Origin of the sequence: Staphylococcus warneri (assembly GCF_900636385.1) — a bacterium.
In the GTDB taxonomy this organism is placed as follows: Bacteria; Bacillota; Bacilli; order Staphylococcales; family Staphylococcaceae; genus Staphylococcus; species Staphylococcus warneri.
Genome location: NZ_LR134269.1, coordinates 980,413 through 1,038,083, shown reverse-complemented (window position 1 = coordinate 1,038,083; position 57,671 = coordinate 980,413). Strand labels below are relative to the sequence as shown.

The following is a 57,671-nucleotide window of genomic DNA, read 5'->3' as shown; positions in this document are numbered from 1 at the left end:
TCTGAATCATTATCAGAATTGGAAATAATTGAATGATATTTATACATCGTTGCAATGTCTTCTAAACCACGTGCAAGTTGAGAATAATACACATTAGAAATATCAGGGATAATGACACCTACAGTCGTTGTACGTTTACTTGCAAGTCCACGTGCAACAGCATTTGGTCGATAGTTTAATTTTTTAATAACTTCATTTACTTTATTTCTAGTTTCTGGTTTAACATTTTGATTTCCGTTAACTACACGAGAGACCGTTGCCATCGATACTCTAGCTTCTCTAGCTACGTCATATATTGTTACAGTCATAGTTTCCTCCTTGAAAGCGCTTCATACGCTTTAGTATCATGTTTTCATATTATTTTCAAAGTTTACCATATTTAGAGATTCAGTGAAATAAATTTGTTTTGACGTTCACATTTCTGTCAGATTTTTAGTTTCATTACTCATTAATAAAATGACTTCACTACCATGAAAAGCAACTATGATATAACTCAACAGAGATTCAAATTAATTTTATTAATAAGTACTTTTATATAGCCACTTTAATGATCATATTTGTTACATAAAAAGAAACCTAGAACATATTTATGTTCTAGGTCAATGCTTTATTTAAGCTTCTTATCGTTATACATGTCAGCTAAAAGTTTTAATTCTTTATAGAATTCATTGAATTCATTTAAATCCATTTGTTGACCTGCATCACTTAAAGCAACAGAAGGATCCGGATGTACCTCAGCCATAACACCATCAGCACCAACCGCTAATGCTGCTTTTGCAGTTGGTAACATAATATCTTTTCGACCTGTACTGTGTGTTACATCAACCATTACAGGTAAATGTGTCCCTTGTTTTAAAATAGGTACTGCAGAAATATCTAATGTATTTCTAGTTGCTTTTTCATATGTTCTAATACCACGTTCACATAGAATGATATTTCTATTACCTTGAGAAGCAATATATTCAGCTGCATATGTGAATTCTTCTATCGTTGCTGATAATCCACGTTTTAAAAGAATTGGTTTATTTGTACGTCCTGCTTCTTTTAATAATTCAAAGTTTTGCATGTTACGTGCACCAATTTGGAAAACATCAAGATATTCATCAGCAATTTCAAAGTCATTTGGGTTCACGATTTCACTAATAACGTTTAAATTATATTTATCTTTAACATTTTTTAAAATCTTAAGTCCTTCAACACCTAAACCTTGGAAATCATATGGAGATGTACGTGGTTTAAATGCCCCGCCACGAATGAACTTTTCACCTTTTGCTTGTAAATCTGCTGCTACAGCATCTACTTGCTCTTGTGATTCAACTGAACATGGACCGAATACGAAAGATTTATGTCCTTCACCGAACATGCCACCATTGTCAAAATGAACAATCGTATCTTCTGGTTTTAATTTACGAGATACGTATAAATGCTTTTCGTTTTCTGATTTTTGTAAGTCTGTAGAGGCTTTAAAAATTTCTTTAAATAATTGTTTAATGACATTGTCGTTAAATGGTCCTTTATTTTTATCTAAAAGGTCATTGATCATTTCTTTTTCACGTTGTGGATCATATACGCGTGTTCCCTGCTTGATTTTTTCTTCCCCAATTTTTTGTGCTAATTCACCTCGACGGGATAGCAATTCTAAAATCTGATCGTTAAGCGAAACAATTTCTTGTCTGTACGTTTCTAATTTATTACTCATAGTTACTTCACCTCTATCTTATAGTTGCACATTTATATGTATCACTTTAAAGCGATAAATTAAATGTATTTACGAATCATTCTAACAATTAACATTTTATAGTTCAAGCTCTAATTGTTAGAATTGATTAAATTTTCTAAAAATATACGTATATTCTTAAGTATTATGACAACTCTTTTTACGAAAATAAAAAGAGCAGAACGTCATCTATCCTGTTAATGAATAAATGATGGGTTCCACTCTAAAATGATACATTTAATTTCACTTTAAAAATCAAATACTAATCAATGAGTGCTTATATTTATATCATAATATTAACTCATATTAAATACAAACTAATTAGTCATTGAACGTACGTTTTTCAATTTTACTAGTCGTTTTTTCTACCTTTTGTTGTGTTGGTTGTTGTTTACCTTGTTGCTTTTGATTTTTATTTTGACTTGGTGTTTTTGTTGATTGTTTTGACGTTTTCGTTTGTGTCTTATTTTTGTTATTAGATTTTGTTGATGCGTTATTTTGACGTGTTACGACACCTTTATCAAATTGTGCTTTATTTTGTTTTTTTGAAGATTGCTTATTAGTTGTTTGACTTGATTTACTATTTTTTGTGTCATTAGTTGAAGATTTAGTTACTAAGTTAGGCACTTTAGTCATTTTTGATTTGGCAATAGGTGCCTCTGCTAATAAAGCGTTTGTTAATTGTGATTCTTTAGAACCTTTAGTTAACTTCGCTTGTTTATCTTTGGCTGCTGTTGCTAATCTATTAGCGAATGAGCCATCATTAGCTTTTGAACTATTTTGATTTGTTTGATCGACTAAACTTGGCGTAGTTTGTTTGTTGTTTTTAGCTACGTCTTGTTCTTTAGTAAATGCATTAGTGTCTGCCAATACTTGTGAATCATTGTTCATTTTTTGTTTCTTTGTATGAGCCGCACTAGCTAATTTATCAGCATTAGATGTTTGTGTTGATTGTTCTTTAGTTTGAGATGGATCTGATAAAGATGATTCTTCTTTAATAGCAGATTGTGCCATAGCAATTTCTTTGTCAGATACATGCTTATTGTTATCAATATTAGAATTTGCTTGTTTACTTTTTGCATCTGCTTTTGCTTCTTGGATTTCTCTTGCTTGTGGTGATTGATCTGCTAATGTATCATGATTCGATTCTGCTTGAATCGCATTCTGTTGTGCTGCAAGTTCCTTTGATGAAGGTGTTGCAGTTTGTTGATCATTACGCATAGCTTCAACTTTTGCATCTTGAATTTCACGCGCTTGTGGTGATTGATCTGCTAATTGGTCATGATTTGTTTCAGATTTAATTGCATTTTGTTGTGCTGCTAATTCAGTTGCACTCGCACCAACTTTTGAATGATTGTCAGCTTCTAATTTTGCTTCTTGGATTTCTCTCGCTTCAGGAGATTGGTCTGCAAGATTATGATCACTCACTTCTCTTTGAATCGCTACTTTTTGAGCTGATAATTCATCTGAAGAAACACCATTATTAGATTTATTTCTAAAGTTTTCTACTCGTGTTTTAACCGTTTCAATATGTTGTTCAGCTTGTGATTTATAATTTAATGCTTTTTCACGTAATTCTTTTTCTTTTGCAATAGCTTGATCTGCTTTTTCAAAGACTTTCATCTTATAGTATAAACCTAAAGCAGACCCTACAATTGCTCCTGTAATAAAGCTAACTACGAAATCTTTACGTTGTGGTGATTGATTATTTATACGAGTATGACGGCTGTATAAATCATTTCCAGTATTATTTCTTTCAAAATCATCACGATTATAGTGTTCCATGATTTATTCCTCCCTATAACAAATGCACTTAAACAAGTAACAACCTCATTTAAGTGCATTTAGTTCATTCTTATTAATTATTTATCAACACGAGTAGTGTAACTATGATCTGTATCATTTGCTACTGTGTTTGCTTTGTAATTTGCACTTCCTCGACGGTAGTGTCTATTTTGCCATTTGTCAGCAATTTCCATTGCAACATTTGACCATTGTACTACTTGAGAAATTTTATCTTCGTTTTGAGAAACATTGTGCGTAATTGAGTTAGTTACACGGTCAACTGAACCGTTTAATGTTTGAACTGAGTCACCGATACCTTTAACAGCATCTACTACAGAATTCAAACGATCAACTTTACCTTGAATGTCTTCAGTTAAACGGTTTACTTTATGAAGTAAGTCCGTAGATTCTCTTGTAATACCTTGTACTTGACCTTCAACACCATCAAGTGTTTTAGCCACGTGATCTAAATTTTTCTTAACAGAAATTAACACTACAACGATACCGATACATAAAATTAAGAACGCTATCGCAGCGATAATTCCGGCAATTGGTAAAATCCAATCCATTAAAAACGCCTCCTAAATACCTAATTATAAAATTCATTAATATTTAATACCCTTGAGAAATCATTATAAACATATTAGAAATCTTTTTTTACACCAATTTTATTTAAATACGCTTTTTGCATTTTTTGGATGTCACCAGCACCCATAAATAAAATAACTGCATTATCAAATTTTTCTAATACATCTATACCACTTTCATCAATTAAAGCTGAACCATCAATACGGTTAATTAAATCTTGAATAGTTAATTCACCAGTATTTTCTCTTATAGAACCAAAAATTTCACATAAGAAAACATGGTCTGCTGCACTTAAACTCGTTGCAAATTCTTCTAAAAATGCTTGAGTTCTTGAAAATGTATGTGGTTGGAATACTGCAATAACTTCTTTTTGTGGATATTTTTTTCGAGCTGTTTCAATTGTAGCATTAATTTCTCTTGGATGGTGAGCATAATCGTCTACTAATACTTGATTTGATACTTTTGTTTCATTAAAACGACGTTTTACACCACCAAAAGTTTCTAATGCCTCTTTAATATTATCAATATTCATTTTCTCAAGATAACTAATTGTAACAACAGCTAGTGTATTTAAGATATTATGGTCTCCATATTGTGGTGATAGGAATTGACCATAGAATTCACCATTGATGTAAACGTCAAATTGAGAACCTTGTTCTGTAATTTGAATATTTTTAGCGTATACATCATCAGTTTCATTAAATCCATAATAATAAATGGGTACATCTGCTTCTAATTTTCTAAGGTATTCATCGTCACCCCAAGCAATAATTGCTTTTTAACATTATGCGCCATCTCTTGGAAAGCATCAAATACGTCTTCAACATCTTTGAAATAATCTGGGTGGTCGAAATCAATATTTGTCATAATTGCATAGTCAGGGTCATAGCTCAAGAAATGTCTACGATACTCACATGCTTCAAATGCAAAATAATCACTACCAGGTAATCCCATTCCAGTACCATCACCAATTAAAAATGATGTCTTTTTGTCGCCATTCATTACATGTGATAATAAGCCTGTTGTAGATGTTTTACCATGTGCACCTGTAACAGCAACAGACGTGTATTGATTAATTACATGACCAAGAAAATCATGATATCTAATCACATCTAATTTAAGTTGATGTGCTTTAACAATTTCTTCATGACTATCAGGAAAGGCATTCCCTTGAATTATCACCATGTCTTCTTTTATATTATTCGCATCGAACGGTAAAATTGTTATGCCTTTGTTTCTTAGAGCAACTTCAGTGAATACATAAGTTTCTATATCTGAGCCTTGCACCTCATATCCAAGATCATGCATAATTTGTGCTAATGAACTCATGCCGGAACCCTTAATACCGACAAAATGATAGTGTGTCATTATAAAACTCCTTACTAAATTTTAATCTTGATTTAAATCCGCCTCAGTAATATAAACATCTCTAGGTTTAGAACCGTTAGCTCCAGAGATATATCCCAATTGTTCTAACTGATCTATGATTCTCGCTGCTCTATTATACCCAATTTGGAAATGTCTTTGTACTAATGAAGTAGATATATGTCCTTCATTAATCATGAACTCACACACATCATCAAATAAATCATCTTGTGCTTGAGTTTGTGTTTTCTTTAATAATTCCTTTTCTTCAAATAAATACTCAGGTTCACGTTGTTGTTTAATGAAATCTACAACATCGTCTATTTCTTCATCTGAGACAAATGTACCTTGAACACGGATTGGTTTATTCATTCCGCCACCTAGGTAAAGCATATCACCATATCCTAGTAGACGTTCTGCACCACCGCTATCAAGTATAGTTCTAGAATCTACACTCGATGATACCATAAATGCAATTCTAGTTGGAATATTAGCTTTTATTAATCCTGTAATGACATTAACTGATGGACGTTGAGTAGCTACTAACATGTGAATACCACATGCACGTGCTTTCTGAGCAATTCGTGCTATAGATTGTTCAACTTCTTGTGGTGCCATCATCATTAAGTCGGCTAATTCATCTATTACTATAACAATTTTAGGCATTCTTTGTTCATATGATGCTTTTTTATTAAATGCAGTAATATTTCTCACATGATATTGTGCAAATAATTTATATCTGCGTTCCATTTCTTCAACTGCCCATTTTAAACTTTGAGTGGCAGCTTTAACATCTGTAATAACTGGTGATACGAGATGAGGTAAATCGTTATACGGTGCTAATTCCACCATTTTTGGATCAATTAATAATAACCTTAGTTCTTCAGGATGATTTTTATACAGTAAAGACATCAAAATACTATTAATACATACTGATTTACCTGAACCAGTCGCACCTGCAATCAGAGCATGTGGCGTTTTAGCTATATCCATTAATAAAGGTTCATTGTTAATGCGATATCCCATTGCAACTGTTAATTTTGATTCCGCATTTTTAAATGGTTCTGAATCTACAATCGATCTCAAATTCACTTTAGCTGGATTTTGATTAGGCACTTCAATACCTACAAGACTAGTTCCTGGTATTGGTGCTTCAATACGAATATCTTTAGCAGCTAATGCCATCTTAATGTCATCTTGTAGTGCGGTAATTCTTGATACTTTTACTCCTTTTTCAACTGACAATTCAAAGCGTGTTACACTTGGGCCTTCAGTGACATTTTGTACTTCAGCTGGCACATTGAAGTAATACAATGCATCATTTAATTCCTGTTTCTTATCATCGATCCATTCTTCATTAACTTCATGTGGCTCAGGTTCTTCAAGTAAATCATAACTTGGTAATTTTATATTTGGTCCTTTTCGAATTGTAGGTTTTTGTACTTGAGGTTCTTCTGAATTACCTGACGTTTCTTGCTCATTAAGATGATTGATTCCAACTTGACTATCATCTTGATGATGATTTAACTCATTGTCAGTAACATATGATGAACTATTTTGTTTACTTACTACAGATTGATTATCATCAACATGAATTGATTCTGTAGACGTCGTATTCACAGCTTCCGAATGAGTGTTTGGTGTTGAATGACTCATTTGAACACTTTCAGAAGAATGACTTGCTTCCTGATTAGAAAACGGCTCCGATGTACTAGTATGATGTGACATTGATGTTGACTTAGTATCTTCGCTAGAACGCGATGCTTGTTTCTTATCTTCTGGTGCTAATTCAGGAACATTAACTCTTTTACCTTTATTCTTATCCATCATTCGCTTTTTATCTGATGGTGTCATTACGACATTAAATGGTTTACCACCAGTAACACGTTTCTTAGGTGTACTGGAATGTTGAGTTTGTAGTGAGTTGGATTGTTTATCAGAACTACTTGTATTTTCAGAATTTGATTCAATTTGCTCTTTAGTACTAGATTGTATTGATTCAGATGATGAATGGTTTGAACTATTATCTCGTTGGATATTTTCATCTATTGATGACATTGATTCATATTGACGTTCAGAAGTACTTGCCACATCCATTGGCTTAGCTGATGACATACTTGTATTATCACTAGAAGTCTCGTCATTATTTTTAGTTGAGTCACTTTGATTTTCTGAAGCGCTATCTGATTCTGATGATGTTTCACTTTTTATATCGGATTGACGTTTACGCTTCTTAGCATATTCTATTTCATGATCAACACTTTGTGTAACAGCATTATGCCCTCTTCTTTGTTGCCAATGATGCTCACTAGATTTTTGTTGAGATTCACTCGCTTTTTGTGACATTGATATTGGCTCAGAAGTTACATGATTAGCTGAAGAGTCACTTTCATCGATTTCACGATATTCTGCATCATCAACGTGATTAGATAATTCAGGTTCACTATTAACCATTTCATGACCCCTGTCACCATTGTCATAACTTTGCGTTTTATCCTCAGAATCTTGTTGTACGATTTCATCTTCAGTTGCGTTATCTATTGAATGATGCTCCAATTGATCCTGTATAGAATCATTATCATTATCATGATTGACTGCGTCAGATACCGTAACATCATCATCATTCACTTCGTGTCTTTGAGTGATATCATTTAAATCTATTTCTTCGTAATTATAGTGATGATTAGATTTTTCTTGGTTATCTGTATCTAATACAGTAGAGTCATCTAATTTATCCTCTTCTATATTACTATTGCTATTAGCAACGCTATCATTAAACTCTTCTTGATCTTCGATGTCTAATGAACTATCGCCTACATATTGTTGTGCTTGTTTAGCATACATTTCATCTATTGCTTTTTGGATACTATCCTCATTAGACTCTTGATTTTGTTGTCTTTTTTCTTGTAACGCTTTTTTAAATCGACGTTTCTGAAGGACTTTACGTTCACGTTCTCTACGAATTTCTTCGACAATTTGTGATGCATAAATATTATTAATATTTATCGTATTATCCTTTTTAGAATGATTTGGTGTAGTAGTCGATGCTACATTTTCATTACCTGTAGATAATTCATTATTAATAGTATTGTAATTTGATTGCTGTGAATCTTGATGTTGCTGTTGAGCGTTTGCCTTTGAATTAGATGAAAACGCTCTTGAATTCTGATTTACATAGTCTCTATCATTTCGATTATCTACTGTTACATGAGTGCTATTTTCCCCACTATCTTTAGGTGGTATAACACCATTTTCAATCGGACGTCTTTGTTTCGTGCCGAAAATGGCAGACGGTACTTCTGACGCTCTAAAATCACTTTTGTGATATATATATTCAGATTGAGTTTTATAATTAGATTTAAATCGTTCAGATTGTAATTTCATCCTAGGTTGCGTGTTGGACGTTGTATTATGATTTTTCGTACTCGAATTGCCAAGTGACGTAGGAGAAATTTGACGGTGTGTTGATGTCGTTGTATAAGGATTGGGATCTTTCTTCTTTCTAGATTGATAACCTTTAGATTGATAACTAGAATCGAAACTACCTTCTTCATTGTCATGATTTCTTCTACGACGATGTCTTTTATTGTCTTGAGTACGGAATTCCTCTATATCATGATTGACATTTGACCGGTGCACATCTTGAGTAGTTGTGTTTTCAGACTCCGCATTTCCTGATTCAAAACCTTCCATTGGGAAACGAAACTTCCCTTTTGGACGATGATAGATATCATTATTTTGTGGCAGTAATGAGTCATGATGAGTATCATTCGATTGATTTGCCTGGCGTCTTTTATTTTTATTGCGCAATATATCTTCATTTGAATCATTATCTTCGCCAAATAATTTATCAAACCAGCTCATACTTTCACTACCTTCCTTTTTTATTCAAAAAATGCTTGTCCAATTTCATAACTATCATCTAATACCATGATACCTTTTTCTTTAGGGGCATTTGGTAAATTTAGCTCTTTCATAGAACAAATCATTCCACTAGATGCAACACCTCTAAGTTCTGCATCTTTAATGACCATACCACTTGGCATAACTGCTCCAACTTTTGCAACAACCACTTTTTGTCCTTGGTCAACATTCGGTGCACCACAAACAATTTGTAATGTGTCATTACCAACGTTTACATTAAGAACACTTAATTTGTCTGCATCTGGGTGTTTTTCTTTAGTTTCAACATAACCAACAACAAATTTAGGTGATAAATCTGCATTTAACTCAAACGTAAAACCATTGTTTTTTATCATTTGCTGTAATTGTTCAACAATATCTTCTGTTAATTTGATATGACCATTGCCTTCAATTTGAATATGATTTGAAATATTAAAGAAATTATATCCAACTACTTGGTTATCATCTTCTTTAGTAATTTCTACAACATCATTATTTTTTCTATAATTAAATTCACCTTCTGCAGGTTCAATTTGTAAGAAAGCAACGTCTCCTACACCATTGGGATTATAAAATAAATTCATACTTTTTCTCCTTTTTATTTATTTTTTATCATTAAATTTTTTACGATTTGCTTCTAATCTCTGAATCACGTTTGGGTCTCTTTTTTGCTTATTGTTTTTACCTAAAATGAATATTGGTTCAAGATGACCTTTATCGTAACCAAATGATAGTGACGTGATAGGTACAAGACCTTTAGTGAAAAATTCCATAGTTAAATGCGCCATAACATCATAACCTGTTTTATTACGAATGTCCGCAATAACTAATACATCTTGATGTGGCACTGCTACTAACATTTCACCTTCACATTGATCTTGAATATCATTTAAAAAAGAAGTATTTAAAATACGACTTGCATCATAGCCATCATTAGAATTAATAAAATAAAAGATATTTCCTTTAACTTCATCTGTACTATATTGATTGTTTAATTTTCTAACATTGAATAAAGACATTTCTTTGACTTGTTGTTGTGTCATATTTAACGTTTCTAACATGCTCTCGTCTATGAGTCGATAAGATTTACCTAAATCTAATGCATAGTAAATATTTGTTTCTGCGGTGTGATTTTCATAAATAAAGGCATTGCCTTCTTTAGTCTTCTTATCAAAACTCGTAGCACGGATTACTGGCATAATTTGAATATCTTTAAGTTGTTCAAGTCCCTGATCCGCCATTTGTGCAATTGCTTCGTCTATATAATAAATAATTTCATCAACTATTTTTTCTTCTTTTTCTTCATATTTTGCGACAATAGCATTTAATTTAATTGTGACACCTTTATGATTGTCTTTTCTATAAATTCTTAATGTTTCATCTTCACGATCAAATTTATAATTAACGTCTAAATGGTTTAAACGTTGTTTAATTTTATCTCTCATTTGAAAGACATTCATTTATAACACTCCTATTTCGCACCTCTTAATAGTTTACAATAAAACAATGGATAGTAACAGAAAAAAACAGGTTTTTAAATATATTTTTCAACTATTCAATTAAATATATTGTGATAAAAATGTATCAATTTGTTCGATGGATTTTCTTTCTTTACCAATATAACTTCCTAGCAATTCACCATTGCGATAAACTAAGAAACTTGGAATCCCCATAATCCCATTTTCAATACAAATATCTATAAATTGATCACGATCTACTGAGACAAATTTAAACGATGGGTATTTCTCTTCTAATTGTGGTAATTCTGGTTCAATAACTTTACAATCTGGGCACCAATCAGCTGTAAATTCAAACACCGTATTGTCTTGTTTTAATTCTTCAAATTGTTGTTCTGATTCTAGTTTTAACACGATCTCCACTCCTGTAAATTAATGATATTGTAACGTTTCAATTTGTGCTTCGTTTAAATTTATAATTGCTTTATTTAATAGTTGTCTAGCTGCATAGTAATCTCTAATATCAAATACAGCATCCGTACTATGAATATAACGTGCACACACACCTATAACAGCTGTAGGAATTCCTTCATTTGCTTTATGAATCTCGCCTCCATCAGTTCCACCTGGAGACATATAATATTGATGAGGAATATCATACTGATTGACTAATTGAAGTAAATAATCTCTGAACGAAGGTCTTAAGATCATTGTTCCATCTTTAATACGAATCAATGTCCCCTCCCCTAGCGCACCGGATAACTGATTAGGACCTTTTATATCATTTGCAGGAGAACAATCCACTACAAACGCAACATCCGGTTTAATAAGTTCAGCAGATGCTTTAGCTCCGCGTAGGCCAACCTCTTCTTGAACATTTGCGCCAACATATAAATCTACATCTAATTCGATATCTTTCAACAATTCTAATATCTCTATCGCGATGAGACAACCATATCGATTATCCCATGCTTTAGCACTAAATCGATACTTCGATAATTGTGTAAATGGTGTGTCTGGAACTATTGTATCGCCTATTTCAATACCCCTTTTTCTAACCTCATTAGCCGTCGTAGCACCAATATCTAACATTAAATCACTAATTTGAGGTACACCTTCATTTCCACTTCTAAAGTGTTTAGGTATATTAGATACAATTCCTGTAATTTCTTCATTATTACGACTTTTCACTTTGAGTCTTTGACCTTGCCAAATATCATTAGCAACGCCACCAAGGTTTGTAAATTGAATCATACCATTATCGGTAATCTGTGTAATCATAAATCCAATTTCATCCATATGAGCAGCTACCATCACACGTTTTGCTTTCGGTTTAGCGGATTTTTTCACTCCAAAAAAGCCACCCATTTTATTATCAATAAACTCATCTACAAAGGGTGTCATTTGATCTTTCATATATGTTTTAATATCATCTTCAAAACCTGGTGCACCATGTAATTCAGTAAGATGTTTTATTCTATCTAGTGTTATACTTTCATTTATAGTCATTTAAAGCTTCACTCCTTATAACTTATTATATCATCTTCATTATGGTAAACTAATAATATGAATTATGAATAAGGGAGATACAATGATGAAGTGTTTAAATTGTAAAAATATATCTATCATAGGTGCTTGTACGGTTGTAATCATATCAGCTGGTATCGTTGCATACCTAGCTAAGAAAAAATATTATAATCCCGATAAATTATTAAATGAAGTTAAAACTTATTTTATGGACGTTAAAGGCTCATATATCGTACATCAACCTCTCAACGATCCTAACATTAATGCTAATAGACCAGTTTATCTTGGTGGCATAACTGCAACTAAAAATGGACAACTTGTAGATTATGATTTTTATGCAGATGCCTATTCAGGTGAAGTGTTGAATATTATAGAATTATAGACTACACATTAATATAAAATTAAAGGTTATAGATTGTTCACTCAAAAATATTGAGATTCTTGAACAAAGCTATAACCTTTCTCATTGTTTTAGTATAGTCTATATGCACGTTTAACTGTTTCTTTAATATTGTGCTTATCAGATTCAAATTTTAGTGCAAAGTAGTTCTCGTCATGATAAAACAAGAACCAATAATCATTAAAAATATAATACGGAATACATCTTTCTTTTTCTTGAATAGATGTCATAGGATAATCATCATATGCTGTAACCCATAGTGGGTTACGATGAGCCAAGGTTGGGAAAATGTCGGCCATATGTACTGCTTTTTGCCCTTCGCTTTCGATAGTGATGATACAATGACCAAAACTATGTCCACCAGTATGAATCATTTTAATACCTGGAACTGGTTCGATTTCATCCTTAAATAAAATAACTCTTTCATCATAGTCACCTTGATTTTCCTTCCAATATGTTGCCTGACTACGTATATTAGGTGCTAGAAACTCATGCCATTCATCTTGTTGAATATAATGTGTAGCATTTTTAAACAGAGCGTGTCCATTTTCATCTGTAAGTCCCGCAGCATGGTCAAAATGTAAATGAGTCATTAAAACCAAATCAATATCATCAGGTGTAAGTCCAAAATACGCTAATTCTTCTTTAATAAAACTTTCTTGTGTAACACCACTATTTCTTTTTTGCTTGTCAGTTAACTTATTATTTCCAATACCTGCATCTATTAAAATATTATATTTTGGGTGTCGAATGAGAATTGGATGTGTAGGCGTATGAACTTGATTCTTGTCATTCACTTTATATTTTCTTGTCCAAAGTGGTTTAGGAACCACACCAAACATTGCGCCACCATCTATATGCGTATTTCCTCCATTTATATCATCGATTGTTAATGCACCTAACTTCATAAAATCACTTCCTTATTTCAGTTTTTATACATTCAAACTTAATTATAATCTATAATATTTATAGACCATTAGCAATAAATGACTTAGTGCTATTATAGAATGACTACATGGCAATTCAGAACATATTTTAATAACAAAAAAGACAAGTCCCAGTTAAGGAACTTGTCTTTTTATTATATATTTTTATGAAATTTAGCTTCCATACGATAAATTCTAGAACCTTTTTCAGAAAACTTCTGTTCATATTCTGTTAATATATTATCTTCGTCGTCTTCATCATGTAAATTTAAATTCATCTTAGTAAAATACATACCAAATTGAGACATACTTTCTAAACTGAACGCAAAAAGACCTCTATTATCTGTTTTAAAATGGATTTCTCCGTCTTCAACTAAAATCTGTTTATATAGTGCTAAATATGTATGATATGTGAGTCTTCTTTTAGCATGACGTTTTTTAGGCCATGGATCAGAAAAATTAAGATAAATCCTAGAAACTTCACCATTTTTAAAGTATTCATTAAGTTCAATCGCATCATTACAAATCATTTTAAGATTCGATAAATTTTGCTCTTTTACTTTATCTAAGACCTTATACATGACGCTTTTTTCACGTTCCATTGACACAAAATTAATGTCTGGATGTTGTGCGGCAAGTGTTGTAATAAATTGTCCCATACCCGAGCCAATCTCAATATAAATAGGTTGCTTTTTATCAAACCATTCATCTATATGTCCAGCATGCGAACCATCCATATCCACTAAGTCTGGATGGTCTTTCAAATAATCTTCCGCCCAAGGTTTGTAGCGAACTCTCATACTCAATTTCTCCTTATATAAATAAGTTGCTATTCATCACTTCATTTAAAAATTCAAGCCAAGTATTCATATCTTTAAAACGCTTTTGTTCTTCGTACCATTGAACCATACCAATTGATTGAATAACTGTATACCACTTCATACGCTTATTTAGATTTAGACTTTCTTGAACGCCATATGTTTCAAACCACTTAGACCATTTATTTTCAGGAACGTAGTTGTAAAGCAGCATACCTATATCAATTGCAGGATCTGCTATCATAGCACCTTCCCAATCTACTAAAAATAGCTCGTCACGATCTGATAAAAGCCAGTTATTGTGATTGACGTCTCCGTGTACTACAGTGAAAAATCTTGAATCTAAATTAGGTATATGGTCTTCTAAATATGTTAATGCTTTTCTAACAACATGATGCGTTAATACTTCTCTTGAAAGAGATGCATTGATTTTATTCAACATAATTTCTGGTGTAATGGGTTCCATTTCCATTCTTTTCAGCATTGTCAATAATGGTTTGGAATTATGGATTTTCTTCAATATTTTGGCTACTCTAGGCTGTTGCATTTCGTTCGCTGTTAATTCGCGACCGTTTTTCCAATGTTGCGCCGTAACTACTTCACCAGTTTCAATTCTTTTCGTCCAAACTAATTTAGGTACAATACCCTCTGCAGATAATGCTGCAATAAAAGGATTAGTATTTCGTTTTAAAAACAACTTCTGTCCATCTTGTTCAGCCATATAAGCTTCACCAGAAGCACCACCTGCTGAATCTAATGTCCACCCTAACTGATAAAACTGCTCCAACACGTTCACCTCACTTTCAATTAGAAAATGGCTCCAGAAATATGTTTTCAAGAGCCATATATTCTAATTTATAGAAACCGTATAGTCATATCTACACGCTCATTTAAATTAATTTTACAGTTTTGTGAGTTGGCTAATTTTTATATTTTTGTCCCTAAAAATATGCTTTAAAATTGCGTCCTCATTTTTTATCACTCATAGAAGATTTTATAATTTTTATCATTATATTTCAACTAAAAATGAGAAACTAAAAGACACATTTTACTAGTCCGCTCTTTTAAAAATTATAAAACTACTTTGACTTATATTATAACATATTTAGAGTGAGATAGTTGGAGAAATTTTGATAATTATTTAACTTATAAACTATGTGTTTTGATATATTCGTTAAATCCATCTTGAAGCTGTCTCGTAACGTCGCCTACATTGCCATTTCCGACATCTTCTCCATCAATCTTAACTACAGGCATGACCTCAGCTGACGTACTAGATATAATCACTTCATCTGCATTTTTTAGAAAATCAACTGTAAACGTTTCTTCAATAAATGGAATATTTTTATCTTCTGAAATCCATTTAATAACTTTTCTTGTAATACCATTTAAAATAAAGTTATTCACAGGATGCGTATACACTTTTCCATCTTTAATCGCATAGACATTACTTGAAGCACCTTCTGTAACTGTTTCACCACGATGTTGAATTGCTTCGCTCGCATTATATTTTACAGCAAATTCTTTAGCTAATACGTTTCCTAAAAGATTCAAACTTTTAATGTCACAACGTAACCAACGAATATCTTCAGTGGTTACAGCATAAATACCTTTTTCTAAATCTTCAAACGGTCTGTCATAACTCTTAGTAAATGCCATTAACACAGGTTTCACAGGCGGCGTTGGGAAAGAATGTTCTCGTGGTGCAGCACCACGTGTTGCTTGAATATAAATCCCTCCATTTTTAACACCGTTAACATCTAATAATTTACGTACTAATTCAATTAATTCATCGACTGTATAATTAAGGTCTAATCCTATTTCATTAGCACTTCTTAAAAATCTCTCAAAATGTTCTTTAACTGTAAATAACTTACCTTCGTATGCACGAATATATTCATAGATACCGTCTCCAAACACGTAACCTCTATCTTCATATGAGACCTTTGCTTCTTCTTGTTCTAAAAATTCACCATTAATAAAAACTTTTGTCATAAATTATCCCTCCACACATAATGAGTAAATCGCCTCGAGATAAATACTCGTTGCATTAAATAGTTGCTTTTTCGTGATGTATTCGTTTTTCTGATGCATTAAGTCTTCAGAGTCGCTAAACATTGCGCCAAATGCCACACCTTTGTCTAAGTTTCTCGCATAAGTACCGCCACCAATTGTATACGGTTCTGTCATATCTCCAGTTTGGTTTCTGTATGCAGTCACTAATTTTTGAACAAATGGATCATTTTTATCCACATAATGTGGCTTTTGTACTTTACCCATTTCAATTCTAAATCCTAATGCTTCAATTTCTTTTGAGAAACGATCAATAGCTTCTTCAAATTCGAAGCCTTGAGGATATCTTAGATTCACACCAAAACGTCCTGCATTTTCATTATCATAAGTCATCACACCAATATTTGTAGTTACATCACCCATAATATCAGTATGGAATTTCATTCCCATTTTTTCTCCAAAGTGAGACTCGTGTAAATATTGGTTACTAAAGTTTACAAAATCTTTTGCACTTTTATTTAAATTTAACGTAGCTAAGAATTCTAAAAGATATAGGCCTGCGTTAATTCCTAAAGAAGGATCCATACCATGAACAGCTTTACCTTCAACAGTTAATATAAGAATACCACTATCTACAGTACTTTCACCTTGAAGATGATGCGTTTCTAAAAAGTATTCAAAGTTTTGAATTACATCAGTCATGTGCTCTTTAACTAATACTTTAGCTTCTGCATGATCAGGCACCATGTTATAACGTTGCCCTGAATTAAACGCTAGTAATTCATAGTCTGGTTCATCTACATCTTCAGCCATTTCATTTTGTACTAAGTCAAAAGTCGTAATACCCTTTTCACCATGAATCGCGGGAAATTCAGCATCTGGTGCAAATCCTAAAGCGGGCATTTCTTCCGTTTGGAAATAACGATCGGTACATTTCCAATCAGATTCTTCATCTGTCCCAATAATAATATGAATGCGTTTCTTCCAATCTACTTTCATATCATTTAATATCTTCACAGCATAGTAAGCCGCAATCGTAGGCCCTTTATCATCTAATGTACCTCTAGCAATGATAGCATTGTCAGTCACTACGGGTTCGAACGGATTTGAATCCCATCCATCGCCAGCTGGTACAACATCAACATGACAAAGAATACCTAATACATCGTCACCTTTACCCGCTTCAATTCTACCAGCGATATGATCAACATCATGCGTAGAAAAGCCGTCTCTTTCAGCAATTTGATACATATAATTTAAGGCTTCTTTTGGGCCAGGGCCTACTGGTGCATCGTCGTTTGCTTTACTGTCATCTCTTACACTCTCTATTGACAATAATCCATTTAGATCTTCAATGATTTGGTTTTCGTATTCTTGAACTTTTTCTTTCCACATTCGAATTCGACTTCCTTTTTTAATAAGTTATTTTCCATTTTACATGAAGTTACACCGAAACTACAGTAAGATGTTAGAAAAATTACTAAATTTTCTAAATTTTTATTACAAAAAAATGCCTGTACACATTTAGCTTAAAAACGTGTACAGGCATATAAGTGATTCACAATTATTTTTTATCTTCTAAGGCATTTTTATTATTTTTTAAATCTTCTTCTGATACGACGCGTAAATTATTATTAGCTGTAGCGCCACCTTCATCATCAAATTTACCTTCTTCTAAATCATCAGCTTTATTCTCATCTAATTTTGTGAATCTAGTTTTTTCTTCTTCAAAGAATGCTTTTGGATCATTTTTAATTCTTTCTACGTAACCTTTTGGATTACTTTTAACATCTTGAATTGTTTCGTTAGCTTTAGAACTAATTTGGTTTGCAAAGTCTTTAGCATTCGCTTTATATGATTCTGGATTTTCTTTGTATTGATTATATTGATCTTTTAATTTGTCTCTGCTTTCTTTACGAGATAATAGAACTGCTGCTGCAGCACCACCTAAACCTAATACTACTCTAAATAAATTTGTACCTTTTGCCATATTCAAACACCTTCTCTTTCTTTAGTTTAAAAGTAATTTAAAATCTTCTTCAGTTAATAAACGAAATTCGCCTAATTTAAGTGATGTATCCAACTCTAAATTAGCAATTTTAATACGTTTTAATTGTAATACCTCATTTTCAATCTCATGAAACATTCTTTTAACTTGATGATATTTACCTTCGTATATCGTAACACGTGATCTTCGATTTTCAATGATTTCTAATTGTGCAGGTTTTAGTAACCCATCAGACAATTCTAATCCTTCTTTAAAACGTTCTACATCGCTTTGTGTCACATCATTTTTTGATACTACCTCGTATGTTTTAGGCACGTGTTTATTTGGACTCATCAAATTATGATTAAATTGACCATCATTAGTGATTAGTAATAACCCTTCAGTATCTTTATCTAACCTACCTACAGGGAAAATCCCCAAGTGTTTGTACTCAGGGATTAAATCGATTACAGTTTGATGTTTATCATCTTCTGTCGCTGACACTACATCAGATGGCTTATTTAACATGATATACACTTTATCGATATATATAATTTTTTCACCATTAACTGTAATGATATCTTCATCAGGATTAATTTGCGTTTTAGGTGACTTATTCACCTTATCATTCACCTTAACGTAACCTTTTTTTAAACTTTGCTTAACTTCATTGCGTGTACCTATACCCATATTAGCTAAGAACTTATCTAATCTCATCTTAAGAAACCAACTTTACGTCTGATTTTTTCAGGAATATCACCTAAAAACTCATCTGCAAATTTAGTCTTAATTGTTATACCTCCATATATAGCAGCACCTACAACAACGCCTACAGCAATAATGATTAAATAACCTAATTTACTAGGTGCTAGGAATAATTTTCCAATAAAGAATACTAACTCTACACCTAACATCATAATAAATGAATATAAAAAGATTTTACCGAAGTGAATCCAACTATAACTAAATTTGAACTGTGCATATTTCTTTAAGATGTAGAAGTTACATCCAATTGCAAAGAGTAATGCAATTGACGTACTAAGTACGGCCCCCGGTGTATGCAATAACATAATAAGTGGATAGTTAAGGATTAATTTAATAGCAACAGCACCTAAAATAACGTAAACGGTTAACTTTTGTTTATCTATACCTTGTAACATAGATGCAGTCACACTTAATAGTGAAATTAGAATTGCAACTGGTGCATAGATAAACAGTAATCTACTACCATCAAAGTTAGGATCATGACCTTGAACTACTGGGTCATATCCATAAAAGACTGTAAATAATGGCTGTGCTAATGCCATAATACCAATACTTGCTGGGACTGTAATAAACATCAGTACACCAATTGACGTTCTGATTTGTCTATGCATTTCTTCAAAGCGACCTTCTTCATACGTTTTGGTAATGTATGGAATTAAACTTACTGCAAAACCAGCACTTAACGATGTAGGAATCATAACAATTTTATTTGTCGACATATTTAACATATTAAAGAAAATGTCTTGTAATTGTGATGATACACCTACTACAGATAATGCACCATTATGTGTAAATTGATCGACTAAATTAAATAATGGAAAATTTAAACTTACTATAACAAACGGAATACTATATTTTATGATTTCTTTATACATATTGCCGTATGAAACATTGATATCGGTATAATCTGATAATACCATTTTATCAATATTTTTCTTACGTTTTCTCCAGTAATACCATAATGTAAGGATACCTGCTATAGCGCCAATAGCTGCAGCAAATGTTGCAATACCATTCGCCATTAGTACTGTGCCATCAAATACATTTAAGACTAAGTAACTACCTACTAAGATAAAAATCACTCGCGCTATTTGCTCAGTTACTTCAGATACTGCAGTAGGCCCCATTGATTTATAACCTTGGAAGATACCTCTCCAAGTTGCTAATACAGGGATAAAAATAACTACCATACTGATAATTCTAATAATCCAAGTGATATCTGCCACAGACCATCCATTTTTATCTGACGCATTACGAGATAAAGTTAATTCTGAAATAAATGGCGCTAGGAAATATAGAATTAAAAATCCTAGTACACCGGTAATACTCATGACAATAAAACTTGATTTATAAAATTTCTGACTGACTTTATATGCACCTAATGCATTATATTTAGCTACATATTTTGAGGCTGCAAGTGGCACCCCTGCTGTAGCTACAGCTATCGCAATATTGTATGGTGCATAGGCGTACGTGAACGGTGCCATATTTTCTTGTCCGCCTATTAAATGGTTAAATGGAATAATAAATAGTACACCGAGAACTTTCGTAATTAAAATACTTAGTGTAATTAAAAAGGTCCCTCGAACCATTTCTTTACTTTCGCTCATTAACTATCTTCCTATCTTTAAAAGTTTATTAATACAAGTTGAAATCATGTTGCGTTCGTTATCATTAGCTTACATTATTATAAAATATATCACAAAAAGACTAACATGGGGATTGATTTTATAATAATTTTAAATGTTGAGATGATGAAAACGAATTAATCATTATTTATCCTTTAAAATTGGGTTATGTATCTCATAATACTTCAAGTTTTCTATTATAGTTATTATTTTATGCATTGTCATCTAATTATACAACTTCTGTAGCATATATTTTTTGATTCATATACAATAGTGTTGAATATTCATTGGAGGAAGTTAATATGTATCAAACAATCATCATCGGTGGTGGCCCAAGTGGTTTAATGGCTGCTGTAGCTGCTAGTTCTAATAGTAATCAAGTTCTTATATTAGAAAAGAAAAAAGGTCTTGGTAGAAAATTAAAAATTTCAGGTGGTGGTCGTTGTAATGTTACCAACCGCTTACCCTATGCAGAAATAATTAAAAACATACCAGGTAACGGTAAGTTTTTATATAGTCCTTTTTCAATATTTGATAATGAATCCATTATTGAATTCTTTGAAGATCGGGGCGTTAAATTAAAAGAAGAAGATCACGGTAGAATGTTCCCCGTTTCAAACAAGGCCCAAGATGTCGTTGACACGTTAGTAAGTACAATTAATGAACAACAAGTCACTGTTAAAGAAGAAACTGCTGTGACTCATCTATCTGTAAATGAAGATGGTATTTTTAAGGTAGAAACAGCCCAACAAATATATGAAGCAATGAGTGTGATTATAGCAACGGGTGGTACGAGTGTTCCACAAACAGGTTCGACAGGTGACGGTTATCAATTCGCAATATCTTTAGGACATTCCATAACTGAATTGTTTCCTACTGAAGTGCCAATCACCTCACCCGAGCGCTTTATTAAAAATAAAACACTAAAAGGTTTAAGTTTGAAAGATGTAGAACTATCCGTATTAAAGAAAAATGGTAAAAAACGAATCAGTCATCAAATGGATATGATTTTCACGCATTTTGGTGTCAGTGGACCTGCTGCATTAAGATGTAGTCAATTTGTATATAAAGAACAAAAGAATCAAAAGAAAAAAGAAATTCTAATGTCACTTGACGCTTTTCCAGAGTTAAATCAAGAAGAACTTACGCAACAAATTAGACGTATGCTAAAAGATGAACCAGATAAATTCATTAAAAATAGTTTACATGGTCTGATTGAAGAACGCTATTTATTATTTATACTAGAACAAGCTAATATCGATAACGAAACAACATCACACCATTTATCCAATCAACAATTGAATACAATTGTTAACTTATTAAAAGGATTTACATTTAAAGTTAATGGGACCTTACCTATTGATAAAGCTTTTGTTACTGGTGGAGGCGTATCATTAAAAGAAATTGAACCTAAAACGATGATGTCTAAATTAGTTCCTGGTCTATTTTTATGCGGTGAGGTATTAGATATTCACGGTTATACTGGCGGTTATAATATAACAAGCGCATTAGTCACTGGACATGTAGCGGGTTTAAATGCCGGTAAACATAAATCTATAAAATAATTAATAAAATTAAAAAAAGCAGAGTCTAGATTTCTCTAGACTCTGTTAATATATTGTTTTATTTTAATTCGTCTTTCTTTTGAGCCAGTCTTCTACTTACTAATGCAGCACCTGCAGCAAATGTAATACCAGCTAAAGGTAATTGATTATCATGTTGTCCAGTTTCAGGTAATGTTTCTGAACTATCTTGTTTATCAACTTCTGAGTCTGTTTCTATTGTTTCTTCAGACTCATCTTTAGTTAATGTGTTTGATTCATCGTTACCTTCGTCATTTCCATTTGCTTCTTTAGTAGGATTAGAGCCTACATCAGGTTTTTGTGGACTTTGTTGATCTGTTTCTGGAAGAATTGCTTCAATTTGTTCAATAGCTTCTTCTTTCACTTTTATAACTGCTTCATTTGTATCAGCAGCGTCTAGTTGATCAGCAATAAGTGAAGCAAGACGATCTAATTGACTTAATGCTTTATCTTTTTGTCTTTGAGAAACATCAGCATTATTGATTATTACTTTTTGTTGTTGGATATGCTTATTAATTTCTTTTTCTGTCTCATCTTTGATTGACGCTTGTGCTTCGATTTGTGAAATTTGTTGTTCAGCGTCTTTCACAATCGTTTTCACTTCAGAATCAGATGGTGTTGCTTTAATAAGTTCAATCGCATTTTGTTCGATTGGATTTAATTGTTCAATCGCTGCTTCTTTCTCTTCTTTAGTTGCTTTAGGAGTTTGATTAATTTTATCGATTTGTTTTTGAACAAGATTTGCAATTGTATTTCTTGCCTCTGGTTTTACCACCGCAACGACATTAATTGCTTTAAGTTGTTCTAAAGCACTTTCTTTTACTTTAGTAATGTCATCGTTAGTATCTTTAGCATCAATATCAGATAGACCTTGTTCTAAAATATCATTTAGTTGTTCTTCAGCTGCTAATTTTTCAGTTTCAGTAGCGTCATCGTTGGAATCAATCATGTCTTGAACCTTGTCTGCTTGTTCTTTAAGCGTATTAGCAGCAATTGCTTTTTGTTCAACATTTACTACGACTGCATTTAAATCATTCATTGCATTGGCTTTGATTTGAGCAATATCAATATCAGAAGTTGTATTGGCAATTTCAGTTTTAGCAGATTGTACGATTTGATCGACTTGTTGATTAGCTTCATTTAATTCATCAACTGTTGCACCAGGTGTATTTGCAAATGTTTCTTTTAATTGAGTTGCTAAATTATCAATTGAATTAATCGCGTTAGGTCTAGTTACAACTTCTGGATTAATACCATTAATTGCAGTTTCTCCGTTAGTTAAGGCATCCTCAACTTCTTGATTTGTTTCACCATTATTGATATTGATTTCAGCAATTTCTAATTGTTCTTTAACATTTTGAATAGCCGCTTCTTTTTCTTGTGCTGTAGCAGTAGTATTTGCATTAATTTCATTTTCTTTAGTTGTAGCAACTTGATTAATAGAAACGATTGCTGATGGCTTTTTAGTGAATGTTACGTCAAATTGATTTACATTTTCTATAGCATGTTCTTTTGCAGCAGTTAATCTAGCTACATTAATAGCTTGGTTAATTGATGCTTCAGCTTGCGTTTTAATTGCTTCTAAATCTTTAAGTGCATCGTTAACTTCTTCTCTCGTTCCATCAATATCCGCTTCTATTTCACTCACTTTATCGTTATAGACATCTGTAAATTCTTCTAATGCAGCTTGTCTAAGTGTTCCAATTGGTTGGATAGCTTTAATTTCAGCTAAACCATTTGACTTAGCATTATCTACATCTTGATCAGTTTGTGCTTGAGCAACTTGATCTTTTGCAGTTGTTAATGCTTTTTGAACAGCTTGTTTTGCTTCCGCGATATCTTCTTGTGTTGCATTAGGTGTTTTATCTAATTCCTCTTGTTTTAAATCAGCCGTGTTATCTAGTTCTTGATTTGCATTTGATTTCTTAACAATAGATGGAACAAATTGATTGATTTGAGTTGTACCTTCATTTTTAGCTTGGTCTACATCGTTACTTGTATTTGCTTGGTCAATATTACCAGTTACTTGATTTGCAATATCATCTAATTTATTAGAAGCTAATTGTTTTTCTTCTTGAGTAGCCTCAGGATTTTGGTTTATAACTTCTTTTTGTTGATTAATGCTATTTTGAATTGCTTGTTTTGCATTGTCTTTTACTGTTGTTTCTGGTTGAACTGATTGAATAGCTTGATCAGTTGATTTAACTGCATTGTTAACATCAACGATACTTTGAGCATTAGTCACATCTGTTAAACCTTGTTGTAATGCATCATCAACTTTTGTATTTGCAGCTTGTTTTTCTTCTTCCGTAGAACCATTATTATTAGCTATTTGTTGTTTTTTATCGTTAGCTTGATTTTGTAAATCTGTTTTAACAGCTGTTTTAATTCCTGTATCAGCAGTAATCTGACCTATACTATTAATGCCTTCATTCTTTTTAGTCTCAACATCTGCAGCATTTTCTGCATTTACAATAGCTTGATTTGCATTATTTTGTGTGCGAGCTACTAGTTGTTTAGCCGCGTCTTTTTCTTCTGTTGTTGCATCTTGATTTTGTTCAATAGCTGCATTTTGATTTGCTGCTGCTTGATCAACTTCATTTTTAGCGTTTGTTTTAGTTTGAGTTTGAGGTATAACATTACTAATATTAGTTTCACCATTTTGCACTGCAGTTTCAACTTGTGCATTTGTAGTTGCAGCATTAATTTCATCATTAGCTGTAGTCACTGCTTGAGTTAATGCTTGTAATGCCGCTTCTTTTTCTTCTGCTGTTGCATTAGGTTCATTGTTAATAATATAAGTTTGTTGGTCTTGTTTCGTTTTAATATTCGCTAATGCTGTTTCTTTTTTAGTATTCGCAGGTGTAACTTGATTAATTTCTTGAATCGTTTGATCTTTAATTTGATTTACTGCTGCGTCAGTTTTAGCTTGGTTAATTTGTTCATTTGAAGCTGCAACGATAGCGTCAACGTTGTTTGATGCTTCTTCTTTTTCTTCTGTTGTTGCATTATTATCATTAGGGAATGTAGCTTTACGTTGATCTGCAGCTTGAGTAATTTCATTTCTAGCATTAGCTTTAGTTGTTACAAAGGCTTGAACTTGATTGATAGTATTAATACCATCATTTTTATTATCATCAACACTTTGTTTGTTTCCAGCTTGATATACGTTAGCGCTTCCTTGTCCTAACATACGATCGACTGAATCTATCGCATAATCATATTCTTCTTTAGTCATATCTGGATCTTGTGTTAAATCGTGTTTACGTTGATTTGCTACGTTTTCTAATTCAGCTATAGCATTATTTTTATAATCTTTAGATGGCGTAATTGCTTCAATTTTTGCAATTTCTTCATTCTTCACATTTTCAACATCGGCATTTGATTGAGCAGCATCAATAGCTTGCTCTGCTTGTGTTTTTGCATTCTGTAATGCTTGTTGAGCTTCATTTTTTTCCTCTGTAGTTGTACCACGAGTATTTTGAATAACGGCTTCTTGATCAGTGACTTTTTGAGCAATTTCGGCTTTTGCAGCTGGTTTAACTTGTGCTTCTTGTTGAATTTGATTGATATCAGCTTGATTTGTTGTCACTGCATTATCAACATCGGCATTGCTTGCTGCTTGATCAATATCGTTATTTGCTTTAGTAACGGCCGCATCTACATTTGCATTAGCTGCATTATGTTCTTCGGTTGTTGAGTTTGTATCTTGATTAAGTAATTGTTTTTTATTTTCTGCATCTTGTACAATTGTTGATTTCGCTTGTTGTTTCTTGTCAGTTGAAGGCGTAACATCATTAATTTGATTTATACCGTTTGTAACTGCAGTAGAAACCTCATCATTTGTTAATGCTTGATCAATATTATTATCTGCTTCATTTTTCCTAGGAACTAAAACATTGATAGCATCATTTTTTTCTTCTGTTGTTGATTGATTTGAATCATTAATTGCTTGTTTCTTTTGTTCAAAAGCTTGATTAATTTCATTTCTAGCAGCTGGTTTTTTGACAACGTCTGGAGCTATATTTTGTAATTCTTGAATACCGTGGTCTCTAGCTTCATTAACTTCTTCTGTTGTATTTGCTGCACCTATTGCAGTATTACCTTGGTTTACGATTTGATCAACCTGATTATTAGCTGCATTAACTTCTTCTGTTGTTGCATCTAAGTAATTATTTGTATTATTATTTCTAATTTGGTCTGCTGATTGATTTAATTCATTTTTAGCATCGTCTTTAATTGTTGTTGCTGGTGTAACTGCTTTGATTTGATTAATTCCTAATTCTTTGGCTTGAGTTACATCTTGATTATTAGTAGCATCGTTAATATTAGTAGTTGCATTTTTAACTAACCCATCAACTTGTTCTTTTGCAACAGCTTTTTCTTCATTTGTAGCATTTTGATTTGTATCAATGTCACCATTTTGTGTAGCAGCTGCTTGATTTACTTCTGCAATTGCATTAGGTTTAGCTAATGAAGTAGGAACAACGTTGCCAATTGCATTAACATTTTGTGTTTGAATACCATTAATTTCATTTTCTGTATTAGCAGCATTAATATCTTTTAATGCTTGTTGTTCTGTTTGATGTACTTGGTTAACTGCATCTTGTTTTTCTTCATCTGTTGCATCTGGATTATTATTAATTGTCAAAATTTGGTCTGCAACTTTTTGAACTACTGCATTTCTAGCTGCATCTCTTGTACGTGCTTGTACATTTATAGCATCAATGGCTGCAATTCCATTATTTTTAGCTGTTGTTACGTCATTCGTTGTGTTTGCTTGATTGATGTTATTATTAGCATTAAATTGTTGATGTGCTACATCGTTTAATGCAAGTTGTTTTTCTTCTTGTGTAGCTTCTGTCGTATTTTCTATTACTTGATTTTTTTCAGTAGCTTTCTGATTAATCTCATTTGTTGCACCTTGTTTAGCATTTTCTAATGCTTCATCTTGAGTATTAACTGGTTGATTTTGATTAGGGGCTACGTTATTACCATTTTGATCATCACCCACATCACGTTTATTTCGTTTTTTAGGTGTTTGATTATTTTCAACAGTAGCAACTGGTTTGTCTTGTTTATTTAATCCTTCATTATGATCAACTGGTGCCTCTTTATCTTGTTTTTCTTTTGGTGTTTCTTGAGCTTTTTCATGATTAGCCTGTGTTTGAGCTTGCTCTTGATTATCTTCGTTTACTGGTTGGTCAGTAATAGCATTAGGCTGATTTGCTTCACTATTAACTTCAGTTGCTACTTGATCAATGCTTGGTGCATTATTTGTTTCAACCGCATTTTGATTATCATTTTGTTGTTGATTTTGTTCTTGAGTTGCAGTATTTTGCGGTGATACTTGTTCTGTTGTAGGGTCAACATTCCCAGCTTTATTTTCGTTTGGTGTTACCTGATCAGTTGGTTGCCCTTGGTTAACAGCATTTTCAGTCAATGGTCCACCAACATTGACGTTATCTTGTTCAGCAGCATCTGCACTATTAGGATTTACGCCTAAAAATGCTATCGTTGCTATTAATGCTGAAAAAATACCAACATTAAACTTACGAATACTAAATTTTTGTTGCTTAAATAAATTCATAATGACTATCCTCCTAGGTGTATAAATCGTGATGTTGAGTATTAAAAATTTATTTCTATAACAAATAGGTTGTACGCATAATATAAATTTGTACAACCTATTTATTTATTATTGATTTTATCATCAATATAATTTTAAATATAGTCCATTGAGTAACAATTTTATTTCAAAGTTGTTACTATTATTTTAATAATCATAATAACTATAATCTTAACAACTCATTCATGTTTCATTTATTTCACTTCGAAATTTAATTATCTTTTTTTCTACGTTTTAGACTACTTGCAAATATTGCTATTCCAAATGTAAACATAATAGGAACGATTGGATGTTGATAATTAGTAACACCTGAATTAGGCAACATTTGGGTCGCTTCTTCTTTCAATATACAGCTGTCCTTTATTTCTTTTTCAATAACAATAGTATTATCACTAGTTACACAAACTAAAACTGGTTCTTTTGCTTTCTCTATAGTTTTTTCTACTTGCATTTCCTCTGTAGGTAATTGAATTGCTTTTAGTTTTTCAATTGTTTCTTTAACAATTTGTGCTACTTCAGCATTTGTTTTTGCGTCTTTGATAAGCATATTTGCTTCGTTTAAAATATTCTCAATTCTATCTAAAGCATTTTTGATTGCTATAGGATTAACATTTTTAAGTTGATTGATTTTTTCTTTGATTTCATTTGCAACAAGATTAATGTCATCTTTTGCAGTAGGTTTAACTTCTATTACTGGTTGAATATGTTCAATGAGTTGTACTTCTTTAAGTTTAACTTGCGCTACTTCTTCATTTGTTAATGCTTTTAATACTAATATCTTGGCTATTTCCAATTCTTTATGTACCTTCGCAATAGCTTGATCTTTCTCTTCTTGTGTAGCTTCAGATATACGTTCAAAATCTTGAATTACTTGTTGAGCGATTGACGTTAAGGCTTCATTTGCTTCTGGTTTCACTTTAATAAGTGGTTTAATACTTTTGATTAAAGTTTCCCATTCTAATTTAGCTTTAGCAACTTCTGCATTAGTTAACGATTGGTCTACAGTGTCAATACTATTTTTTAACGCTTCTTCCAATTGATTGATAGCTTCATCTTTTTCCTCTAAAGTTGCCTCATTTGTCTCATTAATTTGAGTTTTAATTTGGCTTGATAATTGTTTTAATGCTTCTATCGCAGCAGGTTTCACTTCAATATTAGGCATTATTTGTTCAATTTCTTTTAATGCTTTTGATAATACATCCGCAACATTTTGGTTTGTATGTGCACTAGAGACTTCATTAGTGTATTGGTTTACTGCTGCTTTTAATTGTTGTAAAGCTATTTCTTTTTCTTCAGTTGTTGCTTCATTGGTTAGATTAATCTCTTGATCTTGTTTTGTAGAAGCTTGGTCAATTGCATTTATGGCTGCAGGTTTTTTTACGATATTAAGTTTTACATTATTTATATCTTCTATTGATTGATTTTCTGTTTGATCAACTTGTTGATTAGTTTGATCTGACTGTAAAGCTTTTAATGCATTTTGAAGTATAGTCTTTAATTGTTGAATCGCTTCATCTTTTTCTTCAGTTGTTGCTTCATCGTTATTATTAAACAACTGGCTTTTATTATCTTCAACGTTAGTGATTGCAGTTCTTGCTTCATTCTTTTTAACTACATTAACTTGAACATCATTAATCGCTTTAACTCCTTGTTGTTCTGTTAGGTTCACTTGATTCGTTGTTTTATCTTGATTTATTTGAGTCAATGCTTGATTTAATAATTTTTCTACTAAAGCTTTAGCTACATTGATTTCCTCATTGGTAGCATCAGGCGTTAATGATAAATCGTTCAATTTTAATTCTGAAGTTTGATTTAATGAATCTCTTGCATCTGTTTTTACTTTAGTAGAAGGTAAAATTTGTTCAATATCATTAATTGCTTTATTTTTAGTATTTTCTACTTCAGTATCATCTGTTAATCGATTAATATCATTTTTAGCTTTATTAGCAACAATATTTACATCATTAGTAGCTGTATCTTTTTCCTCTACTGTTGCATCTTCAACGCCATTAATTATCTTATCTTGATTTCCTACGGTTTGATTTATCATTGTTCTTGCATTTTCTTTAACAACTATATGAGGTAATATATTAGGAATCAAAGCATCGCTCTTTGTTTGAATTTGATTTACTTGTGCATTCGTAGTTGCGTTATTAATATCTGTTAATAATTGATTTGCAGCATTTTGCAATCTATCTAATGCACTGTTTTTCTCCTCATTGGTAGCATCATTGGCTTGATTAATTAAATCTTGTTGATGATCAACAAGTTTTTGTATTGCATCTCTAGCATTTTGTTTAACAGTAGGCTTGAACACTATTTGATTAATATTTTCTAATCCATTGTCTTTGGTAGTTGCAACTTCTTGATTGGTATTATCAGCGGTTATTTGTTTATTTAAATCATTTAATTCATTATTCAAATTATTAATAAACATATCTTTTTCATCTTGAGTTGCTTCTTTATTATCAATTGCCTCTTGTTTTTTATTGTTTATAGCATTAAGTAACGTTTGTCTTGCTGTTGTTTTAACAATCGTCTCTGGAACAATTTGTTGTATTTCTTGATTTCCATTTGCTACAGCATTATTAACTTCTTGATTAGTTTGAGCTTGGGCAATATTCTGTAGCGCTTGATTTTTAGCTTGATCGACCAATTGTTTTGCAGCATCTTTTTCCTCTACTGTAGATTCAACATTATTATCTATTACATTATCACGTTGCTTAGCTTCTGTTTCTATATTATTTCTAGCATTATTTTTAACGATTGTTTCAGGTAAAGTCGTATTGATTTGGTCAATTGCTTGTTGACGTACATCTTCTACCTTTTGATTAGTTTGTGCTTGGTTGATTGAAGCATTTGCTTGATTAAATATTTGCTCTAACTTTTGTAAAGCTGCATTTTTCTCTTCTACTGTAGCATCTTGTGTAGAATTAATGACACGTTCTTGATCAGTTTTAGCATCTATTAAGGCTTGTCTTGCGTCAGGCTTAGTTACAACATTAACTTGAATCGCATCTATATTTTGAATCGCTTGGTCTTTGACTTGATCAACTTCTTGATTAGTTTGTGCTTGATTGAGGGCTTCCAATGCTTGTTGCTTATTTTGATTTAATTGTTGAATAGCAGTATTTTTCTCTTCAATTGTAGCGTCAGGTGTCTGATTAATTTGAGCTAATTTATTATTATATTGTTGAGTTACGATATTTAGTGCTTCAGGTTTTTTTACCACATGCGTTTGTATTTGATTAATATTATGATCACCATTTTGTTGTGCTTGATCTACTTGTGCATTAGTATCAGCTTGGTTCACCTGCTCAATAGCTTGATTAAGTGCTTGATTCACTTCTGTAATGGCCGCCTCTTTTTCTTCAGTTGTTGCATCAGGTGTTTGATTTATATTTTGTTTTTTAGTTGCAGCATTATTATTTAATATGCCAATAGCTTCTTGCTTTTTAGTTACATTTGGTTGTACATTACCAATATCATTAAGTGCTGTATTTTTAATTGCTTCAACCATTGGTGTTGTATTAACGGTATTAATGTCATTTAAAGCGCGATTCAATAAATTATTAACTCTATCAACTGCCTCTTGTTTTTCTTCTCTAGTAGCACCAGGTGTTGCGTTAATATTAGTAATAGCTTCATTTGCTTTATTGGTAACCGCATTTCTAGCATCCGTTTTAACTTGTGTTGAAGGTTGGACATTCCCAATTTCTTGTAGCCCATTATTTTTAGCATCTGTTACTTGTTGATTGGTATCCGCATTATCAATATTTTTTATTGCAGTGTTTAATGCTTGATCTAATATAAGTTGAGCTGCTTGTTGTTCTTCAACTGTTGCCTCATTGTTACTAAAAATAATATTGTGTTGTTCTTGTGCTTTTTGATTTAATGCATTTTTAGCGTTTGTTTTAACGATAGTTGCAGGTGTAATCGCTTGTATTTGGTTTAATGCATTATTCTTAACCACATCAACATCATTATTAGTATTAGCTTTTAATATATTATCATTTGCTGAAGTAACAGCTTGATTGACTAACTGAATAGCTGCTTCTCGTTCCTCTAAAGTCGCTTCATGATTCGTATTTATATCTGCAATTTTTTGTTGCGCATTATTAGCGATTGCCTCTCTCGCCGCTTGCTTAACAATTGTGACAGGTGCAATGTCTAAGATGGCATCAATACCTTTATTTTTAGCATCATCGACGTCACTATTTGATATGCCTTGTTTTATATTTTGAATCGCTTGCTCAGATGCTTGGTTAAGTTCATTAAGTGCATTGTCGCGTTCTTCTTGAGTTGCTTCTTGATTTTGATTAATTTGCTCACGTTGCTTGACTACAGCTTGATTAATAGCTGCTATTGCGTTTGCACGATACGTATTGGCGGGTACATCAGAATTAATTTCGTTCATACCATTATTTTTAGCGTCGTTTACAGCATCATTTGTATGTGCCTGATTAATGTTATTCATTGCAGTTGCAACATGATTATCAACTTGTGCATTTGCTGCTTCTTTTTCTTCTTTTGTTGCTACAGGATCTTGTTGAATTCTTTGTCTTTGCTCATTTGCTTTGTCATTTATAGCTTGTCTCGCATTGGGTTTTATAACAGGAACTATATTGACTTGATTAATCTTGTTAATTCCCGCTTCTTTCTCTCTTGTTACACCATCGTCCGTAGTTTGATCATCTATATGGTTTAATGCATCATTTTTTAAATTAGTAATTTGCCCTCTATAAGCATCGTTTTCATCGTCTGTTAAATCATTAACAGTATCTACTTCATCAGATCTATCATCTGCTTTTTGTCCAAGTTCACGTGCAGCGTCTACACGAGAAATCAGTGTGTGTTGCATTTGATGTAATAAATTATCAATTGTAGCTTGTGAGACTTGTTGATTTAAAGGGACATGGTTACGATCTTCATTTAAAATCGTTAGCGCTTGTTGTTTTAGACGATTATATTCTTGGTATGATGCATACGTATAATCTGATGGAACTACGCCCCAATTATATTGCGCTTGTAAATCATCTTTGTTCATGACTATATTAACTTGATATGGAACACCATTCACTGTGCTTTGAGGTGGTTCTCCATTCAAATAAGTTTGTGTATAAGTCTTAGATTTAATTGCATCTGAAAAAGTCACTTGTTTTGGATTAGCTACATTTTTAACTCTTAAATTAAATGTTACATTTAATGTTTTATTGGCTAATAAGCTGGTAGGTTCTCCTTGAGTAGGTGTCGCTGATGTAATTCCATTACTAGTAAAAGTAAGTGTTCGAGTACCTTGGTCATAGTTCTCTGTCAGGGGATTCATCACATCGTTAGGACCGTTTCCATCAGGAAAGCTTGTTGTTATAGAATTAGGTACATATTCAATACCTTCAGGTAACTGCATAGAATATTCAAATGCACCTGGTAACATAGAAGCGCCAGACTTACCATTATTCGTAACTTGTGTTGTTACAGTAAAGTTTGTATTATTTTTAACATTATTTTCTTTATTTCTTCCACTTATATATAAATGTGACCCTGAACGAATACCTACATTATCGATAAAATCATAATATCTGTATCCATCTTGGTTTTTTTCAAGTCTTCTTACATTACCCATTATATCGTTATTAGGTATTAATTGAATTTTGATGTTCGAAACGTTATCAGGCACTTTAAATAAACGAAGCATATCTCCAGCTTGAATGTCCCCATTTCCTATAACAGTGTTGGTATTCGCATCTTTAATTACTAAGTTTGTACCACCTTTACCGTTACCGGCTGCCATAGTATTAAAATCAAAAATAATTTCTGAATTAGGATTTACAGTCACTTCTTTTTCAATACCATTGAAGTCACCATGATTGTTAGGATCATTACCTTCTACTCTTCCTAATGCAAGAACCGTACCTTGCGCTTGTTTATTATTTCTATCACCAGGATGGAATACTTGTGTTCTTTCTAAAACGGCATTAAGTACCCCTACTTTAGCACCATCAATCAAATTAAATCCAGGTAAACTATTCAATACAATCACTTGTGGATTATTTCGATTTTCACTTGGTTTAACACCTACATCTTCAAATGTAAAACGATAATTTAATGTATTGTTTCCAATATTATTTATATTTGGGTCAATCGTTGCATCATCTATAGAAAATTCACCATTCGTATTTTGCGGTGTTCCATTTTGTGGGCCAGTACCACCCGCAACTGTAGGTGTGTTACTTACATCACGACGATGTCTTTTCTTAGGTTTAGTTGCGGGTTCCATTACCGCATTCATATTTTGAATTTTTTCTTCAGCCTGTTGTTTAGGTTTAACCGACATTTGTTCAGACACAGGTTTTACATGATTTACTGTATCATCAGTCTTGATAGGCGATGCTCCTTCAATCATCGTAGTCGATTCATTATTAGATGATTGTGTCTCTTTAATAATTGAACTGTTTGTATTTTCATTTATATCAATTTGAGTCTGTTGATTATTTGTGTTTACAGAATCATTATTGGGATTGACTTGATTTGAAACATCAGAAACACCCGTTTCGGATATTGTTTCTTGATTATTTTTAAGCTCTTCTTTGTTATCCAATTGTCCATTACTTGTTATTTCTTGTAGTTTTTGCACATCATCAACTGGTTGTGAGTTTGTTTCATCAGCCTGTGCTAAATGGGTATGCGTTGATGACCAAAAAGCTACAGTAGCAATTAACGTAGAAAATATACCAACTTTAAATTTTCTAATACTAAAGGTTTCTTTTCTAAATAAATTCATTAATTGTTCCTCCTTGTTGCACTTCTTGTTGTTTATAATTAATGAACATTTTTAGTGTTTGTATCTTAAATGAATTAAATCGCTATTTAAACCATTCGCTCAATTAATTAATAGTTATTTTGATTTTAACAACAATATTATTCTAAATCTAGTACACAAAATAAAAATAAAATAGTGTACGTTTTTATTCATATATATCTGTATTTTAAGATGTTAAACTTGAAATGATCTTCATAATTAAAAAAAGCTAGATTAAAGTGCTATATTTACATAGCATTTAATCTAGCTCTATTGATAGATCTTACTTAAATATTATTAATTTCTAATCCTTCTGTGCCCCACTCATTCATACCGCCTTCTACATTAACAGCATGAATATTTGAGTCCTCTAAATATTCAACGACTCTAGCACTTCTTGCACCTGCAGCACAAATAATATAATAAGTTTGATTAGTATCAAATTCATTTAAATGGTCAGGAATTTCATTCATTGGAATTGTTTTCGCCCCTGGAATAATTCCCATAGCTGTTTCATCATTATTTCGTACATCTACAATATTAATTGGATTTGAGTCCAAAATTTTCTCTTTTAATTGATCTATTGTAATTGATTCCATTTGTAAAACTCCTTTAGTATTATCTATTTAGCAACGATATTAACAAGTTTTTGCGGTACTGCAATGACTTTTTTAATTTCTTTACCTTCAATACTCATCTTAACATTATCATTTGCTAATGCTAAATCTTGCATTTCTTCTTTAGATAAATCTTTAGGTATTTCAATTTTAGCTCTTAATTTCCCATTAACTTGAACAACGATTTCAACTTCATCATCAACTAATAATGATTCATTATAAGTAGGCCAAGGTTGGTACGTAATGGTATCAGAATGCCCTAATCTATCCCATAATTCTTCACCAATATGAGGTGCAATTGGTGCTAACATTGTTACAAAACCTTCTATATAAGGTTTATAAATTTCATCCGCTTTATAGCAATCATTAATAAATACCATTAATTGACTGATCGCTGTATTGAATCCTAATGTATCAAAATCTTCTGTTACCTTTTTAACAGTTTGATTATAAGTTTTATCTAATGATTTATTATTAGTTTCAACAATCTTATCTGATAATGAGCCATCTTCTTTTACAATTAATCGCCATACTCGATCTAAGAAACGACGTGATCCATCAAGTCCTTTATCACTCCATGCTATTGCTGCATCTAATGGTCCCATAAACATTTCATATAAACGAAGTGTATCAGCACCATGTGAATTTACAATGTCATCTGGATTAATTACATTTCCTTTAGATTTACTCATTTTTTCATTTCCTTCACCAAGAATCATACCTTGATTGTATAATTTTTGGAAAGGCTCTTTTGTTGGCACTACACCTAAATCATAAAGTACTTTGTGCCAGAAACGAGCATATAAAAGGTGAAGGACTGCGTGTTCTACACCACCAATATATAAATCTACTGGTAACCAATGTTTTAATTTTTCTGGATCTGCAATCATTTTATCATTGTCAGGATCAATGTATCTTAAATAATACCAACAGCTACCTGCCCATTGTGGCATCGTATTTGTTTCACGACGACCTTTCATACCTGTCTTTTCATCTGTGACATTAACAAAATCATCAATGTTAGCAAGTGGTGACTCACCTGTACCTGATGGTTTAATCTCATCTGTTTCAGGTAGTAATAATGGTAATTCTGACTCAGGTACCGTTGACATAGATCCATCTTCCCAATGAATAATTGGTATTGGTTCTCCCCAATATCGTTGTCTACTAAACAACCAATCACGTAATTTATAATTAACCTTTTTCTCACCAGCTTGATTCGCTTCTAATAACTCGATTGCTTTTGAAATGGCTTCGTCATTATACAGACCATTTAATTCTCCTGAATTCACATGTGGTCCATTACCAGTGTACGCTTCGGTCTGTACATCGCCACCTTCAATAACTTCAATTATAGGAAGCTCAAATTTTTCTGCAAATTCATGATCACGTTCATCATGTCCAGGTACTGCCATAACCGCTCCTGTACCATAAGTCGAAAGTACATAATCCGCAATCCATATTGGAAGTTGCTCACCTGAAACAGGATTGATTGCATAAGCACCTGTGAATACACCTGTTTTGCCTTTAGCTAAATCTGTTCGTTCTAAATCAGACTTTTTAGATGCTTCTGTTTGATATGCTTTTACCTCTTCTAATTTATCATCACTCGTAATTTGATTGACCAAAGTATGTTCCGGACTTAATACTAAGAATGACGTACCAAAAATAGTGTCAGGTCTAGTTGTAAAGACTTCTACTTTTTCATCTGTATCTTTAACATTAAATGAAACTCTAGCACCTTCTGAACGACCAATCCAATTGCGTTGCATATCTTTAATTGATTCAGGCCAATCTAAATCCTCTAAATCCTCTAATAATCGGTCTGCATATTCTGTAATTTTAAGTACCCACTGTTTCATTGGTTTTCTATATACTGGATGACCACCACGTTCTGAAACACCATCAACAACTTCTTCATTTGAGAGTACTGTACCTAGTGTTGGGCACCAGTTGACTGCTACTTCATCTACATATGCTAATCCTTTATTATAAAGTTGAATAAAAATCCATTGTGTCCATTTATAATAGTTAGGATCTGTTGTATTAACTTCTCTATCCCAATCATAACTAAATCCTAATTCTTGTATTTGACGTTTAAATGTTTGAATATTTTTTTGAGTAAATTCACGTGGATCATTCCCTGTGTCTAGGGCATATTGCTCTGCAGGTAAACCAAATGCATCCCATCCCATTGGGTGAAGTACATTATACCCTTGCATACGCTTATAACGTGATATGATATCTGTTGCAGTATAACCTTCTGGATGTCCTACATGTAGACCAGCACCAGATGGATATGGAAACATATCTAATGCGTAAAATTTCTTCTGACCTAAATTATCTTGTGTCTTAAATGTTTTGTTGTCTTCCCAATATTTTTGCCACTTCTTCTCGATTTCGTTATGATTGTAATTCAATACGTTTCCTCCTATTCAATAAAAAGACACCCCTCACTAGTGATTAAGGGACGACCATAGCCGCGTTACCACCCTTATTCGCATATTCTGCGCACTTCATTCAATAGTAAGAGATGTCATCATTAAATTCGTTATATGTTTAATAATGTTATTTATAGTCCTTAACACTAGTTCTCACCACACTAGTTCTCTGTAGAAAAGCGTCTAATAACATGTTATTACAAATTAATAGTATTTGATTATGCGTATGATTGCAAGAGGTTAATGTCAATTTTTCATTATTCTAATTTGATTGATAGTCTAAATATTTTTTAGCAGCTTTACTTTTCGCAAAAAGGCTTAAAATGATGATAACTAAACCTAGTAATATGATCATGGTTAAAAACATCATTCGCATATTAAATAAATCTACGAGTAAACCACCAAACAATGGCCCTAGAGCTTTGCCAACTGTCGATGCTGAATTTACAATACCTTGGTATTGCCCTACTTTTCCTTTAGGTGCTAACTGATTGGCTATGGTTGGTACTGCTGGCCAAACAAACATTTCACCAAATGTTAATATCACCATACCGATAACAAACATTGAAAATTGATGTGCAAAGCTAGTTACTAAAAATGATCCCATAAATATTAATATTCCTACAAACATTTGCTTTTTTAAATTGCCTTTTAAAAGGATAATAATAGGTCTTATTAAAGGTTGTGCTATTAAAATCATAATTCCATTTATTGTCCATAATACACTGTACTGAGACATTGATATATGGATAGATTGCGTAAATGAAGCAATTGTAGTTTCCCACTGTATGTAACCAATCCAACATATAGCGAATACGACACAAACTAATAATAAAGAGATAAATCTACTAATATTCTCTTGATTATTTAAATCAATATTATCTTGTCTTTTAACTTTAGCGTTAATTTCTAAATTAAATTGCGTGATTGCCACTATGGCGAAAAGTACATACATAACTAGATTTGCTATAAATATATAATTAAAACTTAACTCTGCAACAAATCCACCTAATGCTGCACCTAATGCAACGCCAATATTTTGCGCTAAATAAATGGCATTAAACGTTTGTCTACCACCATTTGGCCATACTGCTCCAGCCATAGCATAAATTGCGGGGATAATCATACCGCCGCCAAATCCTAGTAGTACAAGCCATACAGCATACCACGGCCAACCGTGAAATAAATTTAGTAATGTCGTACTAAATAAACAAGTAAATGTGCCGATAAGTATGGTTTTATAACCACCAAGTTTATCGAATAATACACCGCCAAGTAAATTGCCTACAACCATACCCAAAGAATTAATTAATAAAACTATACCAGCAATTGTTAAACTTTTATTAAGTTCTTCTTTCATGTAAATCGTATTTAATGGCCACAAAAAGCTGGCGCCCGTAATATTTAAAGCCATACCTATTACAAGCCACCATACTGATTTTGGTATATTCATTTCTTGCGTTCTCCTCTTTATATTTTTCTCAATCTATAATAGACACTATAACATTAAAGTATGTTAAAATCTTTATTTAGATACAAAACAGAAAGGAAAATGTCTTATGGGTAATTTCTTCCCGTATGCTTTTGAAGATAAAAGATATCACACTTGGAATTATCACTTAAAAAATAAATTTGGTCGAAAAATATTTAAAGTTGCCTTAGATGGTGGTTTCGACTGTCCAAATAGAGATGGTACTGTAGCTCATGGTGGATGTACATTTTGTTCAGCAGCTGGTAGTGGCGATTTTGCAGGAAATCGTGCTGATCCTATTGAAGTACAATTCCAACAAATCAAAGAAAGAATGCATGAAAAATGGAGTGAAGGTCAATATATCGCTTACTTTCAAGCCTTTACAAATACACATGCTCCTGTAGAAGTATTAAAAGAAAAATATGAACCTGTCCTGAAAGAAGAAGGCGTTGTAGGTTTATCAATTGCTACTCGTCCTGACTGTTTACCTGACGATGTTGTTGAATATTTAGCAGAATTAAATCAAAGAACTTATCTTTGGGTAGAACTTGGTTTACAAACTGTACACCAAACGACTTCGGACTTAATTAATCGTGCACATGATATGCAAACGTATTATGAAGGTGTCGCTAAATTACGTAAGCATAATATCAACGTATGTACACATATCATTAATGGGTTACCAGGTGAAGACTATAACATGATGATGGAAACTGCACGTGAAGTTGCTCAAATGGACGTCCAAGGAATTAAGATTCATTTATTACATCTATTAAAGGGCACGCCAATGGTAAAACAATATGAAAAAGGCATGTTAGAATTCATGTCACAAGAGGATTATACAAACCTCGTATGTGATCAACTTGAAATTCTTCCACCTGAAATGATTATTCACCGTATTACAGGAGATGGTCCAATTGACTTAATGGTTGGCCCTATGTGGAGTGTAAATAAATGGGAAGTGCTAAATGAGATAGACAATGAATTAGCACGTCGAGATTCATATCAAGGTAAAAAGTTTGAACATAAGGTGAAATCATGAAACTAGAACGGATACTCCCCTTTTCAAAGATTCTGATTCAAAGTCATATTACTGATTCTAGTATCGTCATTGACGCTACTTGTGGTAATGGAAACGATACTTTATTCTTGGCACAACAAGTGCCTCATGGATTTGTATATGGCTTTGATATTCAACAATTGGCTATCGATAATACTAAAATGAAGGTATCTAACTATTCAAATGTAAAACTGATTAAAGATGGTCATGAAAATGTAAAACAATATATTACTAAAGACCATATCGGCAATGTCGATGCTGCTATATTTAATCTTGGTTATTTACCTAAAGGTGATAAATCAATCGTTACTACACATCAAACAACTATAAGTGCCATCCAAAATATTTTTGATTTATTGAATGAAGAAGGTATCATTATATTAGTGATTTATCATGGTCATGATGAAGGTAAAATTGAACGAGATGCATTAATGGATTATTTAACACATTTAGATCAAAAACAAGCACACGTCTTACAATATCAGTTTATAAATCAAAAGAATAATGCACCATTCATATGCGCTATTGAAAAAAGAGGTTAACGTTATTAACGCGACAAAGAAGGGACCCAAAAAGGGCCCCTTCTTTTTTGATATTATACAGCTAAGATTGATTTTAAGCTTGTCTGCATAGGTTCTGATTTCGATGTAATTGTTTCCCCAATGAAATCAAGTAAACCATCTTTTTGTTTTGCTAATTTTTCATTAAAATGAATAATAACAGTACGTTCATCGTCTTGTGGACGCTCTTTATATATCCACTCTAAATTAACTAAATTATTGTAAGTTCTTGTTCGCTTATACGGCTTAATTTCAACAAACTCGTCCATTTCTTTTAATGTCATTGAACCTTTTTCCCATAGGTTTAATAAAATTAAAATCTCTTCTTTAGACATGTCATATTCTTTTTGAATTGTTTCAAATATAGAATTAACATCGGCTAACAACTTGTCTAACTGTAAAATACCATAAACTCTTTCATTTTCATTTTGATTCATAGTTAACATCTCCCAAAATAACAAGTTAATTTTATCATTTTCTAAAATAACCGACTCCCAAATTTCTATCATCGGTTAATTGAAAAATTGTCAATATTGCTTGTTCATATTAACAGAACATTTGATAAATGAAATGCTTGGTTAAGACTTGTGTATTTTACTATAAATGTGACATATAAAAATATAATTTTGTAAAATGGTTCGATTTCAATACACGAAGTCTTATTACATATTAAAATTATATTTTTAATCCAAACAAAATATATCAATATTACATTAAAATTGCAACTATAAATTAAAAAAGATTTTACGTATTTATCTCCATTAACCTTATAAAAAAGATTAATAGTTTTCTACTACTTTTTCACAAAAAAACCAGGTTGCTTAAACAACCTGGTTAGAATCATATATCTTCAATTTCATCTTCTTCAACAATAAATCCCATAGTATTTACACTATTATTAAGGAAAGTTAGTACATAACGCATCACTTGGTCTCGCTCTGGCTCATTATGAATCTCATGGTATAAACCATTCCATACTTTATAATATAACTCATTTGTTACTAGTTTATCTTTAAATGTTTCAGTTGCATTGATTTCTGAAATGATATCTTCACTACCTGTCATAATTAAAGTTGGTAATGGTTTGATATCTTTGATGTGTTCCATTGTCTCTTTCATCATTTCATTTACAAGGTTATACCAATGATATGTCACTTTTTTCAACATTAATCCATCATTGACTGTATCTTCAATAACTTCATCATTACGTGTTAGGTCTTGAGCTGTGATACCAATTTTAAATCGAGTATCTTTGGATACTTTACCAACATTAGAGAGTAATTTATTCTTTCTATCCTTACCTGATTGTTTAAATTCTAATAATGGTGAAATGAGCATTAAACCTTCAACGGGTAATTCAATTCGCTCTAATAAGTTAATTAAAATTAAACCACCTAAACCTACACCAAGAATAAAGGTTGGAATTTTATACTCATTAGCAATTTTAATCCATTCTAATATATTCTCATGATATTCATTAAAATCTTCAATTTGTCCTTTATTAGCTCTAGACGTTTGGCCTTGTCCAGGTAGATCACCCATTATGACATGATAACCATTTCTTCTTAACATCGTAATAACATAGGCATATCGACCAGTATGTTCTAATATATTATGAGCAATGACAACAACGCCTTTTGCGTCATTTTCAGTTTCCCACTTCCACATTCTTAAATTGCCCTTTTTCAAAAATCTTCAATAGCATAATTATACCAAAACATTACAATTAATTGCCATTTTAATCTATTATCTTAAACATGCAGACATGCCTACCTCAAAACCGTGTAATATTACTAAAAACATTATTAAATTCTTTATGTAAACGCTTTCTCAAAAATATGTTTCATGATACACTATTTTAAAACTACCAATGATATTTGGTTATGGAGGTATGTACGATGGGAGTTTTCAAAAATGTATTTATAACTTTGTCTAATAACAGTTATTTAAATAATGCTGCTAAACAAGTTGGTCCAAGACTTGGTGCTAACAAAGTAGTAGCTGGTAACACAATTCCACAATTGATAGAAACAATTGAGTATTTAAATGAAAACAAGATTTCTGTTACTGTTGATAACTTAGGGGAATTTGTGACAACAGAGCAAGAAAGTCAACAAGCTAAACAAGAAATATTAGAAATCATGGAAGCCATAAGCCAATACCATGTTGATGCACATATGTCAGTCAAATTAAGTTTATTAGGTAGTGAATTTGACTTAGAACTTGCATACCAAAATTTGAGAGAAATTTTACTTAAATCTAATGAATATGGGAACATGCATATCAATATAGATACTGAAAAATATGATAGCTTACAACAAATTATTGAAGTTTTAGATCGATTAAAGGGAGAATTCAAAAATGTTGGTACAGTGATTCAAGCATATCTCTATGATGCTGAAAAACTGATTGATAAATATCCTGAGTTACGATTAAGACTCGTTAAAGGGGCATATAAAGAGGATGCCTCTATTGCATACCAAACTAAAGAAGAGATTGACGCAAATTATATTAAAATAATTGAAAAAAGACTTTTAAATGCGCGTAATTTCACTTCAGTTGCAACACATGATCATAATATTATTAACCATGTGAAACAATTTATGAAAGAAAATCATATCGAAAAAGAGCAAATGGAATTCCAGATGCTATATGGTTTCCGTTCAGAGTTAGCTCAAACAATTGCCAATGAGGGCTATCATTTTACAGTATATGTCCTTATGGTGATGATTGGTTTGCTTACTTTATGAGAAGATTAGCAGAACGCCCACAAAATTTATCATTAGCAGTTAAAGAATTTGCGACACCAGAGACATTGAAAAAGTTGGTGTTTTCTCAGCTATTGGTATAAGTGTTGCTTCTCTTGTAGGGTTAACTACTAAGTATTTACGTAAATAAAATCATTAAAAAAACTGCCCACAAAATACTAATTTTGTAGGCAGGCTGTACAGGTTGAGACATAAATATATATTTCAAGTTACATTCATGTATAAGCAGTAGTTGACTGTAAAGTCATTCTTTTTCTTTAGAAATTAGTATTTCTTATGCATGAGTTTCACTCATGTATTCCTATTTTAAAGTACACATTAGCTGTGGCTAATGCGTAAGAACCACTTCATATTCAATGATTAGTGGTTCTTTATTATTTCTGTCCCTCTCCTTTCTTGTTTAAAATTGTTTCAATAAATTAGCCATTTCTATTGCACTTACAGCCGCTTCAGAACCTTTATTACCTGCTTTAGTTCCTGCACGTTCAACTGCTTGTTCAATACTTTCCGTAGTTAATATACCAAATATAACAGGCACATCTGTTGACTCATTAGCTTTTGATACACCTTTTGCAACTTCATTACAAACATAATCATAATGCGATGTCGCCCCTCTTATGACACATCCTAATGTGACTACTGCATCATATTTACCTGTTTGAGCTAATTTTCTTGCAACCATAGGAATTTCAAAAGCACCAGGTACATAAGCGACATCAATATTATTTTCGTCAACATCGTGACGAATAAAAGTATCCTTAGCACCCTCTAGCAAACGTCCTGTAATAAAATCATTAAATCTACTCACTACAATAGCAACTTTTAAATCTTTACCTACTAATTTTCCTTCAAAATTCATTTTATGATCCTCCTAAATTAAATGTCCCATTTTTTCTTTTTTAGTTGTCATATAGTCATGATTATATTGTGTTTCTGGTACAATCACTTCTATACGTTGTTGAATATTAATGCCATATTCTTTTAATCCTTCAAATTTCTTCGGATTATTACTTAATAAATTTACTTTTTCTATTTCAAAATATTTAAGAATCTGTGCAGCTATATTATAATCTCGTAAATCTTCATCGAATCCTAATGCTAAATTAGCTGTAACAGTATCATAACCTTTTTCAATTAATTCATAGGCACGTAATTTATTCATGAGTCCTATGCCACGCCCTTCTTGAGGTAAATAGATAATCATTCCACCGTTTTGTTCTATATAATTCATCGAAGCTTCTAATTGAGCACCACAATCACATCGTTGGCTATGGAAAATATCACCCGTAAGGCATGCAGAATGGATACGCACATTTTCATGTGATCTAATATCACCTTTAGTTATAACGACGATTTCTTCTTCACTATAATCAGTTGTAAAACCATACATATCAAATGTACCAAAATCGGTTGGCATTTTTACTTTCGCATTAAGATTTACATGTGATTCATTAACTTGACGATATTCTATTAAACTTTCAATCGTAATCATAACTAATTGATGTTTCTCTTTAAATGCTTGAAGATCTTCACCCTTAGCCATAGACCCATCATTATTCATAATTTCACAAATTACACCTGCAGGTTTAGCACCTGTTAATTTAGCAAGATCTACTGCCGCCTCTGTATGCCCATTTCTTTCTAACACACCATTATCTTTAGCAATTAAAGGAAATAAGTGACCTGGACGGTTAAAATCTGAAGCTTTTGCATGCTCTTCGATTAGTGCTCTTGCAGTTAGTGTTCTCTCATTCGCACTGATACCTGTTGTTGTATTCTTATGGTCAATACTTACAGTAAAATTTGTCCCATACACGTCTGAGTTATGTGATTCCATCGGATGGAGCTCTAGGCGTTCACTAATACTTGAACTGATAGGTGTACAAATTAACCCACGACCTTCTCTAGCCATGAAATTAATCGTATCGTCTTTCATCCATTCAGTTATTGCTATTAAGTCGCCTTCATTTTCTCTATCTTCATCATCAACTACAATAATACTTTCACCTTGTTTTAAAGCTTTTAAGGCTAATTCAATACTGTCGAACTTCATGTTTATTGCCTCCCCTAAAAACCAAATGCTTTTAGTTTTTCTTCTGTTAAACTCGATTGATTATGATTTAAAATATTTTCAACATATTTGAATAATACATCTGATTCTAAATGTACGTTATCTCCCACTTTTTTACTAGATAAGATGGTGGAACGTCTTGTTTCAGGAATCAAATGTATATCAAAAGCATCTGAATGAAGATCGAAAATCGTTAAACTTGTACCATCAACTGTTATCGATCCTTGTTTAACCATTTGATTAAGTATGGATTTGGATGCTTTAATTTGGATAATCATTGAATTGGCAGATTCATTAATTTTAGAAATCGTTCCTAAATGATCAACATGACCTAACACAAAGTGACCACCAAATCTGCCGTTTCCACTCATCGCTCTTTCTAAATTAACTTTCGTATGGCGTTGAACATCAGAGAGGTAAGTTTTATTTTCTGTGCCTTTAATCACTTGAACAGAAAATGTTTGGTCATCAAAATCAATGACAGTCAAACACGCACCGTTCACACTAATTGAATCACCAATATGCATGTCTTCTAGTATTTTTTCGGCAGTAATTACTAATGTTCGAACTGAATTTTGATTACGAACTTCTTGTACCGTTCCTATTTCTTCAATGATGCCTGTAAACATTTGCAATCACTTCTTTCTCAAAACTAATTTAATATTTTGATGTATTAACGTGGAATTAACAATTTCAAATTGAGTTGTATCTGGTAATGATATAATTTGGTCAGTTTGGAAAAATTGATTCTTACCAGAACCACCTATTATTTTCGGGGCAAAATAAAGTACAAGGTGATCTAAATGATCTGATTGGAGAAATTCTGAAGTAATTTCGGGACCTGCTTCGACTAACAGTTTCCCGATACCTTTATGATATAAATCTTTTAAAATAGATTTAATCTCACATTGTTCCATATATATAATAGTTACATTACTATTGTCTACTGTTAAATTTTTATTTTCTGTATAGATCCAAATGGGAGAAGCGTTGTCGTGAAATAGTTGTTGACCAAAATCTAATTTGCCACTTTTACTAAGTATGACACGAATTGGATGTTTACCGTCAGCTATCCTTGTCGTGTACAAAGGATCGTCAGCTTCTATCGTTTTACGTCCGGTTAATACTGCATCGTGACTATGACGTAATTGATAAACATCTTTTTTTACATCCTTATTAGTAATCCACTTACTCTCGCCATCATCGGTAGCTTGTTTACCATCTAAACTAGCAGAAACTTTCACAGTTAATTCGGGAATGCCATTCCTTTTAGCAGTGAAGAAATCTTGATAAAGTTGGGCTGCAACGGCATTATATTGAAATTCAACTTCAATGCCTGCATTCTTCAATATGTCATCACCTTTTGAAATGAGTGTAGTATCTTTAACAGCATAAATGACTTTTTGAATACCTGCTTCGATGATTTTATCTACACATGGTGGCGTTGAACCATGATGTGTACATGGTTCTAATGATACATATATTGTCGCACCTTTTGCTTCTGATTGTGCCATGTCTAAAGCTTGAACTTCAGCATGTTTATCACCTTTTCGTAAGTGAGCACCAATACCAACTATTCTACCGTCTTTGACGACAACCGAACCTACAGGAGGATTAACACCTGTTTGTCCATCAACCATTTGTGCAAGTTGAATAGCATAATTCATAAATTTACTCAAAATATCACCTCTAAAATTAAAAAGCCTTACACCAATGAAATGATACATTTCAAGGCATAAGGCGAAATCATATATTTTTAAACAAGCATATTTATATCTAAAAAATAAAAATATACTTATTAATACACATACTTATACAAATATATGTTAATGTCGATAAACGTCATTCTTTCTCCCATCCAGACTTTAACTGTCGGCTCTAGAATTTCACTAGATCAGCCACTAACAAATGTTAGCAGGTCGCAGGCTCATATCACTGCCGGTTGGGAATTTCACCCTGCCCCGAAAGAATTTTATATGAAATTGTTAAAGGTTAATTGAGTATTGTATTCTGATTTACTACAATTCAAATCATACTACACCTTTTTCAAAAATACAATTACTATACATTGTACTTAATTAAAGTAATACTTTTAAATTAAATCATCGGATTTTGTTTCTCTTTTAAATAAAATATGGATTTAAAAATAACCGAATATCATTAATCAACGCTAAATGCTCTCTTCGTTTATATTTTCAAAGTCTTGTTGAGTGTCATACAATCTATCAACTGCATTAGCCACTTGGTTAACAATCATTTTGACACCGTTTCTAAGTTTATTGACGCCATTTGTCATTTGTCCTATCGCTATGACATTAGTTAAAGTACCAAATCTAGGACTAATAACCTGGTTCGTTTCAGGAATAATTTGTATACCACCCATGGGATGAGATTGTACAATTTGCCTATTTTCTAAATTACGAATTAATTGGTCATCTTCATCTAGCTCAGATAAATGGTTTTTAGATCCAGTTGCATTAATGACTACATTAAAATCTTCAATGTCATTCTCATTTTCATATTGTAAATGGAATAATCCGTCCTCATGATATACATTTTTTAAATTTTTACGGATAATCAACGCCTCTTTTTCTAATAACTCAATAAGTAATTTCGCAGTTCTAGGAGGCATTGGATTAGAATTGAGTTGAATCATTTTAGTATATTTCTCTTGGAATATTTGTTGATCTTCAAAACTTAAACTATTCCAAATCCAATTTAAATTTTCCTTTAAGTATTCAATTATACTTTGGAAAATTCCCATTTCCTTTTCATGTTCTAAATCAAACTTTAAATCATTAATATGATTTCCAGTTCTTCTATTGATTAATTTTTCAAAATCTATACCATAGTCGCTACATTCTTTTAAAAATAAATCTACTGCTATATCTAATGGGACATTCCCATAATTCTGTGCCTGTAAATCATTAAACTTTTGTTTTGTTAAATGTGTAAATTCTATATCTACCATTTGACCTCTTACACTAGGTAAATTGGCAGATCGACTAGTCATTAAAATAGGCAATCTAGGGTGATGTGCAGTGACATATCGAATAACATCTAGACTTGCTAGACCAGTACCAAGAATTGCAATTCTATCATCTTCATTTACATCATCTAATGAATTGTATGTAGGGTAAGGTGTCGGTTTAAACCCTTTTATACCTTTTAAATGATATGGATCGTGATATGCAAATGTACCAAAGGTTAAAAATAAGTAATCATATTCTCGCCATTCTTTCATATCATCTGAGGTACAAACGTAATATTTAAGATTTGTTTCGTCTACTTTTGAAGTCGTAAATATTTCACGTACTTTATGATTGATAATTGTTATATTTTCATATTGATCATCAAATTTGGATAAATATGATTTCATATAATGTCCAAATACAAAACGTGGTAAATATGTAGGATTATCGAATTCAAATTCTTGCTGATGTTGATACCATTTCCAAAACTCTTCATCATCATCTAAATTTAAACTCATTTTTTTAGACGGCATATTAATAAGTAATTCACTACTATCATTTTGAAAAGGAACACCCTGTCCCATATTATTGCGGTCATCATACACATCTACTTTTAATTTTTCAAAATGGTCATGTTTGACAAGTTGACGTAAAACACTGACACCGGCTGTGCCCATTCCTATTATAGCTACTCGCATTGTTATATCATCCTTTATCTAAAATCTATTTCTGTGATAATTTTTCTTAATAATTCCTTTTTCAAGTTCATAGATTATCAAAAATTAGACTTTCATATTTACTCATATATATCCTAATCTTCAACAATTTAATCCTTTATAATTTGTGATAAAATCTTTCTAAGAGGTGATGAAATGAAATTAATTTCTAAAATCATAGCACTCACTATTATAATATTTTTATGGATGACACGTCATAATAAAGCTGAATAATACAGTTAACGTATACAAAAATGCCTACAACAGTTATTACCGTTGCAGGCATTTTTCCATATTAGCTTCATTATTTCTTCAAATGATCTTTATCATCTTTATAAACATATAACTTGAAATATTTACCTTCAGTTTTCATATCTTTATAAAAATCCGCGATGATAGTGGCATTACTTTCAGCCCATTTAATGTCAGTTGCATATTGATGTTCACCAGGATTCTTAGGATTCCATCTCATACTGTATAGTGTATCTTGATCTTCATGTTTTAAGAAATGATTATGAATGAAATCAGCACCACCATAAATGGCTTTTTGAGGTGTGTCCCAACCATGTTTTTTAGCATATTCAGCACCTGTCTTAACAGGATCTTTGTCTAATGCTCCTACACCGTAAAAGTTGTAGTATTTCTTACCATCAATTTCTACACCTTTAGATAATTCACTCTTAGCAGCACCTGTTTCTAATAACGCATGTGAAATTAAATAAACTTCATTTACATGTTTATCTTTCGCTGCTTTTGTAAAGTCATCAGTATGTTTCAATAAAGTTGGTCGATCAACTAACATACGCTTAATTCTTTTTTCATCAATACCTTGATATTTAGATAAATCTAAAAACTGATATTTTTGTACGTCACTATCGATAAATTGACTACTATCCATAGCTGATTTTATTTCAGTTGATGATGCATCTCTCCACGCATCATTGTTTTTATTCGATACTTGTTGACTCGTATAGTTATCTATTTGTTTCTTTGCGGCTTTATCTAAAGTTACATCTAATTTCTCAATCTTCTGTTCTTCTTTTACGTGTTTAAAGAAGATTTGGTCAGAAACCATTGAGAAAAAGATAATTGCTCCAATTACAAAGATAATCAGCAATCCTAAAATTGCAACAATAGATCCCTTTTTGTGCTTCGTCATATTCACACCTCTTAGGTCAATGTTGTTATTCTTTTCAATTGTATTACGATAATAAAGTTTAACATTATTAATTCTGATTCACAATTTAATATATACTTTGTTACAAATTCATAAATAAAAAGTAATAAAAATGAAACTTTTGAGATGAAAAAGATTTAGACAACAATATTGACACTATCTTCAGGAAAATGATGCACGAATTATATGCATGCAATTTACATATGATAGTGTCAATTCAATTTCTATGTCTAAACCTTTACCATTATTTATTATGATTTTTATATTCCATCATGATAAAACTTACAGCTTGTGATCTATTTTTATAAAAATATTGATTTAAATCAATTGTTCCTTCAATTTCACCATCTCTATATTTCATTTCATTAGTAAAATTATTAATCATTACAAAATCTGAGCGATCTTTAATTCGATCTAAATCGTCATTGCGTGCGAAAAAATGTTCTAAATTTAAGTGTGCGTAATCCATACGTACCTCCTATCAAACTTTGCTCTATTTAAACAATACGACAATGTAATTGTAAAATTTAAATACCTAGTTATTTTCTATGCTTACTATTTAACACCTATTTTTACAATTAAGCAAATGAAATTTTTTATTAAATATTTTAAATTCATTTTATCCGGAAAAACGCTTTATGTACATAAATAGGAGAAAACTTTGGAATTCAAGATTATCTATCAAGAGTACAACAAAATCATACATTATTTGTTAAAAAGATACCAAATCACTTATAATTATGACGAGTTTTATCAATTACTGTTAATCCAATTATGGCACTTAACTCATAATTATCAACCCTCAAAATCTCACAAATTATCCTCTTATCTTTTTATTAGGCTAAACTATTATCTTATCGATATATTTCGCAAAGAAAACAAAAAATTATCTACTATAAATATTGATACAACTGTCTACTCAAAAAATGAACCCATTCAATTTTTAAACGAAGATGCATTACTTTTGCAAGACATTTATTATCTATTAAATAATCAAGAAAAACAATGGTTAGATTTAAAATTATTGGGTTATAAACAATTTGAAATCGCAAATATAATGCATCTTTCTATATCAACTATTAAGAAAATTAAAAAAGTAACTCAATCCAAAATTATGCAGCATTTACAATACAACCTAGAAAAGGAATGACAACATGAATCAAATTACAACATCTCAATTATTATATATTGAAACAGAGATAGGTCCAAAAAGTGTTACTCGATGTCATTATCAACAATATGCCATTTCACTACCGCTTACTATCAATAATACATTAATATATCTATTAGAATTACATCAAAAATCATTACCGCTTCAAAAGAAACTTGCTAAACGACTACTTCAAATTAATAAAAAGATACCTCTTTACGTTAATGAGACACTTATCTTGTTCCCTCTTAAAAATCATCGTTCTCCTATTCAAATTTATATTAATGCATACTATATTATTGGAATTCAATCAAAAAGCGATGCCACACTCATACAGTTTTCTAATACTAAATCTCTAGTAGTAGACGAACCTTACACTTCTATAATAAAAAAATGGCAAGAAAGCTTACTTCTTTGCCATTTGATTACACATTCGTATTCTGCTTATTAAATTTATATTCTAATAACTTTTTAGTAAAAAATGCAGTTACTTTCTTAATTAAGAACAGAGAAATAATCATCAATAGAATCGCACCTACGATAATTAATATCACTGTTACTGTTGATAAAGTGACTTGTGGATTAATAAAATAATTAACAGCTGTGAGACTTGTAATTAATCCAAATAGAAAGCCACCTAATAATATCACATATGTAAAAACGATTCCCATCAATAATAGAATTAGACTAAATGAACTTATATTTTTTTGTCTAAATACTTGAGTTCTTAAAAATTGATTTGAAAATTTGACAGGCTTATTTAAAACATCAGTCTCATGTTCATCCAATTGGTTCAATTCCTGATTAAGTTGTTCTTTTTCATTATTATTTAAGAACCATAATTGCTTTTTTACTCTAGCACTAAATGTCTTTTTATCCATAGCTAGAATTGCACCTCTACTCTAATTGGTTATTTATATATCATAGATGACTTTGAACAATCATTCAATTCAAAATTAAAAATCTTAATAAGAAAAGCCAATCTAACGTACATTGTTTACTTAAAATAAAAGTTGAAAATATGTACGTGCGATTGGCTACTATTTTGACTCATTCTTCATCTTCTATCATTTTATGATTATTTATAAAATAGATAACCCTGAACTTTGAATATCTTTAGCAAAGCCTTTGACTGTATCAATAGATAGTCCTTCGACATCTCTACCTAAATTATTATTGACCTTCTTAACAACATCTGCAGGACATGTAATGATATCAGCACCAATTTCATCAGCTTGCATTACATTAAATAATTCACGGCAACTAGCCCATAATAATTTAACGCCTTTTTTACTATGTGTAATTTCGACAGCTTCCTTCATCAATGGTAATGGATCTACACCAGTGTCGGCGATACGACCAGCAAATACAGATACATATGTTGGTACCCCTTCAGTTACAGCTTCAGTAATTTGTTTAACTTGTTCAATCGTATAAACAGCAGTTACATTCAGTCTTACTTGTTTAGCTGATAAAGCTTTAATTAATGGAATGGTAGACGTACCATCAGTTGTAACAATAGGAATTTTAACAAATACATTATCACCATATTGTTTTAAGATTTCAGCTTCTTTTTCCATTGTTTCTAAATCATCTGCGAATACTTCAAATGAAATTGAAGCATCCGGAATTTCTCTCACTGCTTCTTCAGCAAATGCTTTATAATCTGTTACGCCAGCTTTTGCCATTAAACTAGGATTAGTTGTAAATCCATCAACCTGTTTGTTTTTGTATGCTGCTTTCATTTCTTCGATATCTGCACCGTCAGCAAATACTTCTACGTTTAATTGTCTCATAATGAATTCCTCCTTAATCGATAACATTGATTTAATGTTATTGATTACTATATTTAAGTATGTAAATGCTTTAATTTAACATAACTTCATTAATTATTTATAAATAATTTATAACATGCTTTTGAAATGTAAGCGAATTATTTGCCTATATCATAGGATTTCGATTTTCAACGCATTTTTTATATTAATTTATACTATTCTCATATCCTAAAAAATGGTAGTATATTGTAATGATAACCATCTAGGAGGATGCGCATGTCAAAATCAAAAATCTACTTTTATATTACATTAATATTATTAGCGATAAGCTTTTTCTTTAATACAAATAATCCTTTATTGAATAGTGTTTTAGGTTCATTCGTTAAACTGGTCATTGCATGTAGTGTGATCAATGTCATTATATTGATTGCTTCAGTGATATTTGCAGATAAATCTATCAAACACGCGCGTGAAAAGCAAGATTGGATAAGAATTGCCAGTAAGTTTTTACCTATTCTTATTTTCATCGTAATTATCATTCATATTTTATCCTCATTACATACCTATGGTTTCCTTTTTTAATGGATAACGTAGTGTGGATTTATTCAAATCAACCTTTTCTATGAGAATTGGTTGATTTAGTTTTATATATGACATTCAACTAACTCAAGATATATGATTTTATATTTTAAAACAGATTAAATTGAAAGGACTTTTGAAAATGCAATATTTTTATATTTTTATCGGTGGTGCCTTTGGTGCATTATTGAGATATCTGTTTTCTTTCTTTAATCATGGACATGACATACCTATAGGCACATTAAGCGCCAATTTAATAGGTGGCTTTTTTATGGGATTTTTGTCGGCTTTAACAATTAAGCTATTTAACAACAATCCTTTATTAAAAAAAGCCGTCACTACTGGATTCATGGGTGCATTGACTACATTTTCTACATTTCAATTCGAACTCGTTCAAATGTATAATCAGCAACAATGGGCGTTATTAATCATTTATGCTTTGATAAGTTACATCCTTTGCATTCTTTTATGTTTACTAGGTAAGAAATTAGGTGAGCAGTTATGATAAAGACAATGATATTAGTTATGCTTGGTGGCGGCATCGGTGCGATGATCCGTGCGATAATATCAAATTACTTCAATCAATTTATTACCAAATTACCTGTGGGTACATTGATAGTTAATATTATGGGATGTGTGTTAATTGGCACCGTATCTGGATTATCACTGCACATCAATTGGATAAATTCATTCTTCATCACAGGTATTTTAGGCGGATTAACAACATTTTCAACCTTATCTAATGAACTTGTAGGCATGGTATCACCTAAATTTAAGCCTATACCTTTTATTATTTATACACTCTTGCAATTTGTAGGCGCATTTTTAAGTTGTTATTGGGCTTATCATTTATTTCAATAGTTGATGATATATTAAAACCACGTCCCCCCTTTCAATTTGAGGACGTGGTTTTGTCTTTTTTATTGGCCATTAAATTCTGATGGATCAGGTCCAATTCTTTTATTTTGATTAAGGTCATCTAATTTTTTCATTTGGTCATCATTCAATTCAAAATCTAATATATTTAGATTTTCATCTATACGGTGTGGTGTCACAGATTTAGGGATTGTTACTACTTGATGTTGATAGTTCCATCTAATAATCACTTGTGCTGGCGTTTGCCCAACTTCTTGTGCTACCTGATTAACTATTTCATCATCCAATATTTGAGCATTCATTAATGGTGACCAAGATTCCATCACGATATTTTGAACATCTAAATATTGTCTTAACTCTTTTTGAGTTAAGTATGGGTGGAATTCAACTTGATTGATGACTGGTTTAATAGATACTTGAGCCAATAATGCTTCAAAATGATCTACATTAAAGTTACTCACTCCAATGTTTTTAACACGCTCTTGTTTATATAAATCTTCCATACCTTGCCATGTATCTATCATTAGTGCTTCATTCGTACCTGGCCAATGCATTAAATATAAATCTAGATAATCTAAGTCTAATCTTTTCAAACTATTTTCATAAGCTTGTTCAACATTTTCTCTACCAAAATCTTCTAACCATAATTTTGAAGTAATAAATAAATCCTCACGTTTTAAACCAGTGGATTCAAGTCCTTCTTTAATACCTTGGCCTACTTTTTCTTCATTACCATATACCTTTGCTGTATCGATACTTCTATATCCATTTTCAATTGCGTATTTAACAGCTTTTGTACAATCATCATTATTTTCTACTCTAAATGTACCTAGACCAACTTTCGGCATCGTGTGTCCATTATAAAATTTAATATTGTCCATACATTCCCACTCCTTAAATACAATTTCATTATTTCTATACCCTATGAAAGTAAATCAAACTTAGATTAAACGTAAGTCATATAAAATTCAATTTCTGTGCTCAAAACTAAAAAAGCTAGTAGAGTTAAAACCTCTACTAGCTTAGTTGAAATTTAATTAAAGGATTCAATTTGTTCCATGATTTGTTGTAAATCGTCGACATTATATTGAATACGTCCATGGAATACAAATTTGTTAAAGAATTCATCAAGTTGTTCTGGTCCAACTAATACTTTGACATTACTATTTTGAGCATAGTTCGAAATAGTAACATCCCCATCATTTTTAGGATTAAAGTAAAGAATAGACGTTGGTGTATACTTTGTATTTAATTTACTTTGTAAGTCACCTGCTACATTCTGTATTTGTTGAATTTCGTCTGAATAGTTTATAAATGATAATGATTTTTGATCATTATTTTGATCAAGTACTAATGTTTGTGGTGTTGATTGATCTAATTCCAACGTATTAAATACTTGTTCCATAGTTGGTAACTCAGAAAACTGAGCACCGCTAATCCCATTATATACATGACCTTTTAGTAATTGAGAGTCAATAATATATAAACCAGTACGAGTAAGAACGAGATGACTAATTCTTTCAATTTTATTTAATTCATTTGTTGGTAGGAAAATATTAGCCATGATATGCATATCTTCAGGACGAATACGTTTTTCATTGACTAAACGCTCACGAATACCAATTAATCGCATATCAGTTACATATTCACTATGGTTTTTAGAGAATAGCTTTAATGCATCAATTTCTCTTTCTTTACTATTTACTGTAGCTTCATAATCTTCTTTTTGTTTCGTAACTGCCTTTTTATTCTCAATACGTTCTTTTTCTAAAGCTTCTTCATGAGATGCCTTTATACTTTGTTCTTTTTGTTGGTATTCTTCTTCTGTTTGTTGCTTAATCTTTTTCTTACTATTTAAAGCAATTAAAAATAGTACAAAAAAGATAAATGCAATGACTACTGCAACAATTAACCCTATACCAATAGGTGAAGATAAACTCATCACATCAACGCTCCTTTTATATGATCAATACAACTAATTATAAAACATAATGATGACATTTTCGACATTTAGTCGCAATTTATCTTATTATATTTCAAACATCCCATAAGTTATTTCGTTTAAACTTTGTTAATCGTATCTTTTAAAACGTTGACTTTATCTAATTTTTCCCATGGTAATAATACGTCAGTACGTCCGAAATGACCATATGCAGCGGTTTGTTTATAAATAGGTTGTTTTAAATCCAACATTTTAATGATACCAGCTGGTCTTAAATCAAAGTTTGCTCTAACCGCTTCAACTAATTCAGCCTCTGTTACTTTACCTGTTCCGAAGGTATCTATAGCTATTGATACTGGTTCAGCTACACCTATTGCGTATGCAAGTTGGACTTCACATTGTTCAGCTAATTCTGCAGCAACAATATTCTTCGCTACATATCTAGCAGCATAAGCAGCAGAACGGTCTACTTTAGTTGGATCCTTACCACTGAAGCAACCACCACCATGGCGTGCATAACCACCATACGTATCCACGATAATTTTACGTCCTGTTAATCCAGCATCCCCTTGTGGTCCACCGATTACAAAACGTCCTGTAGGATTA

45 protein-coding genes, 2 pseudogenes and 1 riboswitch (2 of these 48 only partly in view) are annotated in these 57,671 nt (G+C 31.8%); of the genes and pseudogenes, 10 read left to right on the top strand and 37 right to left on the bottom strand.

Annotated elements, in window-relative coordinates; all coding sequences use genetic code 11:
* From ccpA to EL082_RS05105, 10 genes and pseudogenes are all read right to left on the bottom strand, one after another.
* A protein-coding gene (ccpA, locus tag EL082_RS05150; RefSeq protein WP_015364896.1) for a catabolite control protein A crosses the window boundary here: on the bottom strand, positions 1–308 show its 5' end (the start). 682 nt of this gene lie to the left of the window's left edge; the window shows 308 of its 990 coding nt (coding positions 1–308); its start codon is at positions 306–308; the stop codon falls past the left edge of the window.
* Positions 309–607: 299 nt separating this feature from the next.
* Entirely contained in the window at positions 608–1,699 is a 1,092-nt protein-coding gene (locus tag EL082_RS05145) for a bifunctional 3-deoxy-7-phosphoheptulonate synthase/chorismate mutase (protein ID WP_049415765.1), read from the bottom strand.
* 339 nt (positions 1,700–2,038) lie between these two features.
* Positions 2,039–3,502 (bottom strand): coiled-coil domain-containing protein, encoded by a 1,464-nt coding sequence (locus tag EL082_RS05140; RefSeq protein WP_002467405.1) that lies wholly within the window; start codon positions 3,500–3,502, stop codon positions 2,039–2,041.
* A 77-nt stretch (positions 3,503–3,579) separates the two neighbouring features.
* Positions 3,580–4,071: a DUF948 domain-containing protein gene (locus EL082_RS05135; protein WP_002467416.1), complete on the bottom strand. Its 492-nt coding sequence runs from the start codon at positions 4,069–4,071 to the stop codon at positions 3,580–3,582.
* Between the two features lie 74 nt (positions 4,072–4,145).
* Positions 4,146–5,458, bottom strand: a pseudogene (gene murC, locus EL082_RS05130) (UDP-N-acetylmuramate--L-alanine ligase).
* A 21-nt stretch (positions 5,459–5,479) separates the two neighbouring features.
* Positions 5,480–9,319 (bottom strand): DNA translocase FtsK, encoded by a 3,840-nt coding sequence (locus tag EL082_RS05125; protein ID WP_049415757.1) that lies wholly within the window; start codon positions 9,317–9,319, stop codon positions 5,480–5,482.
* A gap of 20 nt (positions 9,320–9,339) precedes the next feature.
* The gene (ytpR, locus tag EL082_RS05120; RefSeq protein WP_002467403.1) at positions 9,340–9,942 is read right to left on the bottom strand and encodes a YtpR family tRNA-binding protein; all 603 of its coding nucleotides are present in this window, start codon (positions 9,940–9,942) and stop codon (positions 9,340–9,342) included.
* 18 nt (positions 9,943–9,960) lie between these two features.
* Positions 9,961–10,818 carry a DUF1444 domain-containing protein gene (locus EL082_RS05115; protein WP_002467410.1) on the bottom strand — a complete coding sequence of 286 codons (858 nt, stop codon included), beginning with the start codon at positions 10,816–10,818 and terminating at the stop codon, positions 9,961–9,963.
* Positions 10,819–10,917: 99 nt separating this feature from the next.
* A complete protein-coding gene (locus EL082_RS05110) occupies positions 10,918–11,229 on the bottom strand; it encodes a thioredoxin family protein (protein WP_002467409.1) in 312 nt (103 codons plus the stop codon).
* Positions 11,230–11,247: 18 nt separating this feature from the next.
* Positions 11,248–12,324 (bottom strand): M42 family metallopeptidase, encoded by a 1,077-nt coding sequence (locus EL082_RS05105; RefSeq protein WP_002467406.1) that lies wholly within the window; start codon positions 12,322–12,324, stop codon positions 11,248–11,250.
* Positions 12,325–12,409: 85 nt separating this feature from the next.
* Between EL082_RS05105 and EL082_RS05100 the strand changes: the two genes are divergently transcribed.
* Positions 12,410–12,724: a PepSY domain-containing protein gene (locus EL082_RS05100; protein WP_015364892.1), complete on the top strand. Its 315-nt coding sequence runs from the start codon at positions 12,410–12,412 to the stop codon at positions 12,722–12,724.
* A gap of 89 nt (positions 12,725–12,813) precedes the next feature.
* Here EL082_RS05100 and EL082_RS05095 read toward each other — a convergent pair whose 3' ends face one another.
* The 8 genes from EL082_RS05095 to EL082_RS05060 all read right to left on the bottom strand — a co-directional run bounded on the left by EL082_RS05095 (position 12,814) and on the right by EL082_RS05060 (position 20,861).
* A complete protein-coding gene (locus EL082_RS05095; protein ID WP_002465598.1) occupies positions 12,814–13,650 on the bottom strand; it encodes a YtnP family quorum-quenching lactonase in 837 nt (278 codons plus the stop codon).
* Between the two features lie 173 nt (positions 13,651–13,823).
* Positions 13,824–14,468: a tRNA (guanosine(46)-N7)-methyltransferase TrmB gene (gene trmB, locus EL082_RS05090; protein ID WP_002465599.1), complete on the bottom strand. Its 645-nt coding sequence runs from the start codon at positions 14,466–14,468 to the stop codon at positions 13,824–13,826.
* A 13-nt stretch (positions 14,469–14,481) separates the two neighbouring features.
* Positions 14,482–15,273 carry a phosphotransferase family protein gene (locus EL082_RS05085; protein ID WP_015364891.1) on the bottom strand — a complete coding sequence of 264 codons (792 nt, stop codon included), beginning with the start codon at positions 15,271–15,273 and terminating at the stop codon, positions 14,482–14,484.
* Between the two features lie 359 nt (positions 15,274–15,632).
* Positions 15,633–16,481, bottom strand: coding sequence for a D-amino-acid transaminase (gene dat, locus EL082_RS05080; RefSeq protein ID WP_015364890.1), 849 nt, complete (start codon positions 16,479–16,481; stop codon positions 15,633–15,635).
* Positions 16,482–16,484: 3 nt separating this feature from the next.
* Entirely contained in the window at positions 16,485–17,894 is a 1,410-nt protein-coding gene (pepV, locus tag EL082_RS05075) for a dipeptidase PepV (RefSeq protein WP_015364889.1), read from the bottom strand.
* Positions 17,895–18,063: 169 nt separating this feature from the next.
* The gene (locus EL082_RS05070; protein WP_002466185.1) at positions 18,064–18,489 is read right to left on the bottom strand and encodes a YtxH domain-containing protein; all 426 of its coding nucleotides are present in this window, start codon (positions 18,487–18,489) and stop codon (positions 18,064–18,066) included.
* Between the two features lie 21 nt (positions 18,490–18,510).
* On the bottom strand, positions 18,511–19,203 hold the full coding sequence (locus EL082_RS05065; protein ID WP_002466183.1) for a pseudouridine synthase: 693 nt from the start codon (positions 19,201–19,203) through the stop codon (positions 18,511–18,513).
* Positions 19,200–20,861 (bottom strand): putative polysaccharide biosynthesis protein, encoded by a 1,662-nt coding sequence (locus tag EL082_RS05060; protein ID WP_002466179.1) that lies wholly within the window; start codon positions 20,859–20,861, stop codon positions 19,200–19,202. The genes EL082_RS05065 and EL082_RS05060 overlap by 4 nt, the downstream gene beginning before the upstream one ends.
* A gap of 320 nt (positions 20,862–21,181) precedes the next feature.
* On the opposite strand from EL082_RS05060, the gene EL082_RS05055 reads away from it, so the two are divergent.
* Positions 21,182–22,444 (top strand): BaiN/RdsA family NAD(P)/FAD-dependent oxidoreductase, encoded by a 1,263-nt coding sequence (locus tag EL082_RS05055; protein ID WP_031464018.1) that lies wholly within the window; start codon positions 21,182–21,184, stop codon positions 22,442–22,444.
* Positions 22,445–22,502: 58 nt separating this feature from the next.
* Here the strand turns inward: EL082_RS05055 and EL082_RS05050 are convergent, their stop codons facing one another.
* The 5 genes from EL082_RS05050 to EL082_RS05030 form a co-directional block, all read right to left on the bottom strand.
* Entirely contained in the window at positions 22,503–28,052 is a 5,550-nt protein-coding gene (locus EL082_RS05050) for a DUF1542 domain-containing protein (protein WP_103286280.1), read from the bottom strand.
* 250 nt (positions 28,053–28,302) lie between these two features.
* Positions 28,303–34,872, bottom strand: coding sequence for a SasC/FmtB family protein (locus tag EL082_RS05045; RefSeq protein ID WP_103286279.1), 6,570 nt, complete (start codon positions 34,870–34,872; stop codon positions 28,303–28,305).
* A gap of 305 nt (positions 34,873–35,177) precedes the next feature.
* Positions 35,178–35,489: a rhodanese-like domain-containing protein gene (locus EL082_RS05040; RefSeq protein ID WP_002466229.1), complete on the bottom strand. Its 312-nt coding sequence runs from the start codon at positions 35,487–35,489 to the stop codon at positions 35,178–35,180.
* Positions 35,490–35,512: 23 nt separating this feature from the next.
* Complete coding sequence (gene leuS, locus EL082_RS05035; RefSeq protein ID WP_019235960.1) at positions 35,513–37,927, bottom strand: leucine--tRNA ligase; 2,415 nt, start codon at positions 37,925–37,927, stop codon at positions 35,513–35,515.
* Between the two features lie 283 nt (positions 37,928–38,210).
* Positions 38,211–39,401 (bottom strand): MDR family MFS transporter, encoded by a 1,191-nt coding sequence (locus EL082_RS05030; RefSeq protein WP_049415739.1) that lies wholly within the window; start codon positions 39,399–39,401, stop codon positions 38,211–38,213.
* Between the two features lie 106 nt (positions 39,402–39,507).
* Between EL082_RS05030 and mnmL the strand changes: the two genes are divergently transcribed.
* Positions 39,508–40,461 carry a tRNA modification radical SAM protein MnmL/YtqA gene (gene mnmL, locus EL082_RS05025; protein ID WP_002452150.1) on the top strand — a complete coding sequence of 318 codons (954 nt, stop codon included), beginning with the start codon at positions 39,508–39,510 and terminating at the stop codon, positions 40,459–40,461.
* A complete protein-coding gene (mnmM, locus tag EL082_RS05020; RefSeq protein ID WP_002466231.1) occupies positions 40,458–41,021 on the top strand; it encodes a tRNA 5-(aminomethyl)-2-thiouridylate-methyltransferase MnmM in 564 nt (187 codons plus the stop codon). Before mnmL ends, mnmM begins: the two co-directional genes overlap by 4 nt.
* A 53-nt stretch (positions 41,022–41,074) precedes the next feature.
* On the opposite strand, the gene EL082_RS05015 is transcribed toward mnmM, so the two are convergent.
* Entirely contained in the window at positions 41,075–41,476 is a 402-nt protein-coding gene (locus EL082_RS05015; protein ID WP_015364883.1) for a transcriptional regulator, SarA/Rot family, read from the bottom strand.
* A gap of 403 nt (positions 41,477–41,879) precedes the next feature.
* Entirely contained in the window at positions 41,880–42,707 is an 828-nt protein-coding gene (locus EL082_RS05010) for an alpha/beta fold hydrolase (protein WP_002466222.1), read from the bottom strand.
* 230 nt (positions 42,708–42,937) lie between these two features.
* Between EL082_RS05010 and EL082_RS05005 the strand changes: the two are divergent.
* Positions 42,938–43,937 (top strand): annotated as a pseudogene (locus EL082_RS05005) (proline dehydrogenase family protein).
* Between the two features lie 270 nt (positions 43,938–44,207).
* On the opposite strand, the gene ribH reads toward EL082_RS05005, so the two are convergent.
* The 7 genes from ribH to EL082_RS04970 all read right to left on the bottom strand — a co-directional run bounded on the left by ribH (position 44,208) and on the right by EL082_RS04970 (position 51,212).
* Complete coding sequence (gene ribH / locus EL082_RS05000; protein ID WP_002466232.1) at positions 44,208–44,666, bottom strand: 6,7-dimethyl-8-ribityllumazine synthase; 459 nt, start codon at positions 44,664–44,666, stop codon at positions 44,208–44,210.
* Positions 44,667–44,678: 12 nt separating this feature from the next.
* Positions 44,679–45,860, bottom strand: coding sequence for a 3,4-dihydroxy-2-butanone-4-phosphate synthase (ribB, locus tag EL082_RS04995; RefSeq protein ID WP_015364882.1), 1,182 nt, complete (start codon positions 45,858–45,860; stop codon positions 44,679–44,681).
* A gap of 14 nt (positions 45,861–45,874) precedes the next feature.
* Positions 45,875–46,507 carry a riboflavin synthase gene (ribE, locus tag EL082_RS04990; protein ID WP_002466238.1) on the bottom strand — a complete coding sequence of 211 codons (633 nt, stop codon included), beginning with the start codon at positions 46,505–46,507 and terminating at the stop codon, positions 45,875–45,877.
* 6 nt (positions 46,508–46,513) lie between these two features.
* Positions 46,514–47,557: a bifunctional diaminohydroxyphosphoribosylaminopyrimidine deaminase/5-amino-6-(5-phosphoribosylamino)uracil reductase RibD gene (gene ribD / locus EL082_RS04985; RefSeq protein WP_002466226.1), complete on the bottom strand. Its 1,044-nt coding sequence runs from the start codon at positions 47,555–47,557 to the stop codon at positions 46,514–46,516.
* A gap of 163 nt (positions 47,558–47,720) precedes the next feature.
* A riboswitch (FMN riboswitch) is annotated at positions 47,721–47,851 on the bottom strand.
* Between the two features lie 197 nt (positions 47,852–48,048).
* Positions 48,049–49,548 (bottom strand): FAD/NAD(P)-binding protein, encoded by a 1,500-nt coding sequence (locus EL082_RS04980; protein ID WP_002466241.1) that lies wholly within the window; start codon positions 49,546–49,548, stop codon positions 48,049–48,051.
* Between the two features lie 322 nt (positions 49,549–49,870).
* Positions 49,871–50,725, bottom strand: a complete 855-nt coding sequence (gene sagB / locus EL082_RS04975; RefSeq protein WP_015364881.1) for a peptidoglycan release complex glucosaminidase SagB — start codon at positions 50,723–50,725, stop codon at positions 49,871–49,873.
* A gap of 262 nt (positions 50,726–50,987) precedes the next feature.
* On the bottom strand, positions 50,988–51,212 hold the full coding sequence (locus EL082_RS04970; RefSeq protein WP_015364880.1) for a hypothetical protein: 225 nt from the start codon (positions 51,210–51,212) through the stop codon (positions 50,988–50,990).
* A gap of 192 nt (positions 51,213–51,404) precedes the next feature.
* On the opposite strand from EL082_RS04970, the gene EL082_RS04965 reads away from it, so the two are divergent.
* Positions 51,405–51,893 (top strand): sigma-70 family RNA polymerase sigma factor, encoded by a 489-nt coding sequence (locus EL082_RS04965; RefSeq protein ID WP_002466234.1) that lies wholly within the window; start codon positions 51,405–51,407, stop codon positions 51,891–51,893.
* 4 nt (positions 51,894–51,897) lie between these two features.
* The gene (locus tag EL082_RS04960) at positions 51,898–52,344 is read left to right on the top strand and encodes a competence protein ComK (protein WP_002466246.1); all 447 of its coding nucleotides are present in this window, start codon (positions 51,898–51,900) and stop codon (positions 52,342–52,344) included.
* Here the strand turns inward: EL082_RS04960 and EL082_RS04955 are convergent.
* Entirely contained in the window at positions 52,319–52,774 is a 456-nt protein-coding gene (locus EL082_RS04955) for a hypothetical protein (RefSeq protein WP_002466233.1), read from the bottom strand. The two genes, EL082_RS04960 and EL082_RS04955, sit on opposite strands and share 26 nt — an antisense overlap.
* A gap of 201 nt (positions 52,775–52,975) precedes the next feature.
* Complete coding sequence (locus tag EL082_RS04950; RefSeq protein ID WP_002466243.1) at positions 52,976–53,689, bottom strand: transaldolase; 714 nt, start codon at positions 53,687–53,689, stop codon at positions 52,976–52,978.
* A 255-nt stretch (positions 53,690–53,944) separates the two neighbouring features.
* Between EL082_RS04950 and EL082_RS04945 the strand changes: the two genes are divergently transcribed.
* From EL082_RS04945 to EL082_RS04935, 3 genes are all read left to right on the top strand, one after another.
* Complete coding sequence (locus EL082_RS04945) at positions 53,945–54,250, top strand: hypothetical protein (RefSeq protein WP_002466223.1); 306 nt, start codon at positions 53,945–53,947, stop codon at positions 54,248–54,250.
* Positions 54,251–54,389: 139 nt separating this feature from the next.
* Positions 54,390–54,752, top strand: coding sequence for a fluoride efflux transporter CrcB (gene crcB / locus EL082_RS04940; protein WP_002466225.1), 363 nt, complete (start codon positions 54,390–54,392; stop codon positions 54,750–54,752).
* A complete protein-coding gene (locus EL082_RS04935; RefSeq protein WP_026088921.1) occupies positions 54,752–55,108 on the top strand; it encodes a fluoride efflux transporter FluC in 357 nt (118 codons plus the stop codon). The genes crcB and EL082_RS04935 overlap by 1 nt, the downstream gene beginning before the upstream one ends.
* Positions 55,109–55,167: 59 nt before the next feature.
* On the opposite strand, the gene EL082_RS04930 is transcribed toward EL082_RS04935, so the two are convergent.
* The 3 genes from EL082_RS04930 to metK form a co-directional block, all read right to left on the bottom strand.
* A complete protein-coding gene (locus EL082_RS04930) occupies positions 55,168–56,004 on the bottom strand; it encodes an aldo/keto reductase (RefSeq protein WP_002466227.1) in 837 nt (278 codons plus the stop codon).
* A 152-nt stretch (positions 56,005–56,156) separates the two neighbouring features.
* On the bottom strand, positions 56,157–57,065 hold the full coding sequence (locus EL082_RS04925) for an NERD domain-containing protein (protein ID WP_002466230.1): 909 nt from the start codon (positions 57,063–57,065) through the stop codon (positions 56,157–56,159).
* Between the two features lie 119 nt (positions 57,066–57,184).
* Positions 57,185–57,671: the 3' end of a methionine adenosyltransferase gene (gene metK, locus EL082_RS04920; RefSeq protein WP_015364877.1), read on the bottom strand. Its footprint extends 713 nt past the window's final position; only the last 487 of its 1,200 coding nucleotides appear in the window; the start codon falls outside the window, past its right edge — the gene reads right to left on this strand; the stop codon is at positions 57,185–57,187.

Coding starts and splice junctions, on each gene's coding strand:
- EL082_RS05145 (WP_049415765.1), bottom strand. CDS start 1,699: ATGAGTAATAAATTAGAAACGTACAGACAAGAAATTGTTTCGCTTAAC.
- EL082_RS05140 (WP_002467405.1), bottom strand. CDS start 3,502: ATGGAACACTATAATCGTGATGATTTTGAAAGAAATAATACTGGAAAT.
- EL082_RS05135 (WP_002467416.1), bottom strand. CDS start 4,071: ATGGATTGGATTTTACCAATTGCCGGAATTATCGCTGCGATAGCGTTC.
- EL082_RS05125 (WP_049415757.1), bottom strand. CDS start 9,319: ATGAGCTGGTTTGATAAATTATTTGGCGAAGATAATGATTCAAATGAA.
- ytpR (WP_002467403.1), bottom strand. CDS start 9,942: ATGAATTTATTTTATAATCCCAATGGTGTAGGAGACGTTGCTTTCTTA.
- EL082_RS05115 (WP_002467410.1), bottom strand. CDS start 10,818: ATGAATGTCTTTCAAATGAGAGATAAAATTAAACAACGTTTAAACCAT.
- EL082_RS05105 (WP_002467406.1), bottom strand. CDS start 12,324: ATGACTATAAATGAAAGTATAACACTAGATAGAATAAAACATCTTACT.
- EL082_RS05100 (WP_015364892.1), top strand. CDS start 12,410: ATGAAGTGTTTAAATTGTAAAAATATATCTATCATAGGTGCTTGTACG.
- EL082_RS05095 (WP_002465598.1), bottom strand. CDS start 13,650: ATGAAGTTAGGTGCATTAACAATCGATGATATAAATGGAGGAAATACG.
- trmB (WP_002465599.1), bottom strand. CDS start 14,468: ATGAGAGTTCGCTACAAACCTTGGGCGGAAGATTATTTGAAAGACCAT.
- dat (WP_015364890.1), bottom strand. CDS start 16,481: ATGACAAAAGTTTTTATTAATGGTGAATTTTTAGAACAAGAAGAAGCA.
- pepV (WP_015364889.1), bottom strand. CDS start 17,894: ATGTGGAAAGAAAAAGTTCAAGAATACGAAAACCAAATCATTGAAGAT.
- EL082_RS05070 (WP_002466185.1), bottom strand. CDS start 18,489: ATGGCAAAAGGTACAAATTTATTTAGAGTAGTATTAGGTTTAGGTGGT.
- EL082_RS05065 (WP_002466183.1), bottom strand. CDS start 19,203: ATGAGATTAGATAAGTTCTTAGCTAATATGGGTATAGGTACACGCAAT.
- EL082_RS05060 (WP_002466179.1), bottom strand. CDS start 20,861: ATGAGCGAAAGTAAAGAAATGGTTCGAGGGACCTTTTTAATTACACTA.
- EL082_RS05055 (WP_031464018.1), top strand. CDS start 21,182: ATGTATCAAACAATCATCATCGGTGGTGGCCCAAGTGGTTTAATGGCT.
- EL082_RS05050 (WP_103286280.1), bottom strand. CDS start 28,052: ATGAATTTATTTAAGCAACAAAAATTTAGTATTCGTAAGTTTAATGTT.
- EL082_RS05045 (WP_103286279.1), bottom strand. CDS start 34,872: ATGAATTTATTTAGAAAAGAAACCTTTAGTATTAGAAAATTTAAAGTT.
- EL082_RS05040 (WP_002466229.1), bottom strand. CDS start 35,489: ATGGAATCAATTACAATAGATCAATTAAAAGAGAAAATTTTGGACTCA.
- EL082_RS05030 (WP_049415739.1), bottom strand. CDS start 39,401: ATGAATATACCAAAATCAGTATGGTGGCTTGTAATAGGTATGGCTTTA.
- mnmL (WP_002452150.1), top strand. CDS start 39,508: ATGGGTAATTTCTTCCCGTATGCTTTTGAAGATAAAAGATATCACACT.
- mnmM (WP_002466231.1), top strand. CDS start 40,458: ATGAAACTAGAACGGATACTCCCCTTTTCAAAGATTCTGATTCAAAGT.
- EL082_RS05015 (WP_015364883.1), bottom strand. CDS start 41,476: ATGAATCAAAATGAAAATGAAAGAGTTTATGGTATTTTACAGTTAGAC.
- EL082_RS05010 (WP_002466222.1), bottom strand. CDS start 42,707: ATGTGGAAGTGGGAAACTGAAAATGACGCAAAAGGCGTTGTTGTCATT.
- ribH (WP_002466232.1), bottom strand. CDS start 44,666: ATGAATTTTGAAGGAAAATTAGTAGGTAAAGATTTAAAAGTTGCTATT.
- ribB (WP_015364882.1), bottom strand. CDS start 45,860: ATGAAGTTCGACAGTATTGAATTAGCCTTAAAAGCTTTAAAACAAGGT.
- ribE (WP_002466238.1), bottom strand. CDS start 46,507: ATGTTTACAGGCATCATTGAAGAAATAGGAACGGTACAAGAAGTTCGT.
- EL082_RS04980 (WP_002466241.1), bottom strand. CDS start 49,548: ATGCGAGTAGCTATAATAGGAATGGGCACAGCCGGTGTCAGTGTTTTA.
- sagB (WP_015364881.1), bottom strand. CDS start 50,725: ATGACGAAGCACAAAAAGGGATCTATTGTTGCAATTTTAGGATTGCTG.
- EL082_RS04970 (WP_015364880.1), bottom strand. CDS start 51,212: ATGGATTACGCACACTTAAATTTAGAACATTTTTTCGCACGCAATGAC.
- EL082_RS04960 (WP_002466246.1), top strand. CDS start 51,898: ATGAATCAAATTACAACATCTCAATTATTATATATTGAAACAGAGATA.
- EL082_RS04955 (WP_002466233.1), bottom strand. CDS start 52,774: ATGGATAAAAAGACATTTAGTGCTAGAGTAAAAAAGCAATTATGGTTC.
- EL082_RS04950 (WP_002466243.1), bottom strand. CDS start 53,689: ATGAGACAATTAAACGTAGAAGTATTTGCTGACGGTGCAGATATCGAA.
- EL082_RS04945 (WP_002466223.1), top strand. CDS start 53,945: ATGTCAAAATCAAAAATCTACTTTTATATTACATTAATATTATTAGCG.
- crcB (WP_002466225.1), top strand. CDS start 54,390: ATGCAATATTTTTATATTTTTATCGGTGGTGCCTTTGGTGCATTATTG.
- EL082_RS04930 (WP_002466227.1), bottom strand. CDS start 56,004: ATGGACAATATTAAATTTTATAATGGACACACGATGCCGAAAGTTGGT.
- EL082_RS04925 (WP_002466230.1), bottom strand. CDS start 57,065: ATGAGTTTATCTTCACCTATTGGTATAGGGTTAATTGTTGCAGTAGTC.